The sequence below is a fragment of the Streptacidiphilus fuscans genome, from assembly GCF_015690355.1.
Taxonomy (GTDB): Bacteria; Actinomycetota; Actinomycetes; order Streptomycetales; family Streptomycetaceae; genus Streptacidiphilus; species Streptacidiphilus fuscans.
The window spans coordinates 56,113-113,783 of sequence record NZ_JADPRT010000018.1 but is presented as its reverse complement, the minus strand read 5'-3'; the positions used below and the strand labels follow the sequence as shown (position 1 = coordinate 113,783).

47 protein-coding genes, 3 pseudogenes and 1 riboswitch (1 of these 51 running past the window's edge) are annotated in these 57,671 nt (G+C 71.1%); of the genes and pseudogenes, 26 read left to right on the top strand and 24 right to left on the bottom strand.

From position 1 onward, the window contains the following. Window positions 1-851 carry the 3' end of a molybdopterin-dependent oxidoreductase gene (locus tag I2501_RS32615; RefSeq protein WP_196197927.1) on the top strand. The gene continues 1,945 nt to the left of window position 1, outside the view, so 851 of the gene's 2,796 nt are visible here — the last part of the coding sequence; its start codon lies beyond the left edge, outside the window; the stop codon is at window positions 849-851. A 114-nt stretch (window positions 852-965) separates the two neighbouring features. Here the strand turns inward: I2501_RS32615 and I2501_RS32610 are convergent, their stop codons facing one another. Together I2501_RS32610 and I2501_RS32605 are read right to left on the bottom strand one after the other, a co-directional pair. Further along, window positions 966-1,937, bottom strand: a complete 972-nt coding sequence (locus tag I2501_RS32610; RefSeq protein ID WP_196197926.1) for an aldo/keto reductase — start codon at window positions 1,935-1,937, stop codon at window positions 966-968. 116 nt (window positions 1,938-2,053) lie between these two features. Then, a complete protein-coding gene (locus tag I2501_RS32605; RefSeq protein WP_196197925.1) occupies window positions 2,054-2,671 on the bottom strand; it encodes a TetR/AcrR family transcriptional regulator in 618 nt (205 codons plus the stop codon). Window positions 2,672-2,812: 141 nt separating this feature from the next. Between I2501_RS32605 and I2501_RS32600 the strand changes: the two genes are divergently transcribed. From I2501_RS32600 to I2501_RS32590, 3 genes are all read left to right on the top strand, one after another. Further along, entirely contained in the window at window positions 2,813-3,955 is a 1,143-nt protein-coding gene (locus tag I2501_RS32600) for a family 1 glycosylhydrolase (RefSeq protein WP_196197924.1), read from the top strand. Window positions 3,956-4,116: 161 nt separating this feature from the next. Beyond that, window positions 4,117-5,274, top strand: coding sequence for a serine hydrolase domain-containing protein (locus I2501_RS32595; protein WP_196197923.1), 1,158 nt, complete (start codon window positions 4,117-4,119; stop codon window positions 5,272-5,274). A 98-nt stretch (window positions 5,275-5,372) separates the two neighbouring features. Continuing rightward, the gene (locus I2501_RS32590) at window positions 5,373-6,152 is read left to right on the top strand and encodes an SDR family oxidoreductase (RefSeq protein WP_328806811.1); all 780 of its coding nucleotides are present in this window, start codon (window positions 5,373-5,375) and stop codon (window positions 6,150-6,152) included. 12 nt (window positions 6,153-6,164) lie between these two features. Here I2501_RS32590 and I2501_RS32585 read toward each other — a convergent pair whose 3' ends face one another. Both I2501_RS32585 and I2501_RS32580 read right to left on the bottom strand, forming a co-directional pair. Further along, window positions 6,165-7,616: an amidase gene (locus I2501_RS32585; protein ID WP_196197921.1), complete on the bottom strand. Its 1,452-nt coding sequence runs from the start codon at window positions 7,614-7,616 to the stop codon at window positions 6,165-6,167. A 157-nt stretch (window positions 7,617-7,773) separates the two neighbouring features. Next, on the bottom strand, window positions 7,774-10,017 hold the full coding sequence (locus tag I2501_RS32580; protein WP_196197920.1) for a putative Ig domain-containing protein: 2,244 nt from the start codon (window positions 10,015-10,017) through the stop codon (window positions 7,774-7,776). Between the two features lie 271 nt (window positions 10,018-10,288). On the opposite strand from I2501_RS32580, the gene I2501_RS32575 reads away from it, so the two are divergent. Next, on the top strand, window positions 10,289-11,305 hold the full coding sequence (locus tag I2501_RS32575) for a LacI family DNA-binding transcriptional regulator (RefSeq protein WP_196197919.1): 1,017 nt from the start codon (window positions 10,289-10,291) through the stop codon (window positions 11,303-11,305). 32 nt (window positions 11,306-11,337) lie between these two features. Here the strand turns inward: I2501_RS32575 and I2501_RS32570 are convergent, their stop codons facing one another. From I2501_RS32570 to I2501_RS32540, 7 genes are all read right to left on the bottom strand, one after another. Further along, a complete protein-coding gene (locus I2501_RS32570; protein WP_196197918.1) occupies window positions 11,338-12,864 on the bottom strand; it encodes an aromatic amino acid ammonia-lyase in 1,527 nt (508 codons plus the stop codon). Next, the gene (locus I2501_RS32565; RefSeq protein ID WP_328806810.1) at window positions 12,864-14,126 is read right to left on the bottom strand and encodes an MFS transporter; all 1,263 of its coding nucleotides are present in this window, start codon (window positions 14,124-14,126) and stop codon (window positions 12,864-12,866) included. Before I2501_RS32565 ends, I2501_RS32570 begins: the two co-directional genes overlap by 1 nt. Before the next feature lie 318 nt (window positions 14,127-14,444). Further along, the gene (locus I2501_RS32560) at window positions 14,445-14,720 is read right to left on the bottom strand and encodes a hypothetical protein (RefSeq protein WP_196197916.1); all 276 of its coding nucleotides are present in this window, start codon (window positions 14,718-14,720) and stop codon (window positions 14,445-14,447) included. 74 nt (window positions 14,721-14,794) lie between these two features. Next, window positions 14,795-15,016, bottom strand: a complete 222-nt coding sequence (locus I2501_RS32555) for a hypothetical protein (protein ID WP_196197915.1) — start codon at window positions 15,014-15,016, stop codon at window positions 14,795-14,797. 75 nt (window positions 15,017-15,091) lie between these two features. Further along, on the bottom strand, window positions 15,092-15,721 hold the full coding sequence (locus I2501_RS32550; RefSeq protein WP_196197914.1) for a DUF3887 domain-containing protein: 630 nt from the start codon (window positions 15,719-15,721) through the stop codon (window positions 15,092-15,094). A 69-nt stretch (window positions 15,722-15,790) separates the two neighbouring features. Next, window positions 15,791-16,432: a LuxR C-terminal-related transcriptional regulator gene (locus I2501_RS32545; RefSeq protein WP_196197913.1), complete on the bottom strand. Its 642-nt coding sequence runs from the start codon at window positions 16,430-16,432 to the stop codon at window positions 15,791-15,793. Then, window positions 16,420-17,718, bottom strand: a complete 1,299-nt coding sequence (locus I2501_RS32540) for a sensor histidine kinase (protein ID WP_196197912.1) — start codon at window positions 17,716-17,718, stop codon at window positions 16,420-16,422. The genes I2501_RS32545 and I2501_RS32540 overlap by 13 nt, the downstream gene beginning before the upstream one ends. A 163-nt stretch (window positions 17,719-17,881) precedes the next feature. Here I2501_RS32540 and I2501_RS32535 point away from each other — a divergent pair, with 163 nt between their 5' ends. Both I2501_RS32535 and I2501_RS32530 read left to right on the top strand, forming a co-directional pair. Continuing rightward, window positions 17,882-18,616 carry an ABC transporter ATP-binding protein gene (locus tag I2501_RS32535; protein WP_196197911.1) on the top strand — a complete coding sequence of 245 codons (735 nt, stop codon included), beginning with the start codon at window positions 17,882-17,884 and terminating at the stop codon, window positions 18,614-18,616. Continuing rightward, the gene (locus I2501_RS32530) at window positions 18,613-21,063 is read left to right on the top strand and encodes an ABC transporter permease (protein ID WP_196197910.1); all 2,451 of its coding nucleotides are present in this window, start codon (window positions 18,613-18,615) and stop codon (window positions 21,061-21,063) included. Before I2501_RS32535 ends, I2501_RS32530 begins: the two co-directional genes overlap by 4 nt. A 35-nt stretch (window positions 21,064-21,098) precedes the next feature. Here the strand turns inward: I2501_RS32530 and I2501_RS32525 are convergent, their stop codons facing one another. Beyond that, entirely contained in the window at window positions 21,099-21,416 is a 318-nt protein-coding gene (locus tag I2501_RS32525) for a hypothetical protein (RefSeq protein WP_196197909.1), read from the bottom strand. 218 nt (window positions 21,417-21,634) lie between these two features. Between I2501_RS32525 and I2501_RS32520 the strand changes: the two genes are divergently transcribed. Further along, entirely contained in the window at window positions 21,635-23,800 is a 2,166-nt protein-coding gene (locus I2501_RS32520; RefSeq protein ID WP_196197908.1) for an ATP-binding SpoIIE family protein phosphatase, read from the top strand. Between the two features lie 137 nt (window positions 23,801-23,937). Here the strand turns inward: I2501_RS32520 and I2501_RS32515 are convergent, their stop codons facing one another. Beyond that, complete coding sequence (locus I2501_RS32515; protein WP_236047745.1) at window positions 23,938-26,703, bottom strand: SpoIIE family protein phosphatase; 2,766 nt, start codon at window positions 26,701-26,703, stop codon at window positions 23,938-23,940. Between the two features lie 475 nt (window positions 26,704-27,178). Between I2501_RS32515 and I2501_RS32510 the strand changes: the two genes are divergently transcribed. After that, window positions 27,179-28,207: a rod shape-determining protein gene (locus I2501_RS32510; protein ID WP_196197906.1), complete on the top strand. Its 1,029-nt coding sequence runs from the start codon at window positions 27,179-27,181 to the stop codon at window positions 28,205-28,207. 176 nt (window positions 28,208-28,383) lie between these two features. After that, window positions 28,384-28,722 carry an RNA polymerase-binding protein RbpA gene (locus tag I2501_RS32505; RefSeq protein ID WP_196197905.1) on the top strand — a complete coding sequence of 113 codons (339 nt, stop codon included), beginning with the start codon at window positions 28,384-28,386 and terminating at the stop codon, window positions 28,720-28,722. Window positions 28,723-29,132: 410 nt separating this feature from the next. On the opposite strand, the pseudogene I2501_RS32500 reads toward I2501_RS32505, so the two are convergent. Beyond that, window positions 29,133-29,237: pseudogene (locus I2501_RS32500) on the bottom strand (sulfurtransferase); the annotation flags it as partial. A 408-nt stretch (window positions 29,238-29,645) separates the two neighbouring features. Here I2501_RS32500 and I2501_RS32495 point away from each other — a divergent pair. From I2501_RS32495 to I2501_RS32475, 4 genes are all read left to right on the top strand, one after another. Beyond that, complete coding sequence (locus I2501_RS32495; RefSeq protein WP_215910198.1) at window positions 29,646-30,818, top strand: hypothetical protein; 1,173 nt, start codon at window positions 29,646-29,648, stop codon at window positions 30,816-30,818. Window positions 30,819-30,931: 113 nt separating this feature from the next. Then, a complete protein-coding gene (locus I2501_RS32490) occupies window positions 30,932-31,279 on the top strand; it encodes a hypothetical protein (protein ID WP_196197904.1) in 348 nt (115 codons plus the stop codon). A 355-nt stretch (window positions 31,280-31,634) separates the two neighbouring features. After that, window positions 31,635-32,522, top strand: coding sequence for a TIGR03619 family F420-dependent LLM class oxidoreductase (locus tag I2501_RS32480; protein ID WP_236047713.1), 888 nt, complete (start codon window positions 31,635-31,637; stop codon window positions 32,520-32,522). Window positions 32,523-32,663: 141 nt separating this feature from the next. Next, entirely contained in the window at window positions 32,664-33,059 is a 396-nt protein-coding gene (locus tag I2501_RS32475; RefSeq protein WP_196197903.1) for a YcxB family protein, read from the top strand. A gap of 90 nt (window positions 33,060-33,149) precedes the next feature. On the opposite strand, the pseudogene I2501_RS32470 reads toward I2501_RS32475, so the two are convergent. Further along, window positions 33,150-33,437, bottom strand: a pseudogene (locus I2501_RS32470) (DUF1330 domain-containing protein); the annotation flags it as partial. 325 nt (window positions 33,438-33,762) lie between these two features. Between I2501_RS32470 and I2501_RS32465 the strand changes: the two are divergent. The 5 genes and pseudogenes from I2501_RS32465 (at window position 33,763) to I2501_RS32445 (ending at window position 38,102) form a co-directional block, all read left to right on the top strand. After that, window positions 33,763-34,317, top strand: a complete 555-nt coding sequence (locus tag I2501_RS32465; RefSeq protein WP_196197902.1) for a hypothetical protein — start codon at window positions 33,763-33,765, stop codon at window positions 34,315-34,317. A 238-nt stretch (window positions 34,318-34,555) separates the two neighbouring features. Then, a pseudogene (locus I2501_RS39885) lies at window positions 34,556-34,693 on the top strand (IS256 family transposase); the annotation flags it as partial. A gap of 90 nt (window positions 34,694-34,783) precedes the next feature. After that, complete coding sequence (locus I2501_RS32455) at window positions 34,784-35,146, top strand: VOC family protein (protein ID WP_196197901.1); 363 nt, start codon at window positions 34,784-34,786, stop codon at window positions 35,144-35,146. Window positions 35,147-35,561: 415 nt separating this feature from the next. After that, on the top strand, window positions 35,562-36,950 hold the full coding sequence (locus I2501_RS32450; RefSeq protein WP_196197900.1) for a bactofilin family protein: 1,389 nt from the start codon (window positions 35,562-35,564) through the stop codon (window positions 36,948-36,950). 246 nt (window positions 36,951-37,196) lie between these two features. Then, complete coding sequence (locus tag I2501_RS32445; protein WP_215910196.1) at window positions 37,197-38,102, top strand: COG4705 family protein; 906 nt, start codon at window positions 37,197-37,199, stop codon at window positions 38,100-38,102. 134 nt (window positions 38,103-38,236) lie between these two features. Here the strand turns inward: I2501_RS32445 and I2501_RS32440 are convergent, their stop codons facing one another. From I2501_RS32440 to I2501_RS32430, 3 genes are all read right to left on the bottom strand, one after another. Next, on the bottom strand, window positions 38,237-39,835 hold the full coding sequence (locus tag I2501_RS32440; RefSeq protein WP_196197899.1) for a peptidoglycan-binding protein: 1,599 nt from the start codon (window positions 39,833-39,835) through the stop codon (window positions 38,237-38,239). Window positions 39,836-40,383: 548 nt separating this feature from the next. Continuing rightward, window positions 40,384-41,115 carry a hypothetical protein gene (locus I2501_RS32435; RefSeq protein ID WP_196197898.1) on the bottom strand — a complete coding sequence of 244 codons (732 nt, stop codon included), beginning with the start codon at window positions 41,113-41,115 and terminating at the stop codon, window positions 40,384-40,386. A gap of 229 nt (window positions 41,116-41,344) precedes the next feature. After that, window positions 41,345-42,649 carry a carbohydrate-binding protein gene (locus I2501_RS32430; protein ID WP_196197897.1) on the bottom strand — a complete coding sequence of 435 codons (1,305 nt, stop codon included), beginning with the start codon at window positions 42,647-42,649 and terminating at the stop codon, window positions 41,345-41,347. Window positions 42,650-42,976: 327 nt separating this feature from the next. Between I2501_RS32430 and I2501_RS32425 the strand changes: the two genes are divergently transcribed. Further along, window positions 42,977-44,248 (top strand): cell filamentation protein Fic, encoded by a 1,272-nt coding sequence (locus I2501_RS32425; RefSeq protein WP_328806806.1) that lies wholly within the window; start codon window positions 42,977-42,979, stop codon window positions 44,246-44,248. A gap of 101 nt (window positions 44,249-44,349) precedes the next feature. On the opposite strand, the gene I2501_RS32420 is transcribed toward I2501_RS32425, so the two are convergent. Further along, window positions 44,350-45,915 carry a helix-turn-helix domain-containing protein gene (locus I2501_RS32420; RefSeq protein WP_236047711.1) on the bottom strand — a complete coding sequence of 522 codons (1,566 nt, stop codon included), beginning with the start codon at window positions 45,913-45,915 and terminating at the stop codon, window positions 44,350-44,352. Between the two features lie 94 nt (window positions 45,916-46,009). Then, a complete protein-coding gene (locus I2501_RS32415) occupies window positions 46,010-47,197 on the bottom strand; it encodes an SNG1 family protein (RefSeq protein WP_236047709.1) in 1,188 nt (395 codons plus the stop codon). Window positions 47,198-47,288: 91 nt separating this feature from the next. Here I2501_RS32415 and I2501_RS32410 point away from each other — a divergent pair, with 91 nt between their 5' ends. Continuing rightward, entirely contained in the window at window positions 47,289-47,753 is a 465-nt protein-coding gene (locus I2501_RS32410; protein ID WP_328806805.1) for a MarR family winged helix-turn-helix transcriptional regulator, read from the top strand. A gap of 90 nt (window positions 47,754-47,843) precedes the next feature. Here I2501_RS32410 and I2501_RS32405 read toward each other — a convergent pair whose 3' ends face one another. Next, on the bottom strand, window positions 47,844-48,854 hold the full coding sequence (locus tag I2501_RS32405) for a C40 family peptidase (protein ID WP_196197895.1): 1,011 nt from the start codon (window positions 48,852-48,854) through the stop codon (window positions 47,844-47,846). A gap of 28 nt (window positions 48,855-48,882) precedes the next feature. Next, window positions 48,883-49,006, bottom strand: a riboswitch (cyclic di-AMP (ydaO/yuaA leader). A 215-nt stretch (window positions 49,007-49,221) separates the two neighbouring features. Between I2501_RS32405 and I2501_RS32400 the strand changes: the two genes are divergently transcribed. Next, entirely contained in the window at window positions 49,222-49,869 is a 648-nt protein-coding gene (locus I2501_RS32400) for an RNA polymerase sigma factor (protein ID WP_196197894.1), read from the top strand. 20 nt (window positions 49,870-49,889) lie between these two features. Then, a complete protein-coding gene (locus I2501_RS32395; RefSeq protein WP_328806804.1) occupies window positions 49,890-50,768 on the top strand; it encodes a hypothetical protein in 879 nt (292 codons plus the stop codon). 22 nt (window positions 50,769-50,790) lie between these two features. Here the strand turns inward: I2501_RS32395 and I2501_RS32390 are convergent, their stop codons facing one another. Together I2501_RS32390 and I2501_RS32385 are read right to left on the bottom strand one after the other, a co-directional pair. Continuing rightward, a complete protein-coding gene (locus tag I2501_RS32390) occupies window positions 50,791-51,927 on the bottom strand; it encodes a sensor histidine kinase (protein WP_196198009.1) in 1,137 nt (378 codons plus the stop codon). Further along, window positions 51,920-52,627 carry a response regulator transcription factor gene (locus I2501_RS32385; RefSeq protein ID WP_196197893.1) on the bottom strand — a complete coding sequence of 236 codons (708 nt, stop codon included), beginning with the start codon at window positions 52,625-52,627 and terminating at the stop codon, window positions 51,920-51,922. The genes I2501_RS32390 and I2501_RS32385 overlap by 8 nt, the downstream gene beginning before the upstream one ends. A gap of 86 nt (window positions 52,628-52,713) precedes the next feature. On the opposite strand from I2501_RS32385, the gene I2501_RS32380 reads away from it, so the two are divergent. Then, the gene (locus I2501_RS32380; RefSeq protein ID WP_196197892.1) at window positions 52,714-53,817 is read left to right on the top strand and encodes an endonuclease/exonuclease/phosphatase family protein; all 1,104 of its coding nucleotides are present in this window, start codon (window positions 52,714-52,716) and stop codon (window positions 53,815-53,817) included. Between the two features lie 102 nt (window positions 53,818-53,919). On the opposite strand, the gene I2501_RS32375 is transcribed toward I2501_RS32380, so the two are convergent. Then, a complete protein-coding gene (locus tag I2501_RS32375) occupies window positions 53,920-54,504 on the bottom strand; it encodes a TetR/AcrR family transcriptional regulator (protein ID WP_196197891.1) in 585 nt (194 codons plus the stop codon). Window positions 54,505-54,622: 118 nt separating this feature from the next. On the opposite strand from I2501_RS32375, the gene I2501_RS32370 reads away from it, so the two are divergent. Next, complete coding sequence (locus I2501_RS32370; RefSeq protein ID WP_196197890.1) at window positions 54,623-55,744, top strand: zinc-binding alcohol dehydrogenase family protein; 1,122 nt, start codon at window positions 54,623-54,625, stop codon at window positions 55,742-55,744. A 101-nt stretch (window positions 55,745-55,845) separates the two neighbouring features. Beyond that, window positions 55,846-57,606 carry a CocE/NonD family hydrolase gene (locus I2501_RS32365; protein WP_215910194.1) on the top strand — a complete coding sequence of 587 codons (1,761 nt, stop codon included), beginning with the start codon at window positions 55,846-55,848 and terminating at the stop codon, window positions 57,604-57,606. Window positions 57,607-57,671: the final 65 nt, after the last annotated feature.

Here is a 57,671-nt window from a genome sequence, read left to right as displayed (position 1 = left end):
GCACCGCCGAGTTCGGCAACGGCACCACCACCGTCCACAAGCAGATCACCGCCGGCGCGCTCGGCACCACCGTGGACCGCATCGCCATCCGCCAGTCCGACACCGACGTCGTCAAGCACGACACCGGCGCCTTCGGATCGGCGGGAACGGTCGTGGCCGGCAAGGCCGTGATGAAGGCCGCCAACGCGCTCGCCGAGCAGATCCTCTCCTTCACCGCCGAGTACGCCCGCACCCCCCGGAGCCTGCTGCGGCTGACCGCCGACGCGGTCGAGTGCGACGGCCGGATCGTGACGCTCAAGGAGATCTTCGAGGCCGCCCGCGGCAAGGGCGTCGAGCTGAAGGCCGACGGGCACTGGGGCGGTTCCCCCCGCTCGGTGGCGTTCAACTCGCAGTGGTTCCGTGTCGCCGTCGACCCGGACAGCGGCGAGATCAAGATCCTGCGCAGCGTCCACGGCGCCGACGCGGGCAAGGTCATGAACCCCCTTCAGTGCCGTGGCCAGGTCGAGGGCGGCGTCGCCCAGGCGCTGGGCGCGACGCTCTTCGAACGCGTCCTGGTGGACGAGCGCGGCCAGGTCACCACCGCGGCCTTCCGCCGCTACCGCCTGCCCGCCTACGCGGACGTGCCGCGCACCGAGGTCCACTTCACCGAGACCTCCGACGCGATCGGCCCGCTCGGCGCCAAGTCCATGAGCGAGAGCCCGTTCAACCCCGTCCCGCCCGCCTTCGCCAACGCCCTGCGCGACGCCACCGGAATCCGCTTCACCGAGGCCCCGTTCCTGCGCGACCACGTCTGGAAGGCACTCGACGCGCACCGGCGCGCTGCTGCCCGGCCGGTCGGCCGGGCAGGTTGAGCGGAGGCGGACGCACCGTCAGGACGCGTCGCCGGTGCGCGTCGCCGGTGTCCGTCGCCGGTGCACGTCGTCGGCACGCGTCGTCAGGACACGTCGCGGGACGAGCCGGAGCGCCTACGCGAAGCCCGCCGTGGCGTGCGGCGCGTAGGCCTCCTCCAGCAGGTCCGCCTCCGCGTCGTCGAGGTCCAGGTCCACTGCGGCGATCGCGTCCTGAAGATGCATCAGCCGGGTCGCCCCCACGATCGGCGCGGAGACCACCGGGTTGCGCAGCACCCAGGCCAGCGCGACCTGTGCGGCGGGCACCCCGCGCTTGGCCGCGATCTCCTGCACCCGCTCGACGATCGTCCGGTCGCTCTCCAGGTAGAGGCTCTTGCCGAACTCGTCGGTCTCGGAGCGCGCGGTCGACGCGTCCCAGGGGCGGGTCAGCCGCCCTCGGGCCAGCGGGCTCCACGGGATCGAGCCCACGCCCTGGTCCGCGCAGAGCGGCAGCATCTCGCGCTCCTCCTCGCGGTAGAGCAGGTTGTAGTGGTTCTGCATCGAGACGAACCGCGTCCAGCCGTTGCGCTCGGCGGTGAACTGGGCCTTGGCGAACTGCCACGCGTACATGGACGAGGCCCCGATGTAGCGGGCCTTCCCCGCCTTCACCACGTCGTGCAGCGCCTCCATGGTCTCCTCGATGGGCGTGTGACGGTCCCACCGGTGGATCTGGTAGAGGTCGACGTAGTCCGTTCCGAGCCTGCGCAGGCTGTTGTCGATCTCGGCGAGGATCGCGCGGCGTGACAGCCCGGCGCCGTTCGGTCCAGGGCGCATCCGGCCGTGCACCTTGGTGGCGATCACGACCTCCTCGCGCGGGACGAAGTCCGTGAGGGCCCGTCCGACGATCTCCTCGCTGGAGCCGTCCGAGTAGACGTTGGCCGTGTCGAAGAAGTTGATCCCGGCGTCGAGCGCCGCGCGGATGATCTCCCTGCTGGGCTCCTCGGCAAGGGTCCACGTGTGGTTGCCACGGTTCGCCTCGCCGAAGCTCATGCAGCCGACGCAGATCCGTGAGACCTCCAGGCCGGTGGTCCCAAGTCGGGTGTAGCGCATGGTCGTCCTCCTCCTACTGAGTCGGCGCCCAGGAGGCCGACCCGGCTCGGGTGAACGCTACCCGCTGTCCGCCCGGGGCAGTGGCGAACGTCGCGAGCTCGTGGCGCGCGCCGTCGTCAGTCGCGGTCCGGCGCGGCGGCCCGGTCCAGCGCGTCGAGGAGGACGTCCCGTAGCCGGGCGATGTCGTCCGGGATGTCGGTGGAGGCGGGGTCGAGCAGCCACTGGACCTGTAGCCCGTCCGTGGCGGCGAGCAGGACGCGGGCCGCCCACTCCGGGTCCGGGTCACCGGTCGGCGCGGGTCTCTCGTCGGCAGGAGGCCTGCCGGCCAGCGCGCGGCTGAGGCGACGACGCAGTGTCCGGTAGCGCTCGACGAAGAACCCGTGCGCGGGATGGCCGGGCTCGGCCCCGGCAGCGACCAGGTCGACGAAGAGCTTGACCAGTCCCGGCGTCTCCCGGTTGGCGGCGAGCATGTCGGTACGCCACAGCGCGGCCTCTTCGCCGTAGGTCTCCGCAGCCGCCGCGTCGCGGGCCTCGAGGACGGCGGTGAGCAGCGCCTCCCGGCTGCCGAAGTGATGGAGCACGCCCGCGTAGCTGAGCCCCGCCCGGTCGGCGATGTCCTTGATCGACACGGCTCGGCTGCCCGCCTCGGCGTAGGCGGCGAGCGCCGCGTCGAGGATCACCTTCCGCCTAGCAGCGGTCTTCGCATAGGGGCCACGGGGCCTGCCGGTGCTCACAGCAGCACTGTAGCCAGCTCCGCTGTCCATCGGACCGCCCGAAAACCGGACGGCCCGAAAACAGATAGCTCATCTGTTTTCGAGTACCCTGGCAGGAGACGCGCTGTCTCCCGACCCCACCCCCTCCCGGAAGTGACCGCGATGTTCTCCTCCGCCCCCGGCGTGCCTCTCCCCCACGACTTCCTGTTCGGCGCCACCGGCCCGGTGCGTGCCACCGACGGCGGCTGCCGCACGGCCGCCGACGGCCACCACCGCTGGCGGGAGGACGCGGGTCTGCTCGCCGAGCTCGGTTTCGGCGGCTGCCGCCTCGGCGTCGACTGGGCGCGGGTCGAGACCGCACCGGGCCGGTTCTCGCTTTCCGCGCTCGACGGCTACCGCCGTCTGGTCGACGCTGCACTCGACCAAGGGCTGCGCCCACTGGTCGTGCTCCAACGCCACAGCATCCCCACCTGGTTCGCCGAACGAGGCGGCTGGAGCGCACCCGACGCCGCCGACCTCTTCGCGCGCTACGCGGCGCTCGCCACGCGCGCCGTGGGCATCGGCGTGCGGCACGTGTGCACCATCAGCGGACCGGACATCGCCGCCGCACTCGACGCACGGGCTCGTCCGGGGCCCGCCGCCGCTCAGGGGCGCAAAGACCGGCTGCGGCCGACCGACCCACGGGTGGCCGACGGCCTCGTCCGGGCGCACCGCCGGGCCGTCCAGGCGATCAAGGCGTCGGGCTCGCACGTACAGGTGGGCTGGTCGGTCGCGGGTGAACCCCAGTCGTCGGGGCCCGGCCCGGACTGCATCGCCGACAGTGGGCGGGACACGCGTGCGGACGTCTTCCTCGAAGCGGCCCACGGCGACGACTGGATCGGCGTCCAGACCCCCACCCGCAGACCCACGGGCCACGCGCGACACGCGGGAACCCTGGGCCGGGCGCTCCGCCGGATCGCCGACGTGGTCGGCGACCTGCCGCTGTTCGTCACCGCGCACGGCATCGCCACCGACGACGACACGCTGCGCGTCGCGTACACCGCCGCCGGCCTCGACGACGTGGCCAAGGCTCTGGCCGGCGGGCTCGACGTCCGTGGCTATCTCCACCACAGCGCGCTGGACGCCCACCCGCGCACCCCGTGCCACCCCGCATCCGGACTGATCGCCGTCGACCGCTGGTCCCATCGGCGCGTCCCCAAGCCCTCGGCAGCCTGGCTCGGCGGCATCGCCCGCAGCCGCAGACTCCCGAGCAGTCACCACGTCCACGAACCGGCAGTCCCGACGCCGCGGAAGCCCGTCGACTGACACGGGCGACGCCGTGCTGCGCGATGCGCACGCGACACGGCGTCAGGCCAGGCACTGAACGGGAACCGCAGCCGGGTGATCCAACCGCGCGGATGTTTTGTCGGCTTCGTCCCTGGTGACGTTGAGAGCCCAACCCCGGTCCCTCCGACGGCAGGAGTCCCATGCCGGTCACCGCAAAGCGCTCCGTCGTGATCGCCGCCATGACGGCCCTCGCTGTCGCCCTTCCGGCAGCTGCGCCCGCCCACGCCGAGTCGCCCGGAGCAGATCGACACCTGCAAGGGTTGTTGGACGAGCTGGTCCACGAAGCCGGCGGCCCGCCCGGGGCCATCGTCGTGCTCCGCAGCGACGGACGGACCGTCGTCGTCCGCGCCGGTCTCGGGGATGTGGAGACCGGGCGACGGCCCCGGCTGGACGACCACATGAGGGTCGCGAGCGTCGCGAAGGCGTTCAGCGGCGCGGTGGCGCTGCGCCTGGTCAGCCGCGGGCTGCTGGGCCTCGACGACACGATCGCGAAGCGTCTGCCGGATCTCCCCGCCGACTGGGGCCGGGTGACGTTGCGCCAGCTGCTGCAACACACCAGCGGATTGCCGGACTTCAGCCGGGCGCCGGCATTCGGGAACATCCTGATGAAGGATCCGCACCACCGCTTCGACTCACGTCGCCTGCTGGACTTCGTGGCCGACAAGCCTTTGGACTTCACTCCCGGCAGCCACTATGCGTACTCGAACTCCGACAACATCGCGGTGGCGCTGATGGCCGAGGCGGTGACGCACCAGCGGTACGAGACGCTGCTGTACCAGCTGGTCGACGACCCGCTCGACCTCTACGACACCAGCCTGCCGTCCGGCTTCACCCTGCCGAAGCCCTACCTGCACGGCTACGCGGTGACGGCGACCGGGCCGGAGGACGTCAGCACCCTGTTCGGCAACTCCGGCGTCTGGGCCTCCGGCGGCGTCGTCTCGACGCCACGGGACCTCGTGACCTTCATCGCCGCCTACGCGGGCGGGCGCCTGGTCTCGCCGTCGGTCCGTCGGCAGCAGCGGATGTTCGTCGACGGGAGCTCCGAGCCGCCCGGGCCCGGCCGCAACGAGGCCGGACTGGCGATCTTCCGCTACACCACCCGCTGCGGCGTGGTCTACGGCCACACCGGGAACACGCCGGGATACACCCAACTCGCCGTCGCCACACCGGACGGCAGCCGTTCCATGACGTTCTCGGTGAACGCCCAGATCACCCCGTCCAGAAGCCCGGTCGTCTTCGCCAAGCTGCGAGCGGTCGAGGAGGACTTCACCTGCGCCCTGCTGCACGCGGATTCCTGACGACGAAGGGCGAAAACCGTCCGATCGGTCCACTCATTCGTATGTACTGGGGGTCCGTCCTGGAATCGTCCAGGGCAATACGGAGGGGAGAACCGATCGTGGGGGAACTGAACGGCAGGACCGCGCTAGTAACGGGCGGGTCGCGCGGGATCGGGCGCGCGATCGCCTTGCGGCTCGCCGCCGAGGGGGCGCTGGTCGCGGTCCACTACGGCGGCAACGACGCGGCCGCAGCGGAGACCGTGGCGCTGATCGACAAGGCCGGCGGCCGGGCGTTCGCGGTGCAGGCCACGTTCGGCCAGAGCGGCGCGGTCGACCAGCTCTTCGACGGGCTCGCCACCGGGCTGGCCGACCAAGAGGCGGGCGGCCTGGACGTCCTCGTCAACAACGCGGGTATCCACTCGGTCAGTTCGATCGGGCAGCTCACCGAGAGCGAGTTCCAGCGGTTGCTGGCGGTGAACGTGAGCACGCCGGTGTTCGTCGTCCAGCGGGCGCTGCCGTTGCTGCGGGACGGGGGACGGATCATCAACGTGGGCTCGGCGGCGACCCGGATCGCCAATCCGCTCCAGATCGGCTACACCGTCAGCAAGGCGGCGCTGGCCGCCCTCAGCCCGTCGCTCGCCAACGAGCTGGGGCGGCGCGGGATCACCGTCAACACCGTCGAACCCGGGGTGGTGCTGACCGACATGACCTCCGAGTGGACCGGTGCCCCCGAGGCGATGGCCGGACTTGAGTCGATCACCGCGCTCGGACGGATCGGCGAGCCGGCGGACGTCGCGGACGTGGTGGGCTTCCTGGCCGGTCCCCAGGGCCGCTGGGTGACCGGCCAGACCATCGACGCCTCCGGCGGGACCTACCTCGGCCCGATCATGCCCGGGTGATCCGCAGGACGCCTACCTCGGGGCCTGGTAGCCGCCGATCCGCTGCTCCAGCAGCTCGGCCAGCCGCAGCGGGGTGCGGTCCTCGAACATCGGACCGATGAGCTGCACGCCCACCGGCAGGCCCTCCGCGGAGCGGCCTGCCGGTACGGCGGTGGCGGGCAGGCCCGGCATGGTCGCCACGCCGGCCCAGACCAGCTGGTCCAGGTACGGGTGTGCCACGCCGTCGACATCGATCCGGCGCTCCCCCGGATCGGGGTGGTGGTCGTGCGGGAACGCGGGTGTGGGCGTGACCGGGCACACCACGGCGTCGAACTCGGCGAAGAAGCCCCGCCAGCCGTGGCGGTGGAGCTCGCGACGGTGGTTCACCTGGATCCAGTCGCGGTGGCTGGCCACCATGCCGCGCAGCCGCGCCGCGTCCAGACTCCGGTCGTCCGCGTCGAGCGCCGCGGCGCGGACACGCAACTCCTCCAGCAGCTCGGCGGGAAAGCGCGTGGCCACGCTGGAGAACAGCAACTGCGCGTAGAGCAGCGCCGCTTCGGTCAGGTCGGGCAGCAGCGGACTCTGCCGTTCGACGCGGGCGCCCGCGTCGACCAGCGCGTCGGCCACCCGGTTCACGCCGGCCCGCACCGCGGACCCGGTGGCGACGAGCGGATGCTCGTCCAGGACCAGGACCCGGAAGTCGCCCAGCCGTTCGTGGCGCGCAGGCGGCAACGCCACCTGGTGCGCGAGTCCGTAAGTCAGCGGATCCGGTCCGGCCATGACGTCGAGCAGGAGCGTCAGGTCCCGCGCCGAGCGCGCCATCGGGCCGACGACGGCGAGGTCGTGCTCGGCCGGCAGGGCCGGGGCGTCCGGTGGGACCATGCCGCGCGCCGCCGCCAGCCCGAGTGTCGGCTTGTGCGCGTACACACCGCAGAAGTGCGCCGGGGTGCGCAACGACCCCGCGATGTCGGAGCCGATGGACAGCGCACCGAATCCGGCCGCCAGCGCCGCCGCGGACCCGCCGGAGGATCCGCCCGGCGTGCGGCCGTGGTCCCACGGGTTGTTGGTGGTGCCGTAGATCTCGTTGTAGCTCTGCACGTCGTGCAGTCCCAGCGGCACGTTCGTCTTGCCGAGCACCACCGCGCCGGCCGCCTTGAGTCGCGCAACCTGCACCGCGTCCTCGGCCGGCACGAAGTCGCGGTACTGCGGGATGCCCCAGCTCGTGGGCAGTCCGGCGATGTTGTAGGACTCCTTCACCGTCACCGGGATGCCGAGCAACGGGCGGTCCTCGCCGCGGGCACGCGCCTGGTCGGCGTCGCGCGCGGCGGCCCGCGCCCGGTCGAAGTCCGGTACGCAGATCGCGTTGATCGCTTTGTCGTCACGCTCGATCCGGGCGATCGCCGCGTCGGTCAGTTCCACCGAACTCACGTCGCCGGCCCGCATGGCCGCCGCAAGTTCCTCAGCTGTCCGCTCATTCCACTCCATGGACCCGAACGTACCGGCGTCCGAAGACGGCCACGAAATACCGATCCGCGCAACGGAGTTACGCGGTACGTCGGGGCTCCTGCACGGCTGAGGGCTCCCCGGTACGTACCCGGGGAGCCCTCGGTGGAACGGGTGGATCACCGTTCTGTGGGTCGGTTCAGGAGGCGTTCAGCGCGGTGTCGTCGAGCACGAAGCTGGTCTGCGCCCCGGCCTTCTCGACGCCGGTGAACTTGAGGGTGACAGTCTGACCGGCGTAGCTGTTCACGTTGAACGAGTCCTGCGTGTACCCGTTGCCCGCGTTCAGGTTCGAGTAGGTCGCCAACGTGGAGAGCACGGTGCCGGAGCTGTTCAGGACCTGGACCTTGAGCGTGTCGACGGCGGTGGTGCCGGTCCTGCCGCTGTCGACGTGCAGCCAGAAGGTGAAGGCGGCACTGCACCCGGACGGGATCGCCACGCTCTGGGAGACGGTGTCCGTGTGCGCGGCACCGTAACCGTCCAGCCACGCGTCCCAGTTGCCCGAGTGGGCGGGCTCGTCGACGGTGTCGTTGTTCAGCACGCCCGACGTCATGCTCCACGGCGCGGCGGTCCCGGTCTCGAAGCCCGGGTTGGCGAGCAACTGGCCCGGCTTGGTGCAGCCGCCGCCGGTCGTCGAGTTGACGGTCCAGCTGAAGGTCGCGCTTCCGCTCGCGCCGGTGCTGTCGGTCGCGGTCACGGTCACGGTGGAGGTGCCTGCCGTGGTCGGCGTGCCCGAGATCAGGCCGGTGGACGAGATACTCAGACCCGCCGGAAGACCGGCGGCCGTGTACGTCAGCGCCGCGCCGCCCGAGTCCGTGCCGCTGACCTGCAACGACACGGCGCTCCCGACCGTCGAGGTCTGGCTGCCGGGGTTGCTGACGGTGACCGTGTTGCCTGTGGCCGAGCCGCCGACGGGCAGCCCTCCGACGGGCGCGTCCATCGCCATGCTGAAGGTGCTGCCGCTGGGGGCCTGGGCGACCGGGATGACGGTGACCGCGTTGCCTCCGGCGAGGACGGAGGTGGCGATGTAGTCGCCGAACATCCGGCCCTGGTCGGTGTTCGGCAGCCAGGCCAGCGTCATCGGTCCGGCCAGCTGGACCGGGGCGGTCCAGGTGGTGCCGCCGTCGGTGGAGGAGACGTAGCCCGCGTCGAGCTGGCAGGTGGTGTCCGTGCAGTTGGCGTTCGGGTAGTAGTAGTACGTCAGGCCGATCCTGGCGGTGCTGCCCGCGCTGGTGGGGTCGATGCCGATGCCCGGGGTGAAGTGGTCGGCGGTGCTGGACACCGCGTCGATCGGCACCCGCACCGGTGCGCTCCACGAAGTGCCGTCGGTGGAGGTCGACATGACGATGTCGTTGCTGCTGCAGCCGCTGCGGAAGGTGCAGTCCGACCACACCGTGTAGACCTTGCCGGACGCGTCGATCGCCGCGGACGGGAGCGGGCTCTCGCGCAGGGTGTCGTGCGGGGACGTCTGCTTGGCGATGTCGGACGAGGCGGCCTCGTCGTCCAACCCGGACACGGTGTGGTGCGAGACGGTGGCGATCTGCACGCTCGCGCCCCAGCTGGCGCCGCCGTCGCTGGAGGTGAAGGCGTCCTCGGCGTTCGAACTGGCCGAGGAGAACGGCACGATGACGGTCCCGCTCGGCTGCACGACCGGCTGGCCGCCGAGCCCGCTGGGGTTGTCGGACGGGCCCAGCTCGGCGCCCCAGGTCTGGCCGCCGTCGGTCGAGGTGCGCATGTGCTCGATGTCGCCCGCACCCGCGTCGTCGTACTCGGTGTAGCAGTGGCCGTAGTACGGACTGGACGCGTGGTCGTCGCAGACGGTCCAGTTCTTGTCGTACGACGCCCCGGTCGACACGGCAACGGGGTTGCCCCAGGTCAGGCCGCCGTCGGTGGAACGGCTGAGCATCACGTCGACGTTGTTGCCGGAGGTGATGCCCAGCCAGGAGACCATCCAGACGCCGTCCTTGGCGTCGTAGGCCACCGACGCGTCGCTGGTCGTGGCGTAGGGCCCGCCGGTGTTGGCGGTGGTGCCGGGCATGTAGCCGTGCGTCCAGGTCTTGCCGCCGTCACCGGAGGTGGCCCAACCGATGTTGGACGCGCCGCCGCTGGACACGCGGCCGACCTGGAAGGCCGACACGACGGTGCTGCCGGAGCTGAAGGTGTCCGGCTCCACCTCCGTGGCGTGCTGCGCCTGGGCGTCGGTGTACGGATCGCTGCTCACCTGGGCGAGCGTCGGAGCGGCAGCGTGAGCCGCAGCCGCACGGCCGTGCGCGGCGGCCGGGTCGGCTGCCGGATCGGCGGTGGCGAACGCGGGGGCGGCTAACGCCACCGCCGCGGCCAGGGCACCGATGACGAGCGAGGGTCCTTTGCGAGCCAGTCCGGACATGTCTCTCCTGACATGCGAGGCGGTACCGGTGGGCGTCGGCCAGTTCCTGCACCGGCCGACACGGGACTCCCGCATGTTCATGCCACCACTCGGAGTGGAGGAAGGATGCCGAAAGGGCGGGAACATGCCAACGCATGGCATGTTCCCGCCAGCTATCGGCGACATGACCGAACGTCAACAAGCGCACCGCCGTGGCACGACGAGCCCAGGGCAGGCCGCGGGGCCCGACCGAGGTGCGCCGGGCCGATCCGGAAGCTCATAGACTGATGGCGTGTCCAATCGTCAGCGACGTGTCACCTTGCGCGACATCGCGGAGGAGACCGGCCTCTCCCCCGCCGCGGTGTCCTATGCCCTGCGCGGCGTGCAGGTGCCGCCGGAGACCCAGCAGCGCGTGCGCGAGGCGGCCGATCGGCTCGGGTACCGGGTCGACCCGATCGCCAGAGCGCTGGCCTCGGGCCGCACCGACACGGTCGGGGTGCTGTGCGAGTCGCTGACCGACGTGTGGCAGCAGGGGCTGGCGGCCGCGCTCGGCCGCAGGCTGCTGGCCACCGGTCGGCACGCCCTGATCGTGGACTCCTCCAACGACCCGGAGTTGGAAGCCCAGTTGGCCTCGCGCCTGGCGGCCCAGCGGGTGGACGCGCTGATCGTCCTGCCCGTCGACCCGGCCGCCGCGCACTGGCGGCAGATCGCCGAGCAGACGGTACTGATCTCCGTCGGCGACGGCCTCCCCGGAGCGGCCACGGCGGCCGAGGTGGTCTTCGACAACGATCTCGGGGTCACCGACGCACTCGGCCGCCTCGCCTCGGCGGGCCACCACGCGGTCGCGGTCGTGACGCCGGGCCTGCCGGGCACCCCGGACCGGCCTGCCGAAGGCGTGGTGCACCGGGTGGCGGACGAACTGGGGCTGGCGGTGACCGTGCACACCTCGCCCTACGACCTGGACGGCGCAACTGCCGTGGCGCGCACGGTACTCACCAAGCCCGACCGCCCGACCGCCTTCCTCTGCCTCGGCGATTCGATGGCCTACGGGGTCTACGCCGCCGCGCGGGACCTCGGCCTGGCGGTGCCCGACGACGTGTCCGTGCTCGGCTACGACGACCAGCCCCTGTCGCGGTTGCTGACCCCGCCGCTGTCCAGCTACCGCTGGCCCGTGGAGGAGCTGCTGGACCTCGTCGTCGAGCGCACCGTCAAGGCCATCGAGCAGGGCAAGCACAGTCGGCGCAAGGTGCTGCCGCCGACGGTGCAGTTGCGCGGCTCGATCGCGGGACCGCGCAACTCGGCTCCTTGATACGGGTCAGGCCAGCGCCCCGGCTCGACGGTTCAGACCAGTTCGTCGAGCTCGTCGAACCCGGACGCCATGGCCGGAGCTGCGATGGCAAGGTCGAGGTCGAGGTCCGGGGACTTGAGCAGAGCCGCCGCCGTATGGACGTCGCCGGTGAGTTTGTGGTCGGCGAGGTCGGGCGTCAGGACGGCTGCCGCCGCCTGGTGGAACTGGGCCAGCTCGCCCTCGCCCGGCGCGGTCCGGCCCTGCATGCGCAGGGCCCGTACGGCGGCGACGAGTTCGCAAGCCAGGACGAGACGGAAGTGGTCCACCGCCTCGGCCAGGCGGCGGGCCGCTGTCGCGGCGAAGCTGGCGTGTTCCTCGACGCCCCGTGAGATCACCGTGTGTCCGAGGGTCACCGGCTGTGCTGCTCCCCGAAGTTCGGCGAGGGCGCTGTGCGCGGCGACTTCGGTGATCATCACGCCGCTGCTGCCGTTGTCGGCCTCGGCCAGGAACGCGGGCAGGCCGGTGAAGCCCGGTTCGTTGAGCGCACCTTGCCGGGCGGTGGTGAGCTGAGCGGTGCCGAGGAGGGCCAACCGCATCTGGTCCGCGGCGAGGGCCAACGGGGCTTGGTGGAAACCTCCGTGGTGGTAGTAGTCGCTGCCGTCGAAGAGCGGGTTCTCGGCGCTGGCGTTGAGCTCCACCGCGAGCACGCGGTCGAGGGCGGCCCAGGCGTCCATGGCGGCGCCGTGGACCTGGGGCAGGCAGCGGAATCCGAAGGGGTCCTGCACCAGCGCGGGCCTCCAGTCGGGTCGGGGCAACAGGAGGCGCATGCGCGCGGCCACGTCCTGCCCGCCCGGGTGCGGGCGGCGGGCGTGGACGGCCTCGGCATACGGCTCCAAGGAGCCGCGCACGGCGGTGAGCGACAGGGCCGCGACGAGCGGGAGGCGGTCCAGCAGGGTACGCAGATCGGTGGCGGCAAGAGCCGCCTGACCGATGGTCAGCGCGCTGCTGGAGAGCAGCGGCAGCGCGTCCCACGAGGTCAGCGCGAGCGGCCTCGGCGGCGCGCCGAGGCCGGCGCCGGGATGCCAGGGCTGCTCGCCGACGAGGGTGAGGCCGAGTTCAGCCAACGCGGTCAGGTCGGCGGTGCCGAGCGAACCGAGGGCGTGGACTTCCGGGACGTGGCCGTCGGTGAGCGCCTGGGCGAGTGCGTCGACGACGGCTCCGTCGATGGCGGATCCCGCGCCCAGGAGCTGGTTGAGGCGCACCGCCAGCATGGCCCGGCTCTGCTCGACCGGGACGAGGGGGCCGATGCCACCTGCGTGACTGCGCAGCAGGCGCAGGCCGAACGCGCGGGTGCCCTCCTCGTCGAGCGTGGTGGTGCGGTTGGCGCCGACCCCGGTGGAGTGCCCGTAGACCGGGCGCCGCGACGCGGCCTCGATCGCCGCCGCACGGGCTGCGGTCACGCGCGCCCTGGCCTGCGGATCCAGGTGGACCGGCCGCGGGGCCCTGGCCAGCGAGGTCACCTGTGCTGCGGTGAGCGAGGCGCCGTCGAGGCACAGGGCGTCAGGGTGGGGGGCCGTCATCAGTGGTGCCAGCCTTCCGTCGTCACCAGGTTCTTGGTCTCGGGCGCCCAGGCGATGCTGACCAGGGTCCCCAGCAACAGCACTCCGGCCAGCCACGCCATCGACCAACCGGCCCCGAGCTGGTCCAGGCTGATCGGCAGGACGAACGTCCCGACCGCGGACGCGACCCGGCTCGCACCGTTCAGGAAGCCGACACCGGCCCCGCGCAGCGCGGTCGGGAAGAGCTCGGGCGGGTAGACCTGCGTGATGTTGGACGCGGCCGACATCACGAACGTGTAGACCACGAACGGCACCATCAGCACGAGGCCGGATGCGTTGTTCAGCACGGCCATCGCCCCGAGGCAGACGGTCAGCACGGCGAAGGTCCCGATGGTGAACGGCCGCCGACCCATACGCTGCACCGGCCACAGCCCGACGACGCCGCCGAGCAGCAGGAACAGGTTGAGGACGGTGTTCTGCGTGTTCGCGTCCGAGACGTGGAGCGAGGCGAGGATCGTCGACATGAAGGTGTAGATCGCGAAGTACGGCAGCACCTGGGCGCTGTAGAAGATGGCGCCGAACCAGGTGTTGCGACGCTGACCACGGGCGAACAGTGCGGTGTACCTCGGCGTGGCCTCTGCCGCGGCGGGCTGGTCCTGCGCGGAGCGGGCCTCCGGTTCCTGCCCGAGGTAGCGGCGCCGGATCTCGTCCGCCTCGTCGGTCCTGCCCCGGCTGGCCAGCCAGCTCGGCGACTCCGGGGTGCCGATCCGCAGGACCAGGACCAGGGCCGCCGGCAGCGCTCCGCTGGCCAGCAGCAGCCGGGCCGAGCCGTCGTCGAGGGAGATGTAGGTGCCGAGGATGTTGGCCAGCACGTACCCGACGGTCCACAGGACGGTGAGCGATCCGAGCAGCAGGCCACGCAGGCGCTGCGGGGAGAACTCGGCGAGGAGGGTCGGGCCGACCGCGTAGTCGGCGCCCAGTCCGAAGCCGATCAGCAGACGCAGGGCGAACAGGCTCCACGGGCCGTGCGCCCAGAACTGTCCAGCGGAGGCGAGCATGATCAGGACGAAGTTGTACAGGTAGAGCTTCTGGCGCCCGATCGCGTCAGCCACGCGCCCCAGGATCACGCTGCCGAAGAAGAGCCCGATCAGCGCGGAGGAGCCGAGCAGTCCCTGCCAGACACCGCTCAGGTGCATCGAGGTGGACAGGACCGGCAGGACGGCTCCGATGATCCCCAGCGCGTAACCGTCGGAGAAGTTCGCACCGAACGTCGTTGCGGTCACCCGGATGTGAAACCTCGTCAGACGTTCCTTGGGTGCTCTCGCCGCCTTCGCCGCCGTGCGGTCCTGCGGTATGGCTTCGGTCGTCACAAAGCGCCTCCCGGCACAGATGATTGCGCGCACGCAGCAGCGGTCGGAGCGCCGTGTCGGCGGTCCGCGAGACGGCAAGCCCCTCCACCAGCAGGTCACTGATGCGCTTCACTGATGCGTTTCAGTGAAGCGCTTAAGCAAAGACTGGTCAAGCCTTCCGACACAGGAGGATGAACACCCGGATCACAGAGGTGATCGACGGACGGGCGCGAGAACGGCCCGCGAGGACGCTCAGGCCAGCGCGCCCACGAGGTTAGCCACCGCGGCAACCAGAGCCAGGGCAGCGATGAGCCAGGGCCACCAGGCCGGCATGCGTCGCTGCTGGGCGCGAGGCTTGAAGGAGAGCCACAACACCGCCTCGTCGCGGCGGAGGATGGCGCGGCCGATCCAGAGGAAGAACCAAGCGTCGAAGACGGCGTTCAGGAGGTGGAAGGCCTTGCCGAGCACGGTTCCCCCCGCGTGTCGGTCGAACGGGTCACAGATGACCACGGCGTGGATGGCACGCACCCTGCTCAATCCATTCCCCGCAGCACGCCCCCGCAGCCATGGACCGTCCCGATTTCAGGCAGCCACGGTGCCGGTCAGTTGCCCGGTCGGCGGCACGTGAGGTAGAGCGGCATGAAGATGAGCCACAAGCACAGGCAGCCGAGAGCCCAGGTGGCCGGCTTGCTCACCTCGATCGATCCTGCCGAGAAGTAGACGGGCGTTCCCCGTCTGGTGCGGAGCGAGGCGTCCTGGTAGACCCAGCCCACGGACGCGAGAAGGAACGCCAACGGAATCAGCGTGGTGAGGTACGACCCCATGGCTCCTGCCCCATTTCGGTGATGATGCCGACTACCGCGACCGCGTCGTCCGGTGTGATCGGAGGAATTACGGGGTCACGGGGTCTCGGGGGTGAGGATGAAGATGCCGCCGACCTTCTCGTCCGCGTCGAACGCCACGCGGGCCTTCATGTCCCCGGCCTCGTAGCGCAGCGGGATGTCGACGACCGTGTGGTCGCCGATACGGCGGACGAACGGCTCACCCTCGCCGAAGCCCTCGAACGCGCCGACGAGACCGGCGACCGTCGCCAGACCGCTCAGGCGGACCTCGTCGGTGAACGCCGCCAGCACCTCGGCGTTGAACGACTGGCGGGCTTCGTCCATGCGTCCGTCGAGGACGGCGGCCGCGATCTCGGTGGCGCGGGCGGCGGCGTCGGCCATGTGCACGGTCTTGTCCATGGGTTCTCCCGTTCTCGGGTCGATGGGCTTGCCGAACCGCTGGAACGCGGCCTGGCGGGTGACGCCGAGCAGGTCCCCGATCTCCTGCCAGGTGTGTCCGGCATCCCGGCTCTGCTGCACGCACAGCTTCAGCACCTGCTCCGCCAACCCGTCGACGTCCTCGGCGAGTCGCACGAGGTCGAGGTAGGACGGCTGAGCCAGCGGGCTGCCGATCGACCCGGCCAAGGCGGAGGCCTGCTCGGTGAGACGGGCAGCTAGGCCGGCGAGAGATGTCGGCGAATCGGTCACGTGTCAAGGATTCCTTTACGCAGCCCGCCTGTCAAGGCGGCCTTTACGTCACCCTGCCCAGTTGAGGCTTCAGCTTCCCGCTTCGAGGTAGGCCAGCACGGCCCGCACGCGGCGGTCGCCGCTCTCGTCCGGCGGCAGGCCGAGCTTGAGGAAGATGTTGCCGATGTGCTTGCTCACCGAGCGTTCGGTGATCCGCAGCAAGGTGGCGATGGTCGGGTTGTCCCGGCCCTGGGCCATCAGCGCGAGGACCTCGCGCTCACGCGGTGTCAGCGCGTCGAGGGGGTCACGACGGGTCATCAGCTGGGAGACCACCTCGGGGTCGAGCGCGGTGCCGCCCGCAGCCACGCGCTCCAGGGCCTCCTGGAACTCCTCGACCCGCGAGACGCGGTCCTTGAGCAGGTAGCCGACCCCCGCAGCACCGTCGGCGAGGAGTTCGGCCGCGTAGGTCTCCTCGACGTACTGGGAGAGCACCAGGACCGGCAGGCCGGGCAGCAGCTTGCGCGCCTGGATCGCCGCGCGCAGGCCCTCGTCGCGGAAGCCCGGGGGCAGCCGGACGTCGAGGATCGCCGCGTCAGGGCGGTACTCGAGCAGGGTCGGCAGCACCTCGGGCCCGCTGCCGGCCACCGCCACGACCTCGTGGCCGACCGTGGTCAGCAGCAGGACCAGCCCTTCGCGCAGCAGGACGTTGTCCTCGGCGATCACAAGCCGCACGGTAGCCGCACCTCCAACGTGGTTCCCTTTCGTTCGCCATGTGCACTGCCCTCGGCACGGGCGCCGCCCCCGTCGCGGGCGCTGCTCTCGTCCCGGGCACTGCTCTCGATCCTGGTCACGCCGTCGAGCGCGGCCACCCGGCGGCGGATGCCGGCCAGCCCGCTGCCGTCACGGCCGGCCCGGGCGCCGCCGCGGCCGTCGTCGCGGACCACGACCCGCAGGTCCGGGCCGACGTGACGGAGGCTCACCTCGGCGTGTGTTGCGCCGCTGTGCTTGGACACGTTGGTCAGGGCTTCCGCGACCACGAAGTAGGCCGCCGCCTCGACCGCGGCGGGGCAGCGCCGCTCCGGTTCCGGGATGTCCACGCTGACCGGCATCGACCGGCCCGCGGCGAGCGCACGCACGGCCCCGGCCAGGCCGCGGTCGCTGAGGATCGGCGGGTAGATGCCGCGGATCACCGTGCGCAGCTCGGTCAGCGCGCTCTCCACCCCGGCCCGCGCCTCCAGCATCAGGGCCCTGGCGTCCTCGGGGCTCTCCGCGAACATCCGGTCGGCCAGGCCGAGTCGCAGCGCGGCGGCGACGAGCTGCGCCTGCGTGCCGTCGTGCAGATCGCGCTCGATGCGGCGCAGCTCCGCGCCGTGCGCCTCGACCGCGTCGGCTCGGGTCTCGGTGAGGGTCTCCACGCGCGCGGCCAGCGCGGCCCTGTCGGCTCGCCGGGACGGGCCCAGCAGGATCTGCGCGTACCAGCCCTGCACGCGTGCGAGCGCCGGTGTGAGCGGGGTGAGCAGGAGTACCGCCAGCACGACGTACGCCAACGGCAGGACGACGGCCTCGGGCCAGTTGCGGATCGGCACGAAGATCGAGATCGTCCCGCTGGGCACCGCCCACCACCAGAACGGGACGGAGAGCGCCAGCGGGACCGTCAGCCAGAGGCCGGTGACCAGCACGGGGATCACGGTGCCGAGGAACCCGTGCACGATCACCCAGCCCGCCTCGCGCCACGCCGCGGCCGAACGGAGGAAGGGACTGCGGCCGTGGGCCGGGGCGACGGGCTCGGGGATGGGCCGGCCGAGCACGCGGGCGACGCGGCGGCGCTCGTGGTTGGCGACGCTGCGCAGCGGGCTGCCGTCCTCCGGGAGGAACACGACGAACGGCACCAGCAGGAGCGAGGCCCAGGACAGCACGGCGGTGCCGATGCCGGTCAGCAGGAAGAGGAGCGCCCGCCACACCTCGCGCGGGGTCGGAACCGGTCCCGGTCTCTCCTGCACGCGGTTGGTCTCGTCCATGATCGATCATCCTAGGGCGCAGGTCCGGCCCTGTCGGGCGAGCACGGCCCACCGCTCGTGGTGTAGCGCGCTACACCACGGATCCGGGAGCGCGCCCCGTGTCGGCGGCGGAGATCCAAAACTAGCGTTTTCCGGGACAGCAAGCCGATGACCTGGAGCAACGATGACCGCCTCCGCGACCCTGCCCGACACCGCGTACGCGGTGACCCTGGAGCGGGTGACCAAGACCTACGGCCCGGTGACCGCCCTCGACAACGTCAGTTGGGCCTTTCCCCGCGGCTCCTTCACCGCGATCATGGGCGCCTCGGGCTCCGGGAAGAGCACCTTCCTGCACTGCGCCTCCGGCCTGGACCGGCCCACCAGCGGCACGGTGCACCTCGGCGCCACCGAGCTCGGCAGGCTGCGGGAGACTCAGCTGACCCGGCTGCGCCGGGACCGGATCGGCTTCGTCTTCCAGGGCTACAACCTCGTGCCCACGATGAACGTGCGGCGCAATGTGACCCTGCCGATGTTCCTCGGCGGGAAGAAGCCGGACGGGCGGTGGTTCGACGAGGTCGTGCACCGGGTCGGCATCGCCGAGCGGCTCGGGCACCGGCCCGACCAGCTCTCCGGCGGCCAGCAGCAGCGCGTCGCGGTGGCCCGGGCCCTGGTGACCCGCCCGGAGATCGTCTTCGCCGACGAGCCGACCGCCGCCCTCGACCCGAACACGGCCGCGCACGTGCTGCGGTTGCTGCGCGAGGCCGCGGACCGGACCGGACAGACCGTCGTCCTGGTCACCCACGACCCGGCAGCCGCCGCCTTTGCCGACAGCGTGGTCTTCCTGAGCGCCGGCCGGATCGTCGACGAGCTCGTCGCGCCGACCTCGGCCACCGTGCTGAAGCGCTGGGAGACGCTGTGAGGCGCGGGATCGCCCTCGGGGTGGCGGTGGCGCTGGCCTTCGCGGCGATGTCGATGGGCGCCTTCGGGGTGCTGCTGGAGTCGGCGCTGCGCGCGCACGCGCCGGTGGAGAGGTATGCCTCGGCCGCGGCGGTCGTCGCCGGTCCGCAGAGCGTGTCGGTGGTGCGGCAAGACGGGAAGGACCGCGAGACGCAGACCAGGCCGCTCGTCGAACGGGACCGCGTGCCGCTCGCGGACGCTGCGAGGCTTCGGACGGTGCCGGGCGTCGCGAACGTGGTCCCCGACGTGTCGGTTCCGGTCGTCGCGCTCCCCGCGACCGGCGGCGCGCCGGTCACCACCGTGGGCCACGGCTGGGACTCGGCGCAGCTCACCTCCACGGCGCCGACCGCAGGCCGCGCGCCCGTGGCCGCCGACGAGGTGACGCTGGATCAGGCCACCGCGCAGCGCCTCGGAGCGCAGCCCGGCTCGTCGGTCGAGCTGCAGGTGAACGCGGCGCCCCGGCAGTTCCGCGTCGTCGGCGTGACGCCTGGGCCCGGCGTGTACTTCTCGCAGGCGGAGGCCGAGTCGCTCTCCGGCCACCCCGGCAGCGCGGATGCGCTGGTGGTCCTGGCCGCGCCGGGGCAGAGCGTGTCGGCCTCGGCGCTCGGACGGGCCGTGCCCGGCCTGTCCGTGTCCACGGGCGCGGCCCGCGGCGACGTCGAGGACCCGGCCGTGGCCGAGGTCCGCACGAACACCATCGGCGAGGCCGCCACCCTCGGCGGCACCGCGCTGCTGGTCACGCTCCTCGTGGTGACCGGGCTGATGGAGCTGTCGGTGCGCAGCCGTACCCGCGAGCTGGCGGTGCTGCGCGCGGTGGGAGCGACGCCGCGTCAGGTACGCCGCGTCATCGTGCGCGAGATGCTGCGGATCTCGGTGCCCGCCGCCCTGTTGGGCGCGCTCGCCTCCCTCGGCGTGGGCGCGGCACTGCAGTCGTGGATGCACGCGCAGGGCGCCCTGCCGCCCGGCTTCGCCCTGCGTCTGGGCCCGTTCCCCGTGCTGGCGGCGGCCCTGGCGACGGTCCTGGCGTCGGTCGGCGCGGCATGGCTGTCCGCGCGGCGCATCTCGCGGATCCGGCCGGTGCAGGCCCTGGGCGAGAGCGCGGTCGAACCGAGGCGGATGCCGCTCTGGCGGGTGATCACCGGCCTGGTCTTCCTCGCGCTCGGCGCAGGGATGCTGGTGGTGACGTTCCTGACGGGCGGGCAGACCGCCGCCGCAGCGGTCGGCGGACTGGTCGTCTCCCTGATCTGGGCGGTGGCGCTGCTCGGACCGTGGATCGCCCGGGCCGGCACGCTGATCCTGGGTCTTCTGCTGCGGGCGTTCTCGCCGATCACCGGCGGTCTGGCCGCGGCCGGCGCGCGCAGCGCCGCGCTGCGGATGGCCGCGGTGATCACGCCGGTCGCGCTGGCTCTCTCCTTCGGCGGCACGCAACTGTTCGCCCAGACCACGACGGTGAACGCGACTGCGGCCCAGGCCCTGGCCGGCCTGCGCGCCGACCAGGTGCTGACCTCCTCCGGCCCGGGGATCCCGCAGGACGCCTACACCAAACTCCGCGCCACCCCCGGCGTCACCGCTGCTGCGGAGGTCAAGCGCACGACGGTGGTGATGAACGTCTGGGCCCTCGGCGACGAACTCCAGTCCCTCCAGGCCCAGGGCGTCCAGGGCGCGGTCGCGCAGACCCTCGACCCGAAGGTCACCGCCGGCTCGCTCGACGACCTGACCGGGCAGGGCACCGTCGCGCTCAGTTCGATGGTGGCGCACGGCGCCAAGCCCGGAGACATGCGGCAACTGTGGCTCGGCGACGGGACCTCGGTGACGCTGCGGGTCGTCGCCGTCTACGACAGGGGCCTGGGTTTTGGGGACGTACTCCTGCCGCTCCCCCTGGTGTCCGAACACGCGACCACACCGCTGGACGACTACCTCCTGGCAGACGGCCACGCCGACCTCAGCGGCCTCACGGGCTCGTACGCCGGACTGCACGCCGCGGACCGCGCGGCCTACGGAGCGAGCCTGGCCGAGACCGCCAAGCAGCAGGGCCTCATCGGCCTGATCGCGGTCGTCGCGATCGCCGGGTTCATCCTCATCGGCATGGGCACCACGCTCGCCGTGGCCACCGCGTCCCGGCGCCGGGAACTGCTGCTGCTCCGGCTGATCGGGGCCACCCGGCGTCAACTGCTGGGCGCGCTGCGCCTGGAGACCGGGATCATCCTCGGCACCGGCATCCTGGTCGGGACGGCGGTCGCGGGGCTGACCCTGTTCGCCTACGCCGCCTCCACGACCGGCCTGGCGATGCTCTCCTTCCCGCCGCTGTACTGTGCGGGCCTGCTGGCGGCCGTCCTCGTCCCGGGCGCGGCCGCGGTGCTGCTGCCCGGCCGAGCGATCCTGCGGCGCAGCGCGCCGCGGATCGAGTAGCCGGGGAGAAGGGGTCGAGGCGACGCGACGGGTGGTCACCGCAGGCTTTCCGGCTCCGGGGTGACCCACTCGTCCACCACTTCGAAGATCTCGAACGAGACGTCGGCGTCGAGGTCGCGGAAGAGGTGGGGCGCGGTCGGCCCTTCGGACGACGCTCGCACGGCTTCCAAGGCCAGCCTGTCCGCCCAGAGGGTCTGGATCCGCCAGCCACCGTCCTGACCGCGCAGCAGCTCGGTCTGGAGCAGGCCGTCGGGAGGCGGCAGGGCGATCAGGCGGTGATAGGCGGCAATCAGCTGACCTTCGTGCTCAGCCGCAACCCTCACGTCGACCTCGGCCAACACCCAGTTGATCATGATCAACCCCCATCGGGGACCCGGGCAACGAGCCCGCCTCACCCGTAACGCTAGGCCTGGCCCACAGCGCGTGCGAGGCGGCCGGGCCGACGGTCCACCCGCCGGGCCGGGCCGGGCTGCGCTGCGCTGCGGCGCAGCGTGACTGCGGGCAGGATGGAGGAACGGCCTGGTCGGCCGGTAGCCGTGCGCGGGCAGCATCGCACCCCGGAGAGGAGCGGATGAAGCACTCATCTGTCACGGGCCGCGGCGGACCGGACGCTGCGGAAGCCGCCGTCGAGGTGCTGGACAGCCTGTTCCGGCAGTCCCCGATCGGCTTGGCGATCTACGACGCCCGCCTTCGGCTCGTCCGACTCAACGCCGCGCTGGAGCGCATCCACGGCATCGCCGCCGCGCACACGCTCGGCCTGCGGATCGACGAGGTGTTCCCCACCCCGGAGGGGGAGCGCATGGTCCGCCGGCTCCGGACCGTCCTGGAGTCCGGGCTGCCCCTCCTGACCACCGAGCATCGGGGACGCACCCCCGCCGACCCCGAGCACGACCACGTCTGGGCCATCTCGTCCTTCCGGCTCACCACCGCCGGCGGGCAGGTGCTCGGCGTGGCGTCCGCCGTGATCGACGTGACCGACCGCCAGCACGCCCAGGAGCGGTTGGTCACGCTCAACGAGGCCGGCGAACGGATCGGCTCCACGCTCGACGTCACCCGGACCGCTGAGGAACTCGCCGAGGTCTCCGTCCCCCGGCTGGCCGACTTCGTCGCGGTGGACCTTCTGGACGGCGTCGCCGAAGGCGGGCAGTCGCCGCGCGGGCCCCTGGACAGCATGACGGTGCTGCGCCGGGCCGCGCTGAAGTCGATCGCCGAACACGCACCGGAGGCGACGTACCCGGCGGGCGCCCGGATGAGCTTCGATGCGAGTACGCCCTACGCCCGGTGCCTGGTCACCGAGCAACCCCTGCTCATCCCCGTGCTCAACCGGTCCGCCCAGTGGCTGGCCCAGGACCCCGCCCGCGGGGAGAAGATCCTGGCCGCCGGCATCCACTCGCTGATGACGGTCCCGGTCAAGGCCCGCGACACCACGCTGGGGCTCGCCCACTTCTACCGCTGGCAGACGCCGAATCCCTTCGACGAGGACGATCTGACCCTGGCCCGGGACCTGGTGGCCCGCGCGGCCGTGAGCATCGACAACGCACGCCGCTACACCAAGGAGCACCGGGCGGCCCTGACGCTGCAACAGAGCCTCCTGCTGGTCGGAAACGTGCCGGACCCGAGCCCGATCGAGACCGAGCACCGCTACCTCCCCGCCCGCGCTCATGCGGGTGTCGCGGGCGACTGGTTCGACGTCATCCCGCTCTCGGGGGCACGCGTCGGACTTGTGATCGGTGACGTCGCAGGCCGGGGCATCCACGCCGTGGCGCGCGCGGGCCGACTGCGCACCGCCGTCCGCACCTTGGCGGGCATGGACCTGGCACCCGACGAACTCATGGCCCAACTGGACGCTCTGGCACACCGCCAGAGCGAAGGACGCGCCGTGGACGACACACGGGCCATGGACGACCCACGGTCCGTGGACGGCATGGCGCAGGACGCCCCGCTGGGAATCGCCGGGACCTGCCTCTACGTCGTCTACGACCGCGTCACCGGACACTGCACCATGGCGAGCGCGGGTCATCCACCGCCGCTGGTCGTCCGTCCCGGTCAGCAGGCGGAAGTCGTCGACCTGCCCCCTGGTCCTCCGCTGGGGCTGGGGACGCTGCCCTACGAGGCGAGCGAGGCCCACGTCCCCGACGGCAGCATCCTGGCGCTGTGCACGGACGGCCTGGTCAACGACCGGACGTCCGACCCCGACGCCGATCCCGACGCAGGTCTGGCCAGACTGCTGCGGCGGCTCAGCTCACCGAGTCCTTCGCTGGACGCCCTGTGCCGGGCCGCCGTGGACGCGGCCATGCGGGAGCGGCAGCCGGACGACGACGCGGTCCTGCTGCTGGCCCGCGCCCTCACGCTGCCGAGCGACCGCGTCGCCACCTGGGACATCGCCTCGGACCCAGCCGCGGTGGCGGGAGCCCGCACCCTGGCCGCGCAACAACTGACGGCCTGGGGGCTGACCGAGCACGCTCCGCTGACCGAACTCGTCGTCAGCGAGCTGGTGACCAACGCCGTCCGCTACGGCCAGTCCCCCATCCGGCTTCGGCTGATTCGGGACCGGTCGCTGATCTGCGAGGTGTCCGACAGCGCCAGTACCGCGCCCCATCTCCGCTACGCCGCCGACACCGACGAGGGCGGTCGCGGGTTGTTCATGATCGCCCAGCTGGCCGACTCCTGGGGCACCCGCTACTCCCGCCGAGGCAAGACCATCTGGGCCGAGCAGTCGATCGACTCCTCGGCGTGACCCTCGTTCCTTCTCTCTCGACCGTCCGGTAGGAGGAGCCCAGCCACTGCGAGGTCTGGAACCGATCACGCCTCACTCAGGTCGTCTTCGACTGGCTCGACGAGGTCCTCGACCACCGGGCCCGCTGAACGGAGGCGTCAGAGGCCAGTGACCAGCGACTGTTCACACCAGATGATCTTGCCGTTCGCGGTCTGGCGGGTCCCCCAGCGCTGGGTGAGCTGGGCGACGAGCAGCAGGCCGCGGCCGCCCTCGTCGTACGCGCGGGCCCGGCGCAGGTGAGGCGCGGTGTTGCTGGCGTCGGAGACCTCACAGATCAAGGTGCCCGTGGGAGCCTCGCCCTGCGCCTCGGCGGGCTCGGGAAGGATCAACCGCAGCTGGATGGGCGCGCCGCCGTACCGGATCGCGTTGGTGACGAGTTCACTGATGACCAGCTCGGTGACGAAGGCGGCCTCCTCCACGCCCCAGGCCGACAGCCGCCGGACGGCGTCCGCCCTGACCCGGGCGACCTCCGCGAAGTCGGCGGGAACGTCCCAGGTCGCGACCCGCCCGGCGTCCAGGCGGCGGACTCGGGCAAGCAGCAGGGCGGCATCGTCGGCCGGGCGGTCCGGCAGCAGCGAGGCGACGACGCGGTCGCAGAGACGGTCGAGCGAGCCGTCGAGGGCCGCGCCCTCCAGCGCGGAGCGGTCCGGGGTGGGGCGGTCAACGGCGGGCCGGTCAGGAGCAGTCGGTTCCGGGCCGGTCAGGGCGCGCCGCAGCGTGTCGAGCCCGGCGTCCATCGGGCGTTGCCGGGACTCGACCAGTCCGTCGGTGTAGAGGGCGAGCAGGCTGCCCTCGGGCAGAACCGCCTCGACCGCCTCGAACGGAAGCCCGCCGAGCCCGAGCGGTGGTCCGGCGGACAGTTCCACGATGTCCGAGGTCCCGTCCGGATACGCCACGGCAGGTGCCGGGTGTCCCGCGCTCGCCAGGGAGCAGCCGCCGGAGACCGGGTCGTAGACGGCGTAGAGGCAGGTGGCGCCGATCTCCCCGACCGTGGGGACGTCCGTGTCCCCGTCCGCCCCGGCCTCCGCGTCGCCGGCCAGCCGGAGCACGAGGTCGTCGAGCTGGGTGAGTAGTTCGTCCGGCGCGAGGTCGGCGTCGGCCAGCGTCCGTACGGCGGAGCGCAGTTGACCCATGGTCACGGAGGCCTGGATGCCGTGCCCGACCACGTCGCCGATGACCAGCGCCACCCGTGCGCCGGACAGCGGAATCACGTCGAACCAGTCGCCGCCCACACCGAACCGGGGATCGGCGGGCAGGTACCGGAAGGCCGCCTCCACGGCCGACTGCTCCGGAAGCCGCCGGGGCAGGAGGCTGTGCTGGAGGGTCAGGGCGGCCGTGTGCTCGCGGGTGAACCGGCGGGCGTTGTCCAGGCAGACGGCGGCCCGGGCGACCAGTTCCTCGGCCACGGCCAGGTCGTCGGCCTGGAAGGGTTCGGGACGCCGGGAGCGGACGAAGTCGACCACGCCCAGGGTCGTGCCCCGGGCGATCACCGGTACCGCCATCCACGAGTGGAAGCCGTACTTGCGGGACATGGCGGCACGCGCCGGGTCCTGCGCCAGCCACACGCCGACGGCCGGGTCGCCCAGCTGGTGCAGCTCCGACACGCCGGTGGCCAGGCAGCGGGCCTGCGGGGACTGGTCGGTGCGGAAGTCGATCTCGCCCACCTGGACCACCGCCTCGGGCGCGCCCTCGAAGACGGACCGGTTGGCCACCCGTCGCAACGCGGCGGGGGTGACCGGTCCCGGGGCGGGCTCGTCGCCGCGCAGCAGGTCCTCCAGCAGGTTCACGCTGACGAAGTCGGCGAGCCTGGGCACCGCCACGTCCGCCAGTTCCTGCGCCGTGACGACGACGTCGAGGGTGGTGCCGATGCGGGTGCCCGCGTCGTACAGCAGTTTGAGCCGCCCTCTGGCCTCTTCGGCCCGATCGGCGACCATGAGCAACTCGGTGGTGTCACGCAGCGTCGCGACGAATCCGGCGGGTCCGCTGCGGACGGCGGTCGGCCGGAGGTTGACGGCGAGCAGGCGTCCCCCGGCCGGGTGGACCTCGTCGGTGACGGTGCGGCCGGACGACAGCAGCTCGGCGATCTCGGAGTCCAGCCCGAGCTCGTCCAGCGGCAGCCCCACCTGGTCCGGGCGCAGGCCGAGCAGCTGCTGTGCCTCGTCGTTGACCAGCACCAGCCGCCGCTCCGCGTCCAGGATCAGCACGCCCTCGCGGACCGAGTGCAGGACGGCGTCGTGGTGCTCGTACATCCGGGTCATCTCGACCGGCCCCAGGCCGTGCGTCTGGCGGCGCAGGCGCCTGCTCACCAGCGTCGCGCCGCCCGTGGCGAACACCAGCGCGCCCGCCGCGACGACCAGGATCAGCGGCAGCTGCTGGTTCACCGTGGCGGTGACGTCCGTGGTCTGCACGCCTGTGGAGACCAGTCCGACCACGTGGCCGTGCGCGTCCTGGACCGGGACCAGCGCGCGGACCGCGTTCTGCGGCGAACCCTTGAAGATCTCGGTGAAGGACTGACCGGCTGCCGCCCGGCCGATGTCGCCCTCGGCGCGCAGGCCGATCAGTGCCCGATCGGGGTCCGTGTACCGGGTGCCGTCCGTGGCAAGCACGTCGACGAAGTCCACCCCGGCCCCCTTCTGGGCCGCCAGGGTCAGCGGTTCGAGCACCGCCGTGGGATCGCGTGACTGAAGGGCCTGCACCACGCCGGGGGCGTGCGCGAAACCCTCGGCGACGGCGAGCGCCTTGTGGCGGGCGTCGTTCTGGGTGTCGCTGGTGGTCTTCAGGACCAGGGCGACCGTCGCGGCGGCGGCGAGGAGCAGCAGCACCGCGAACTGCCAGACAAAGGCCTGACCGGCGACGCTGCGCATGTTGAGGAACGACACCGGCCCGAACCTCCGCGCCCGTCCGCCCGTCCGAGGCGGCGCACCGCCCCCGGCTGCGGGCTCGGTCGCAACAGGCTCGGTCGGAACAGGGTCGGCGCGCTCCCGCCTGCTGCCTCGGCGACGCTCACCCGCAGCGCGGCGCGCCCAGGGCCAGGGCACGCGGCCCGCAGCCGAGAGCAGACGAGACCTGCGCATACGTCATTTCTACCCCTGACTCCCCCGTACCCACCCCTGCGGGGCAGCCCCGGGACGGCGCGGTTCCTCCGATGGGCGTGCCCGCTTGGCGTGCGCACCTGTGCAGGAGGCAGGCTGGTGCATGGCCGTGCTCGGCCCGGTCGCGCGCGGCTCTCGTCCGTGGCCGCAGCTCGCGTCTGTTGCCGCGACTGCCGGGCTCACGCAAGCGGCGGCACTCGTGCGTCGGGGAGAGGAAAGAACCGTGCACCATGGCTGGACACCCCCGGTGGCCGCAATCGACCTGGGCACGTCCCGGATCCGTGCCTGGCATCCGAAGCGCGGGGCGCTGCTGGACGAACCCTCCCTCGTCGCGCTCGACGAATTCCAGGGGCGGGCCTGCGCGGTGGGAACCACTGCGAAGAACATGATCGGACGTACCCCGGAGGGCGTCACCGTCCGGCGCGCCGTGGAAGCCGGCCGGGTGACCGACTTCGAGGCCGCCCGGATGCTGGTCCGGCACGCCCTCGACCACGCCCGATCCTCGCGATGGGCGCGCCGTCCGGTCGTGGTGACCTCCGCCCCGGTCGACTGCTCCACGATGCAGGTCCGGGCGCTGGAACAGGCGCTCGTGCAGGTGGGCGCGGCCCGCGCCGTGGTCGTCCCCTCCCCCGTCGCGGCGGCGCTGAGCGGTGTGCTGCCGTTCGCGGACGGGGCCGAGGGCATGCTGGTCGACGTCGGCGCGGGGACCTGCGAGCTCGCGGTCTTCGCGCGCGGCCGCATGGTCGACGCCGCGACACTGCCGCTCGGCGGGGACCTCCTGGACCAGGCCGTCACGGGCTGGGTCCGGCGGGAACACCAGGTGGCGCTCGGGCCGGTCGCGGCCGAGCAGGTGCGGATCGCCGCGGACTGCGCCGACGGAGCGTCGAGTGCGGAGCTGCTGACCCGGGGACGGCATGTGGGCGACGGAACGAACCAGGCCGTCCACGTGCACCCCGACGAGGTCCACGAGGTGTGCCGGCCGCTCCTGACCGACGTGGCCGACGCGGTCCGCACGGTGCTCAGCCGCTGCCCCGACGAGCTCCTCGCCCGGATCACCGAGGACGGCCTGGTGCTGACCGGCGGCCTGGCGAACGGACGATGGCTCCGCGACTGCCTCCAGACCGCACTGGGTGTACCCGTCCGGGTCGCCGATGCGCCGGACACCAGGACCGCGGCCGGGCTCGGCCTGCTGGCCCGCGACCCCGACCGGGCCCACGCCTTCGCGCCGAGCTCGTGGCAGCGCCCGGCCCCCGCCACGGAGCGCGCGCAGGGTTGAACTCTCTTGTGGCGGTGGCCACTTGGTGCTCGTCCTGACCGCTGCCCGGGCCGCCCGGTGGGCCTGGGTCGGCGGTCCCACCGGACCCGGGGGACGCGCCGCCCGCCGTTCCCCGTACGCTTGGCCCTTCCCATGCCCATCCGCGGCGTGGGTGTCGAGGCTGGGGAGAGAAGACCATGGCACAGGGACGAGGCGGCCTGCGGGGCGCCCGCATCGGGGCGGGGCCGCTGGGGGAACCGGAGCGCGGAGATCTCGCTCCCCGGGTCGTGGCGTCGTTCTGGTGCGGCAACGGCCACCACAGCCAGCCCAGTTTCGCGGTCGAGGCCGTGGTCCCGGATGTCTGGGACTGCCCCAAGTGCGGCCTTCCGGCCGGGCCGGACCGCGAGAACACGCCCGCCGTCGAGAGCAACGCGCCGTACATGACGCACATGGGCTACGTTCGCCAGCGCCGCAGCCAGGAGGAAGGTGAGGTCCTCCTCAACGAGGCACTCGCGAAGCTCCGCGGCACCATCTGACAACACCGAGCCAACCCGGGACGTCGCAGCCCACCACCACTGCGACCTCCCCGCCCGGGGCCGCCGCCACGGCGGCCACCGAGCCACGCGTGGTCGATGACGTCGTCGGCCAGGACGACGTCGCGGCCCGCCGCGGCGATGAGCGACGCGCCGAAGCTCCCATGCCGGCACGGAATCCGCTGCGGCAGTGGACGCGGTACTGCGTGTCCGAAGGTCGGTGATCGCGCCGGGCAGCTCGGGAGGGTGCAGGTGGCGGGCGCCCGGGCGGTGGCCGGAGCGCCACTCCCCGCCGCCGCGCACGGGTAGGACTTCCACCGGGCGGTCGGCGAGGGCTGCATCCAGAGCGGCCAAGTCAGCGCACGGGCCGACTGTCAACGGGCCGGGACCGGCCCGGTCAGCGCCGTGCCCCGCTACTTCCCGATCGGCACGCCGACCGTCGCGCCCCACTCGGTCCACGAGCCGTCGTAGTTCTTGACGTTCGGGTGGTCGAGGAGTTCGTGGACGACGAACCACCGACCCGGCCCGGCCGACCCGGCCCGGCGCACCCGGCCGTCGGGCGGACATCCCGTCCCTCCAGCAGACGCCCCCCTCATCTGCCCGCGTCGAACCCCGGGCCAGAGGTCGACGGATCAGGCGCTCGCGGCAGCGAGAACAGGCACCGGACGGCCTTCTGACGTTCAAGGCAACTCTCTTAACCGTTAACGGAAGCGCTGACTTCGCAATTCATTGACCCGGCACGGACAGAGCTGCTTCGCTACACCCCGGCCAGTGGTGCACCACTCGAACGCTCCACCCGTATCCCCCAAGCGCGCTTCTCAACCCGCCAGTTGGCGGCTCGTCGTCGGCAACCCCCGTCGCGCGGGCCGTTCCCCACACAGCGCCGTCTCCACCCGGAGACTGCGTGGCAGAGAGGATCAACCTTCATGGGTCACCCCCGCCAGCGCGGCACGAGCCACAAGATCCTGACCGGACTCGCCTCGCTGACCCTGATCACCAGCGCCGCCCTCGCCATGGCGCAGGCCCCGGCCGCGATGGCCGCCGCCGGATCGCACGCGTCGCCGCAGACGAACCCCTACAGCCCCCAGTACCAGCACGCCTACCGGCACGGGGCCATCCCCACCCGCGCCCAGAACGCCAAGATGCAGACGTGGGCGAAGTCCCACAACGCCGCCCTCGCCACCACCGGGCCGGAGACGCTCTCCTACGGCGGCGGCATCGACGGCATCGGCGTCAACAGCGGCCACGCCAAGGTCTACCTGGTCTTCTACGGTACCCAGTGGGGCACCAAGGGCACCGACTCGAACGGCAACGCGACGTTCACCAAGGACCCCGACCACGCCGCGTCCGCCGCGCAGCAGATGTTCAAGGGCATCGGCACCAACAGCGAGACCTGGTCCGCCGACCTGACCCAGTACTGCGACGGCCCGAACGTGGCGGTCGGCGCGACCAGTTGCCCGAGCAACGCCGCGTTCATCCCCTACCAGACCGGCGGCGTGCTGTCCGGCGTCTGGTACGACAACTCCAAGGCCGAGCCGACCAACGCCACCGGCCACCAGCTGGGTGTGGAGGCCGTCGCCGCAGCCGCCCACTTCGGCAACACCACCGCCGCGTCCAACCGGAACGCCTACTACGTCATCCTGTCGCCGCACGGCACCGACCCGGACGGCTACCAGAACCCGACGACCGGGTACTGCGCCTGGCACGACTACAACGGCGACTCCACCCTGACCGGCGGCCCGGTCTCCTCGTCCTACGGCGACATCGCGTTCTCCAACCAGCCGTACAACATGGACCTGGGCGCGAGCTGCGGCGTCGGCTTCGTCAACTCCCCCGGAACGCTTGACGGGTACACCATGACCCTCGGCCACGAGTGGCACGAGATGATGTCCGACATGAACCCGGCGGGCGGCTGGACCAACAACACCGGCAGCTCGTACCAGGGCCAGGAGGACTCCGACGAGTGCGCCTGGCTCAGCCCCGGCACCGCCGGTGGCGCCGCCAACATCTCCTTCGGCAGCTTCGGCACCTACGCGGAGCAGTCCAGCTGGTCCAACGACACCAACAGCTGCGCCATCTCCCACGCGATCCTGCACTGACGCCTGATCGCTAACGACGGGCCGAGCCGAGCACTGATCGCGCACTAGTCCGCATCTGAAGCACGACGGGGGTGGCCCAGCGACCACCCCCGTCCCAACTCCCCCGGCCGACCATGACCGACATCACGCCTGACCATCCCACCCCGGCCCAACTCATCCACGCCGCAGTCGAACAGGGTTGCCCACCCGCGACCGTCGACCTCATCGCGGCTCTCGCCACCGCCGGGATCCCCCACCGCATCGAGCCCGAGCCCGACGGATCCGGCCGACTCGCACTCTCGTTACCGCACGAGCACGCCGCCACCACGGGCATCGACGCCGTACGGTGGAGGTCCTCCTCCGACTCGCCGGGCTGGTGCAGCGCGTCGCTCGACAGCCGCGAGTGTCACCTGGTCACCGGCCGCGTCCGACTGCCGACCACCTCACTGATGTACCTTCAGCCACCACCTGACGCCATGTAAGAGAACGGCCGCCGAGTACCGCGAACGCCGCCGAACGGCCTACACCAGGTCGTGGCGCCCGCCGACCGCTGCTGGACTGGCCACAAGAGCCTCACTCACTCACCGTCAGGAGCCCTTGATGCCGACCGGAACCCCGATTGCGCTCGTCTTCATCTCCGCAGCCCTGCTCTTCCTGCCGACAGTCCTCGGTGTCACGGGCGGCACACTCTTCGGGCGCTGAAGCAGGCGGGACCCGCTGCCTCACCGTGGTCGACATCTGGGGATGAACCGACGAGGTGACGGTGTTGAGTGTCCTGTCAGTGCGGTCCGGCAATCGTTCTGACGCCGCCGGACCGCCACTGAAAGGCCCGCTCTCATGCCCCAGCTGCGCCTCGGTGTCTCGCTCCAGCCACGCTGGCCGGTCGAGGACGGCACGGCCGTGCTCCGCGCCGCCCTACATGCCGAGCACCTGGGGTTCGACCACGTGGCGGTCGGCAACCGCCTCCTGGACAGCGGGTTCGGCCTCGACAGCGACCCGCTCGTCCTGCTCTCGGCCGTCGCCGGTGTGACGACCCGCCTGCGGCTGCTGACGTCCGTGCTCGTCGCGCCGTACTATCCGGCGCTGGTGCTGGCCAACCAGGCCGCCACGCTGGACGTCGTTTCCGGCGGCCGCCTGATCCTGGGCGTCGGCACCGGCTGGAACCCCGACGAGTTCGAAGCCGTCGGCGTGCCGTCCCGCGAACGAGGCCCACGCACGGACGACCATCTCGCCGCCGCCAAGGCCCTGTGGACGGACCGTCCCGCGGACTTCGAGGGGCCGTTCACGCAGTTCCGCGCAGCCCATCTGGGAGTCACACCGGTGACGCGCGGTGGCCCGCCGGTATGGGTCGGCGGCCACAGCGACGCCGCGCTGCGCCGTGCCCTGCGGTTCGGCGACGGCTGGTACGGCACCGGCGCCGACGCGGCGGAGGTTCGCGACGTGAAGCGCCGTCTCCGCGCACTCGCCCAAACGGAGCAGAACGCCGAACGCCTGACACTCGCTTCGGCCGCGTTCCTCACGCCACCGGGGATCCCTGCGGTCGTCCCGCCTCCAGGCCAGCCACTCGGCGGCGCTGCGCCTAGTGCGGCGACAGTCGCCGAGGCTTTGCGGCAACTCGCGGAGGCGGGGCTCGACGTCTGCACGCTGTGGCTTCCCGTCGCGGCTGCAGATGTCGAGCGGGCCATGGAGTGGATCGCGTCCGAGGTCATGCCGCAGCTCAGCTGACGCAGCGTCCGCTCGTACTCGTGTGAACCAGGCCGCGCGCTCGAAGGCCGGTCGGCAGGCTGGGCCTGCGAGTCCGGCTCCCTGGTAATCTCCCGTCACCCGCGGAACCGTAGGCGTTCGCGCGGAAAGGGAGGCCTTGGCGTGGGGTACAGGTACAGCTTCGATCTGACGATCCCGGAGTTGCAGGAAATGCTGGCTCCGGCCGCGAAGGGACTGTTCCAGGGACTCATGCGGAAGCTGGTGGACAAGGGCGCGGTCGGCATCTTCGAGTACCTCGCCGGGCCCACGACCGTCGAGCTCTCGGCACAGGGCCTGCGCGTCACCAACACGCAGGGAACGCAGGAGATCCCGTGGTCGGGAATCCGCGTGGTCAATGAGCGGCATCTCGCCTGGGTCATCCAGCGTGATCCCAACGGGCTCGTCGTCGTCCCCGTGTCAGCGGTACCTCAGGGCGAGCGCGCTGACCTCGCGGAGCAGCTCAGGAGCTGGGCGCCGAAGTACCGTGTGCGCGAGGGGCTTGAGGGCGCTTCGGCGTGACGCGCCCGGTGGCGGCCCAGGTGCTGCTGCCACATGAGCGAGCCGTGATGGTTTCGCCGAGCCTCTCGGCAGGTCCCGACTCAACCCCAGTCAGTCGATGCCTTCGATGATGCGGAAGTCGCGCTCGACACCGTCGGAGAGAGCGGCCAACGCTTCCTGGTAGGCATCACTCTCGTATGTCGCAAGGGCGCGTTCGAAACTGTCGAACTCAATCACGATAGTGCGCTCGGCGATTCCGGCCTCGCGTGCGACCACCTGCCCGTCACGCGAGAGGAGCCGCCCGCCCCCGGCCTGGACAGCCGGACCGGCCAACTGATTGTAGGCAGCCAGCTTCTGAGGGTCCAAAATGGTGCGATAGGCGCTGACCCAGTAGCCCTTGGCTACCGAACCTCCAGTGTTCGGAAGAGTACATCCGGCTGCGACGTCGAAATCATATCGGTCGCGCTCAATGACCGGCTATGGCGTCGGTTTGCACTCGCCGAAGCACGCTACCCACCTGCAGACGGGGCTCAGACCGGCCCCGCTCATCCCTCCGCCCGTACCCACCCAATTCGTCCAGCGGGAGTGTGGCACCGCAGACGCCGATGCCAGTCCTGCTCGGTACTGTCGGCGGCACCCGGTAGTCGATGTCGAACAGCGGAGAGGCCGAGTCGTGTCGCAGGCAAGGTGGCAAGAGCTGGACACCCAGGTGTCGGCTCGTCTGATGGCAGCCTCGGACGGCGAGCTGGTGGTGTTCGCGGCTGGTGTTGCCGAACGACTCATACGGATGCATGAATCACTGCCCAACGAGGATCAGCGGGACTTCACCCTGAGTCTTCGACCCCTGTTGAACGCCGTCTGGGAGGCGGCCTTCGGCGACTCGACGGCCTTCGTGGAGATCAAGCAGGCGCTCGGCTCGTTCTATCTGAGCGACTACTGTCACAACGACGGCCAGGATGGACCTGATGACGCAGACGACTCCGCAGCCGCAGCGGTCCTCTACGCTGCGGAGACCTACATGCACGGATGCGCGAACTTCGCGATATGGGTGAGTGGCAGAGCTGTTGAGGCAGTCGATCAACTACTCAACCAGGACGACACTCACGCCGACGACCCGGACGGCGTGCTGGCCGGCGAATTGTCCAGGCAGCTCAGGGATTTGGATCGCATCGGGGCGTTCGCTGGGGATCTCAAGGGCGCGACACTCGGCACGAGCGTCGACACCTCCGCTCGCCTTCGAGCCGCTCTGTACGAGTCGCTGTCTCAGATGGATGCCTAGATGATCGATTCCAAGAGCTGCCGGACCGCAGTCTCAGATCTTGCTCAAGCGCACCACCTGGCCTGTTCGGTCGCGGCAGGGTGACCCTGCAGGATCAGAGAGAGGAGGTCACCATGGCCGGATCATGGGCGTTGATGTGGGTGGTGCTCGGGATCGGCGCGCTCTCGATGAGCGCCTCTCGCTCCCGGTCCCGTCGTCGGCGCTGAGCGAATTCACCGAATGAGTGCGGCTGTAAGGTGCGATGGTGTTCAAGCTGGTCGAATCCGCCCAGGACCGATGGCGCGCGATCACCGGTGCCCACCTGGTCGCCTTGGTCCGCGCCGGTGCCAGGTTCGAGAACGGTGCCCTGGTAGAAGGGGAGCAGGTCGCCGTCTGATCCAGCGCAGCCTTGGCTGAGCGCCTCCAGGAGCACGACAAGCTCGCAATCATGGGGCAGGCTACGGGAATGAGATCTCGAACGGGTGGCATGTGGTGGGGAACGACGATCGAGGCGCCGGACCCCAGTGGTCTGGCCACGTTCTACGCCGAGCTTCTGGGGTGGCACGTCGGACACGAGGAACCTGGGACTGCCATCGTCGCCGCCTCACCTAATGGACCGTTTTTCGTGTTCCAGCAGGCGGATGGCTATCGGGCGCCGGTCTGGCCACCGGTCGACGAAGAACAGCGCCCGATGATGCACTTCGACTTCCAGGTCGGCGACCTGGACTCGGCCGTCGCCGAGGCGGTCGCCCTGGGAGCTGTCGTGGCGGAGTTCCAGCCGCAGGACAACGTGCGGGTGATGCTCGACCCCGCCGGGCACCCGTTCTGTCTGTGCTTCGACTCGGAATGACCGGCTCGTCCGAAGCCCGGACTGCGGTTGTCCACCAGTCCTGTCGCCATGAACTTCCGGAACGGTTCCTGAACCGCTCACATTCGGGCAGATCGCCGAGTTGGACTCGCCCCGAAGGAACCGACCCGGCTGGTTCGTACACGAGCACCGACATGTCGTCTGAACTGCACGGACGACTCAGCAGGAGCCGTGTCCGAAAGTGAGCTCCGACCGCGCTGGTGGCCTTGCGCAGCTCGCGGGGCGGCCGCGACCCTGGGTGAACCGGCTGACCAGCAGCAATCCCTCACCTCCGCCGCTTTCCAGCAAAGCCTTTGGGGCGTCACCGGCCATGCCTGCGCCCGTCCCCACCACAGCTCAGCGCTGCCCTGCAAGTAGCCGGCACCCCTCCCTCACCGCCTGCAGGAAGGTCTCCATCGTGCCGTCTTCCTCGACCGCCCCGCTGCTGACGTACCGCGCGTCCACCAATCCCGCGCCGCTGCAGGCGGAGGCCGACGTCCCCACCCCGGCCACGATCAACCTGGCCGTGCTGCCCGGGAGCCAGGCCGTTCACTGCACCCGCATCGAGATCGCCGTCCCGGCGGACGACACCCGCGACCGTGCCTACTTCGCCAAGGCGCCGGTGCCTGTCAGCAGCAGCACTGACTGGACCTTCTCGGTCCGGAAGGACACCGGGCAGAAGTTGAACCTCCCCGGGGCACCCACGGGGTCGTACTACCTGATCACCTTCCAGCTGCAGAACCCGCAGCGAGACCTGATCAACTACCCGCTGAACTTCGGTCTGAGCGGTGATCTCCTCTCCTCCGGCGGCCCGCTCACCTACCGGATCCTGGAGCGTTCGAAGGCTTCCGCCAGCTCCGGCTACACGCGGAAGTACAGCAGGCGGACCATGACGGTCGTCGAACCGGCCTTCTACCTGCACAGCTTCCTGGCGCGCGGCAGTCAGACCGCGACAAGCACGCCGCTGACGAGCTTCAGCGCCGGCAGCCCGATCCACCTCACCTGGGAGAGCAACGGCACCCATTTCCAGCTGTACGACGGCACATCCACCAGCCCCGTCCACCAGGGTTCCGCCGCCTCCTTCAGCCTGCCGAACGGGATTGTCCGCGACACCACGTTCATCGTCGCGGCCACGGTGCTCTCCGGGACTCCGGCGACCCAGGCAGCCGCCAACGGCTTCACCGCGGTCTACCAGTACGCCACCCTCACCCTTACCGTGCCCGACCCCAGGCTGGACTCACTGACCGTCAGCCAGGGCATCACCGCCCAGTCCTCGCTGATCGTGAACGGCCTGCTGACCGCCAACGACAACGTCATCGTCAGCGAGGCCGGGCGCACGAAGTTCTCCTCGGTCAGCGTCACCGGCCTCCGCGTCGTGGGAGAGCTCAGCGCCGAGTCACGGCTCAGCGTCGACGGGGACCTGGTGGCGCACGGCGTGCTTCACGCCGACAAGGACATCACTGTGGGCGACGGCGGCACCACAAAGTTCACCACCATCGGAGTCAACGGCCTCCGCGTCACCGGTGAGCTCCACGCCAACAAAGACATCAACGTCGGCGACGGCGGCACCACAAAGTTCACCACGATCGGAGTCAACGGCCTCCGCGTCACCGGTGAGCTCGCCGCCAAGTCCGGGCTCAGTGTCGACGGAGACCTCGTGGCGCACGGCGTGCTCCGCGCCAACAAGGACATCAACGTCGGCGACGGCGGGACCACCAAATTCACCACCATCGGCGCGAACGGCCTCCGCGTGGTCAAGGAGCTCACGGCCGAGGGCATCGTCTACGCCAAGAAGGGCGTCAAGTAGTCGCCGCGCGCGACGCGCCCACCGCGCCAGGCTGGTCTGACCGAGTGTCACAGACCCCTCCGCCGCGACAGTTCGTCGCTCCTTCGGGTGGCGACTGCCTCCTCCCGGGGGAACGACGCGTCCGCGCTTGCCGGTTCGTTGCCAAGATGGCCAGCACGGACGCGCCGCCCCGGGCGCGCCGGACGACAGCGCCTCCGGACGCCGTGCCGGCAGTCCGGGAGCCGGCGACGGAACGGAGCAGCACCGGTGATTGCGAACACGGAGCCCGGACAGACAGAGCTTCGCTATGTGATGCGCAAACTCCCCGAGGTGACGGCTCTGTTCTGGGTGCTCAAGACGGTCGCCGTGACGCTGGGAGAGACCCTGGGCGACCTGCTCGGTATCACCTTCAAGCTCGGTTACGCCGCCACCGCCGCGCTGTTCGTGCTCTTCTTCGCCGTCGTGGTGGTGGCCCAGGTCCGCGCGGGACGCTTCCGGCCCGGCCTGTACTGGTCCGTCGTCCTGGGCACGAGCCTGGTCGGGACGGAGGTCTCCGACTTCCTGAACCGCGGCTTCGGCCACGGCAGCGCCCAGGGCGGAGTCGGATACGCGTGGGGCGCGGTCATCCTCACTGCCCTGCTCGCGGTCGTCTTCCTGGCCTGGTGGGCCACCGGGCAGACCTACGACGTGGAGAACATCTCCAGCCGCACCGGAGAGATGCTCTACTGGACCGCCATCCTCGTCTCCAACACGCTCGGCACGTCCAGCGGAGACTGGCTTGCCGACGACACCGGACTCGGCTTCCGCGGCGCGTTCCTCTGCATCGCGGCCATCCTGCTGGTTCTTCTCGCCGCGCACTACCTGACCGCGGTCAACAGCACCCTGCTGTTCTGGCCGGCGTTCGTCCTGACGCGTCCGCTCGGCGCCGCGGGCGGGGACTGGTTGACGAAACCGGTCGGCCAGGGTGGTCTCGGGTGGGGGACCCAGGGCGGCACGGCCGTCCTGCTGGCTCTCCTCGCTGTTCTGACCGCCTATCAGGGCCGACGCGTACGCCACTCTCCCCCGGCGCCGCTGCTCGTCCCGGTGAACCAGCGGACCGGCCGTCCCCAACTCCCCAACGGCGCACCGGCCGCAGCACCGGCGACCCGCCTCTCCGCCCAGTCCCCCGCGTAGGCCGGACGGGCGGAGGCCGACCGGGCCCCAGACGGCGGGCCCGGCTCCGACGCGGCGAGCGGGCGCGAGCGCGGGACGGGGGAACCGTCACGGTCACCCCGCCCCGCACGCTCGCCGCCGGAGGCGCTCGGCGGTCAGCTACCGACGAGCATCTGCCAGGTCTCCGGTCCCACCTGACCGTCCACGCCCAGACCATGAGCGGACTGGAACGCCCGGGCCGCGCTGTCCGTGCCCGAGCCGAAGCTGCCGTCGACGGCGAGGCCGTAGCCGAACTTGTTCAGCTCCACCTGGGCAGCCCGGACGTCGTCCCCGCTCGAACCCTCCTGCACCTGGACGATCAGCGCCGACCAGGTCTGCGGGCCGATCTGACCGTCCACGCCGAGGCCGTGCGCCGACTGGAAGCTCTCGGTCGCGGACAGGGTGGCCGGCCCGAACTGGCCGTCGGCGGTGATCGAGGATCCGTGGTAGCGCAGCAGGTACTGCGCCGCCTGCACGTTGTTCCCGGTGTCGCCGTCGATGACGTTCGGCCAGGGCGGCGCGACGGTGCCGCCGCCGGAGGCGCCGCTCCCGGTGCCGACGAGCATCTGCCAGGTCTGCGGTCCCACCTGGCCGTCCACGCCCAGGCCGTGCGCGGACTGGAACGCCCGGGCGGCACTGTCGGTACCCGAGCCGAAGCTGCCGTCGACAGTGAGCCCGTAGCCGAACCGGTTGAGCTCCACCTGGGCGGCCCGGACGTCGTCGCCGCTCGAACCCTCCTGGACCTGCACGATCAGCGCCGACCACGTCTGCGGGCCGATCTGGCCGTCCACGCTGAGGCCGTGCGCCGACTGGAAGCTCTCGGTCGCGGAAAGGGTGGCCGGCCCGAACTGGCCGTCGGCGGTGATCGATGCGCCGTGGTAGCGCAGCAGGTACTGCGCCGCCTGCACGCTGGGCCCCGTCATCCCGTCGGTGATGTTCGGCCAGGAGGGCAGGATGACACCGCCGCCACCGCCGCCGCCCTTGCCGCCCCACTGCCCGAAGTCGGCGGCCATCGCCTGGTCGAGGTCCGCGTCGTGCCCGGCGACGGTGATGTCGTTCTGGACCTGCCGCAGCTGCGCGCGGCCGTCCCAGTTCCCGCCGGACCACGCGTACGTCTGCCAACCCCAGGCTATCTTCCCGCTGTTGAAGAGTTCCTGGATCACGTAGTAGCCGGCGTACGCACCGGTCCGGGACCGACCGATCACCGAGGCGACGCCGTCGAAGTAGGAGCCCAGCGCGGAGTACATCGAGGGCTGAAGGTCGAAGTCGATGCTGAAGTAGATCGGCCGCGTCGACGGCATCCCGTTGGCCAGCGCCTGCCGCTGCGCCTCGGTGGCGTGCCCGGCCCCCTGGGAGTAGGGGTCGGCGGGGACGCCGCTCTGCCAGGACTGCAGCCCGTCGGACTCCCAGTTGGAGACGATGCCCAGTCCTGCGGCGGTCAGAGCCTGCGCCTCGGACAGGGTGAGCACCTTCGGGTTCGGCAGCCAGCTGAGGTATCGGCACACGAAGCCGTAGCCCGCCGCGGCGACCGAACCGGCGGTCAGCGACGCGTCGGAGTAGTCGATCCCGTAGTCGGTCGTCGTGGACGCGGTGGCCGCGGACGCCGACTTGGCGAATCCGACGCTGGTCGCGGTGGCCACCACGGCGCCGCCAGCGAGGGTCAGCAGCCTGCGTCGAGACAATCGAGGGCCGTGGCCCTGGTCAAACAGGTTCATGACACATTCCAACCTTGACGTCTGGTTGCGGTGAGCAACGCGGGAGCCGCTCGGCGACGCGGCATTCGAGCCCTGCCGGAGCCAACTGTCCAGCGCTTGGGCGGTGCAGTCGGAAGCAGCGCTGCAGGTGATCTTTCGGCCCTGGTCCGGCTTGTGTCCACAGCGAAAGGGGATCTGATGGGATTGCGGGACGGCACCGGCGCTGAGCTGCTGGGCTCGGCAGCAGCGTGACGATTGCGCGGGACAGCATGGGCACAGCGGCCGAACAGGCGTCGGCTGGGTGGGTGTCGGTCCAGGCTTCGGCTGCGGAGCGCGCTGATGCGGCGGATGCGGCGGAAAGCCGCCCAGGGCTTGCATGCTGACGCAGCGTCACGTCATGCTCGGATCGCGGCGTCGGGCCGACGACACGGCACCTTTGAACGCCGGCTCGCAGCAGGGGGGCACTATCGTCGCCCGCCGCGTCCGCCCACGGGGTGCCGCCGACGGCGGCGGGTCACCGCACTAGGCGCAGACAGCCCCCGTCGGCACAGCCCGTAAGCCCACCCCGGTCAGCCGAGGCAAACAAGTCCCAGCACGCAGATGGTCGGCGGGTTCGTGGAGCTCGTGGCGGGCGGAGTCGCGCCGGAGCTCGGCGGCGGGGTGGCCGTCGTGGGCGCCGAGGTCGGCGCGGCAGGGGTGGTGGGAGCGGCACCGGTGGTGGGCACGGCGGCGGGGGTGGTGCGCGGCGCGGCCGAACGGACCGAGACCTGCCGGGTGCTGGCCTGAGTGCGCGCCGGGGAGACGGTCTGCGTCATCGGGGCCGCAGTGGGCAGGGCGGGGGCCGCTGACTGCGTGTTCGAGGCAGCCGGCGTGGAGGCGGGCGCCGACGGGTGCGGCGTCGTGGCGGCCACCGGCTGAGTCGGCGCGGCGCTGGGGACACCCGTGGGGTTGCTGAGCTGGATTCCTGCCTGGGGCGCGGTGGCCGCGCTCGCATCCGCGGGCTTGGCGGTCGCACCGCCAGGCAGCGCCGCGATCGACAGACCTCCGCCGAAGACGGCGAAGACCGCCGCTGTGGCGGCCCTGCGCTTGTGCTTCTTCAACCGCGCCAGCTGCCGTCTCCGCGCGGCGCGTCCACCGACGGCCACTGCGGCCACCGGCACCGACTCCTCGGGTATCGCGTTCGTCGGCTCGGCGTTCCGTGCGGAGTAGGAGTCCGTCAGCAGGTAGGTGCCGCAACCCGGGCACGACAGTGCCCCGTTGACGTGCCGACGGCACGACGCGCAGTAATCCACGAGCGGCATCCAGGGTTCTCGAACGGAATCTTGTCCTGGCATACGGTATGCGCCCGCGACGAAGACAGCGTGGGGGGCTTGTGAGGCAATTGGAGAGATCGGTTTCGGTGGCGGCGCGCCGGACAGACCGTCGCCCGAACCCCGTCTCGTCGTCAGCAGCGGGCCGCGCCCGGTTGCCCGTGCGCGGCCCGCTCTGGGTTCCACGTCAGTTCTTCGTCAGTTCTTCGTCGGTGCTACGTCAGTCCCCGAGGTCGTTCAGGAACTGGTTGGTGTACTCCAGCGGCGTGGTGCTGGAGACGGAGTTGCAGGTGGGCGACGCGTACGTGTCGGAGCAGGGCGTGTCCCGGTCCAGCGACCAGAAGTGCAGCCCGGCAAGGCCGTTGCTGACCGCGTACGACGTCAGCGTGTCCACGTCCGCGGTGGTGAAGGTCTCGCTGGTGGCGTCGTTCATGCCGATCATCGGCGTCACGGCGATCTTGCTCGCCGGGATTCCGTAGGTGTGCTCGAGGTTCTGCACCGCCTGGATCGCCGACTGGGCCATCTCGCAGCTGCCGTTGGAGACGACGCACACGCTGCTGGACGCGTTGCCGTAGTCCATGGTCATCAGGTTGATGACGTAGTTGTTCAGGCCGGAGCCCTTCACCGCCTGGACGACCTCGTTGCCGAGCGAGTTCACTCCGCCGTAGCTGCCGTCGGACGCACCCAGCGTGGCGAGCGTGAAGGAGAACTGCACGTTCGGGTACTGCGCCTGCGCACCCGCCGCTGCGGCGACCAGGTTCTGGATGTCCGACTGGCTCTGGCCGCCCTCGATGTCGAAGTCGATGCCGACCAGGTTCGGGCTGGCGTAGCGGGCGATGAACGACTCCATGCCCGCCGTCGAGTCGCAGGTGAAGGTTCCGGCGGCACCGCCGGTCGACACGACGTAGTTCAGGTTGGCGGCGTGGAGTTGGGGCACGTTCTCGGCGGCCCAGTTGGCACCCGAGACACCTCCCCAGGTCTCGCTGCCACAGGAGCCGGTGGCGAACGCGAGCGAGATCGCGGGCAGCTTCGGGACGTACTGCGACACCAGGCTCCCGGAACCCACGACCGGCAGAGCCGACCCGGTCACGGCCGACTGCATCTGGTAGGTGTTCCAGTTCATGTTGATGGTGACGTCTTTGTACGGGCTGAAGAGCAGGCCGCTCACCGAACCTGTTCCGCCTCCGGTCCCTCCCCCGGTGGTTCCCCCGGTGGTGCCGCCTCCCCCTGACGATCCGCCGGAACACGCACCGTCGGAGGTCCAGGGCTGTCCGGAACCGCTTCCGCCGTTGCTGGTCGCCGGGTCGTTGCCCTGCGTCCAGTAGTTGGCGGTGTACTCGATCCCGTTCTCACTGGCCTGCTGTCCGGCGGTGTAGACGGTGCCCGAACTCCACGCCGCAGAGCACGTGGTGGCCGCCAGCGCGGCGGGCGCCGAGCCCACCGCGAGGACCGACCCCCCGACTGCCAGCCCGACCGCCGAGCCGACCGTGAGTGCCGTGCGAAGAATCCGTCTTTCGACCCGCATGAACCCTCCAAGGGGGAGAGAAGCTGTGGCGACTGCACACCTCGCTCAGCCCGGCGGACCGGCAAGGTGACCACTTTTTACGTGCGCGACAGGTATTGGTCAAGACCATTCGCACAGACTGGTACAGACCAATTTGCACGTGCGGCGGAAGGGAGTTGGGCAGGGAAATCCACTTGAAGGAGTGCCAGGAGGTCGTGGGAGGCTCGTGCGGTGATCGTTGATCTGGCTCCTCGATTCCTGACGTGGGACGAAGTGGACCCTGCTCGTCATCCCTTCGACCCGCTGTCGGCAGCTCAGGTGGTGGACTCCCTCGGGCCGGCCCGAGGTGTGCCTCGCCGCCCTGAGGTCTCCGCCGCCGACCCGGCGATGAGCGACTGGAGCCACGGCGAGGGCAAGCGTTGGGCCGACGCCATGTCGTACGCCCTCGTCGAGCGCTACGGCCGATGGGCCTTGGGCTGGCGCTGGGCGCTCGATGAGGGCGACTTCGACGGCGGGCCGGTCGGTAGCTGGTGCTGCCCTCGGGACTCGATCACCACCCCGGAGGAGACGCTCGCCCGTGTCGTTGCGGCGCTGTGCGAGTGGCGCGGGTGGCTGGAGAGCCTCGGGGGCTGGTTCGTGGCGTATCCGCTGGATCCGGCTCTTCTCGCGGACCAGCGGATCCTGTGGGAGCACGCCGCCCGGAACTTGATCCTTCAGGTGGCCGACCGCACCGGCTGCGGCAGCGGCTGGTACGGACACTGCCGTCAGGTGCTCACCTGGTTCCTCCACGCCGGGCATGTCACGGCCGACGACGCACGGGACCTGGTCGACCAGGCGATCGGCGGGCGGTTCCACAGCTGGACCAGCCCCGACACAGTGCTGGTCGACGACATCGCGGAACGTCTCGCGCTGTCACTGCAACCGAACGACACCCCAGAGCCCTCCGAAGCCACATCGGATCACCTGCAGAGTTGGCTTGCAGTGCGTCAGTCCGTCCCCTGGCCAGCGGCGTCGGACGGCAACGGGGAGGGGCCGGTCACCCCCTCCCACGATGGTGCGGTCGAGGACATCCGTGCCTTCGACGCCGCCGTGGACCCGGCCCGCGCCGAGGGCCTGCTCGCCGCCCTGGAGGTGGTCCGGGCCGACGCTTCGCGCGGTGCCTCGCTCAACTTCGGGCTGCTGCAAAGCTGGCAGCAGCACGTCCTGGCGGCACCGCAGCCACCTCCGTTCCGCAGCGCGGTGGCTTTCGCGAAGGGAGGCCGGGAACGATACGGCCTCAACTCCGACACCCGCACCCGCTTTGATGCCTGCCTGTCCGAAAGCGCGAACGAGGGCGAGGGCGAGTTGCCCGTCGCCCTGACCGCCCGCGCGGCACGCGCCTACCTCGATGTCTGCTTCTTCCACCCCTTCGACGACGGCAACGCCCGAGCCGCCTTCCTCACCCTCGTCTACGTACTCGCCCGCGAGGGCGTCGCCCTCGACGACGTCCAACTGCTGCGACGCGTCAGCTTCCAGGCCGAGGACCCTCAGGACCCGCTGGTCCTCGCCAGGTACGTCGACCTCCACCTCAGCCAGACCCGGCGCAACGCCACGGCCTCCGCCGGCCACACACCGAGCTGAGCGCGTTCGGGGCCAAGGACCCGCTGTCCTGCTGATGGCTGCGAGCGAAACTGGCTGATAGCGAGTCGATGAGAATGCGACATCTACGCCGCGACGACCCCCTACTCGGGGACCATCACAGCATCACCAGGGAGGTACTCCCCTGCCCAAAGCCGATCCACAGACCCCGAGCACTGATCGAGGGCGCGTAGCGCGAGCCACAGATCGTGGACAGCGCTCGGAGACCGCAGCAACGAGCGTTGGAGCAGTGCTTCACTGCGTGTCAGACGCTTGCGCACGGCGGACATCGAGACGGACAGCGCGGTCGCGGTGGAGCCGATGCGTGCGTCCAGGCGGAGCCAGGTGGCGAGGGTCTCCCCGACGCATTCCGGGACGTCGGGCGCGGTGACCGGACGGAGCTGTTCCTGGGCCCACGCCCTGACGCGAGGCTGGAGCAGCAGCTCGTCCAAGGTGGGCGACGCCGCCTCTGCGGCACCGTCCTCCGGCGGAGCCAGGGCCTTGGTGGCGGCGGCGGTGCGCAGGGCGAGCGCGAGGGCGGCTTGGTCGGCGAGCCGATGGAGGTTCAGGCCGAGGAGTTCCTGAATGAGTGTCAGGCGCGCGCTCAGCGTGTTGCGGTGGATCTTCAGGTGCGCCGTCGCGCTGGAGCGGAAGCTGAGCCATGACGCGGCGGTGGCCAGCAGTTCCGTGCTGTCGGGGTCCTGGGGCCGTCCGGGGCGGTGGGCGTAGAGCGGCGCGAGGAAGGTTGCCGACCAGACCGCCGCCGTAGGACCGACGGCCAGTGCCAGGTCGGGGTTGGCCGCGAACGAGGCCTGCCGTTCGAGACCCGCGCGGGCGGCGGCGAGGGCGTGGAACGCCTGGGCGTAGCCGGTGGCGGTTTCCCGCAGCGGCACGGCGTTGCTCTCCCCGATCCAGCAGGTGGACGCCAGACGGGGTGGCCACACCCGCATCGGAGCGCTGTCGCCCGGCTCGAGCATGAAGAGGTGGTCGACGTAGACCGGGCACTGCACGATCCACACGTCGTCGTCGGTCACCTCGCCCAGTTCCTCGGCCAGTTGGCTCCGGGCCTGCGGCGGGCCCTCGATGACGTACACCCTCACCGTCGCGGGCAGAGCGGGGCCCAGGGCCCCCGCGACCTGACGCGCGGCCGACGTATGGCCGTTCAACAGCAAGTGCATGACCGCTTCGCGCGTTCCGGCTTCGGCGACGGTCAGTCGACGCTGCTGGCGGCCGACGTGTTCCGCCAGCCAGCTCAGGCTCAGCACCGAGGTGGCATCCGCGAGCAGGAGCGGCAGTTCAGGCGGCGTCGGCCGGGGAGCCACGGCGGCGAGAAACGGTGCGGCCGCGCCCCGCGATCCGTCGAGGGGAAGGACGATGCACGTCAACCCGTCCTGATCGATGGCCACCGACCCCCGCCGTCGCTCGGCGGCCAACTCTCGTGAACCGCGCTGCGCGAGACGACGCTCGGCGTCGCTGAGCGGACCCTGCGGCTGGTGCGCCGGGGTGCCCGCGGAGGTCATCAGCAGGACCTTGGCGCCGGTGCGGCGGGCCAACCAGCGAAGCACCGGCTCGGTGCCTCCCTTCCGGGCGGCCCGCTGCATCTCCAGCACGTCGTCGGCCCGCCGGATCCGTCCGAGAGCGACCGCGTCCGCAGCCGGCTCACCGTGCATGTCGCCCCCCAGAGACAACCGGAAATCGGTTCGCCCGCAGGGTATAACCAGGTCCGCCCAGCGGCACAACAGAGCCGCTGAGCGGACGGGCGGCTCAGGACCGACGGGCCTGCACCGACCAGACGTCGCGCAGGTAGAGCACCACCGCGCAGACGACGACCCAGACCGTCAGGACCGTGATGCCGACGGCGAGCCCGTCGTGGTCGAAGTACGCGAGCCCCTGGATGGTCCGGACGCCGACACCGACCGGCAGGATCGCGTGCAACGGGTACAGCCAGCCCGGCAGGTAGTCGGCCGGCAGGATGCCGCCGCTGCTGGCGTTGCCGAGGATCAGCAGCACGACGGAGCTCAGGCTCACTCCTGCCGGGCCGAGCAGGCGCATCAGCGCCATGGTCGCGCCGCCTGCGGCGATCGCCATCAGCGCGACCACGCCGGCGATGCCGACGAACGGACCGGGCAGCGCGTGGAAGGCATGCCCCGCGACGACGGCGACCATCACCCCGCCGAGCGCCCCGAAGGTCAGCAGACTGAGCATCCGCCAGCGGTACTCCAGCCGCGGCGCCAGCTGATACGTCGTCGTGCCGAACATGAAGCCGGCGAGGATCACGCCGAAGGCCGCGTAGAACACGGACAGGCCGCGGGTGTCGCCGGACGAGGAGGGCAGGACGTCCTGGGCGGTGAGCTGCTGCCCGCCCGCCTTGGCCACCGCTCCGAACGCGCCGGTGACCGTCGCGGTCACACCCGTGCCGTTGGCGCCCGCGTACAGCAGTTCGGGGGTGGCGCCGGTGGTGATGTAGGCGGCGTACACGTCGCGGTGGGCGAGTGCCGCGCGGGCGCCCGCCTGGTCCGGGTAGCCCTGGACGTCGAAGCCACCGGGCTGCGCCGTGTCCAGCGCGGACTCGACCTGGCCGAGAGCCTGGGAGGAGCCGACAACGGCCACCGGCAGGCGGTGCGGCTGGGGCGCGTGGAAGGCGGCGAGGTAGACGCTGACGAATATCGAGCCGATGACCAGCACGATCAGCGCCGGAAGCAGGACCCCCTTCGCGCCGGCGGAGCCCGGTTCGCGCGGGGCGGCGTCGATGGCGTGGGCACGGTGGCGGCGCGGTGCGCCCTCGGCGTGCTGCGGTTCCGGGGCGTACTCGGCGTATCCGACGTACTCCGCGTACTCAGGGTGATCGGCGTGCTCGGAGTGATCGGCGTACGCGGGGTGACCGGGGTACTGCGCTGGGTGCTGCGCGTGTTCGGAACGCAGGTCCGACTCGGCGGGCGACACAGGAGACACGGCAGGCAGCCCTCTCAGATAATATAAGGTTCCTGATAATACGATCCCACGTTATCAGGTTCCTTACATTCCCGAGAGGAGAGTCCCGCCGGTGATCTACGACCCGTCCACCCGCACCGGGTACCTGGCCTGGCAGTTCGGGCAGGCCACCGCCCAGCGGCTGGAACGCGCGCTGCGACCGCTCGACCTCAACCTGGCCCAACTGCGGTCACTGGTGCAGGTGGCGCTGACGCCCGGCATCTCCAGCGCCGAGATCGCCCGCCGGTCCGGGCTCACCGCGCAGTCCATGGGCGCGGCGGTGAACGCCCTCGTCTCCCGCGGGCTGATCGAGCGCGGGCCGCATCCGACCAACCGCCGCGTCCTCGAACTGCGGGCCACCGATGCCGGCCGCGCACTCGCCGCCCACGCCCAGCGCGTGGTCGACGACGTCCAGCGGGAGATGTTCGAGGTCCTCTCGGCCGACGAGCAGAAGACTGTGCACGCGCTGCTGCAACGCCTGGTCGAGCACTCCTTCCCCGAGTCGCTGCACCTCGCCGACCCTCAGGACGGCGGGTGACGGGCCCTTCGGGGGAATCGCAGAGCCGGACCGCTCCCGTGTGTCGGAAACGGCCCGGCCTGCTGGGCTGAGCGCGGCGAGGGCGGCGGCTCAGATGTGGCGCATGGCGTAGATCGTGCCGATCGTCGTGATGGATTCGAAGCGGACGACCGCGCCGGTGTGCGGCGCGTGCAGGATGATGCCGTTGCCCGCCCACATGCCCACGTGCTCGCCGCCGTTGAAGAAGACCAGGTCGCCGACGCGCAGGTCGGCGACGGAGGCCACGGGGGTGCCGTCGTTCAGCTGGGCGTAGGTGTCGGGACCGAGCTGGTAGCCGGCCTGGGCGTAGGCCCACATCATCAGGCCGGAGCAGTCGAACTCGGACGGCCCCTTGTAGCCGAAGTGGTAGGGGTCGCCGATCCGGGTCTTCGCCGCGGCGAAAGCCGCCGCCTCGACGGAGTCTCCGGCCGCGCCGCCGTAGTTCAGGCCGGAGCCGGTACCACCGATGAAGGAGGCGCGCTGAACACGTGTCATCGAGGAGAGCAGCTTCTGCGTCTGCTCGACCTTCGCCGCTGCCGTCGCCTTGGCCGCGGCGGCCTTCGTGATGACCCCCTGCAGGGCCTTGAGCTCCTGCTCCGCCTCCGCCTTCTGCCGCGCGAGCGTGGTCTCCACCGACTGAAGGAGGGTCAGCTGTGTGGCCTCGCTCGCGGTCACCTGGTCCATCGAGGAGGCCTTCTGCAGGAACTCCCCGGGGTCGCTGGTGAGCAACAGCTGCACCGTCGGGTCCACCGCGCCCGAAGCGTACTGGCTCTGGGCGATCTCGCCGATGCTGTCCAGCAGGACGTTCGCCTTGGCCTGCTCCCGCGCGATCTCGTCCTGCGCGATCAAGACCTTCTGCTGGAGCTGCTGCTCCTGGTCCTGTGCCTGGTTGTAGGCCTGGTCCGCCTGGTCGGCCTGGCTGTTCAACTGGTCGAGCTGCGACTTCAGTTGGGAGGTGGTGGGGGCCGGGGCCGCCTGCGCCGACTGGGTGGCGAGGCCGACGGTGGCGGCCGCCACGACGGTGAGCGCGGATATTCGGGTCCGGGTGCGACCGGTCGTCGCGGGACGGCGATGGGACGCCATCTGGCGGGCTCCTTCTTCCTGACCGTCTACCGGGTGAGCTGACGGGTTCGGGCCGGAAGTCACGCCCTACGACATCTCACGGCCGCCGCGCGTACGGGCACGCGCCGCAACCGCCCTGATGCCGATTCACCCCGGGGAGGTGGGTCCCCGGCTCCGCCTCGTCCTCCGCGCGCACACCGCGCGACCTGCGCGGATCGTCCCGAAGTCCAAGGCAGACTCGACGGGAACCGTTGTGGACGTCCGGTCGGACGATCGAGTGCACAACGGTTCGGAGCTGAACCATAGATGCCGGATCGTGACCGAATCAACCGTCAAAATAATCGAATTCAACGGGAACCTTCGGCCGGGTGCCGGACACATACAGTGCATGGAACTGAACGACGCGGGCCCCACCGCACCCACGGGAGGGATATCCGACCGGGAGTTGTGGGCACGGGCGGTCGACGGCGACCGGGAGGCGTTCGGCCGGATCTTCGACCGTCATGCGAAGACCGTCTACAACCACCTGTTCCGGCGGACGGCCGACTGGGCCGAGGCCGAGGACCTCACCGCGACCGTGTTCCTGCATGCCTGGCGTCGTCGCTCGGAGACCGTCCTGGACCGCGACTCGGCCCTGCCGTGGCTGCTCGGCATCGCCGATCGCCTGCTGTCGAACACCAGGCGCCGGCTGCGGCGGGCGGAGGCGCTGTTCCACCGGCTCGTCTCGCACGACGAGCCGGTGGCCGACCACGCGGACCGCGTCGCGGGCCAGGTCGACGACGCGCGCCGGATGTCGCAGATCCACCGGGCGCTGGCCCGGCTCCCGCGCCACGAACGCGAGGTCGTCGAACTGTGCATGTGGTCGGGCCTGGACCAGCAGGCGGCCGCGGCGGCGCTGGGCGTCGCGGTGGGAACCGTGAAGTCCAGACTGCACCGAGCACGACGCAGGTTGGGGGCCGACCTCGCCGGCGGATCGACCGTGCCGATGCCGTCCAGTTCGAACAACCCCGTCACCGCGGAGGAGGCCGCCAGATGAACGACACCCAAGGTGTTCCCGTGCCTCCCCCCGATCGTGATCTGCCCGACCACCGGCGGATCCGAGAGGACCTGCTGACGAGGATCGATCCACAGGACCGGCGTGCCTCGCTGCCACACAGGTGGGGGGTGCCGTTGGGCGTCGCGGCCGGGGTCGCGGCGGTGAGCTTCGCGGCCGTGGCCGTCTTCGGCGGCTCGGGGACCGCCAAGCCGACGCTGACCGCCTCCGCGCTGAGCGGCGGAAGCCCGACGAGCGCTGCCACGTCCCCGCGTCCGAACGCGACAGGGGTCTCGCCGTCGGCCAGGGCCTCGGCCTCCCCCACGGCCGCGTTCACGGTCACCAGTACGACCACGACCCCGATCGACACCCGGGACACCGCCCGGATCCTGGCCTCCTGCCTGGGATCTGACGCCCCGAACTACCACGCGGTGATCGCCGTCCGCGCCCCTGCCGCCACGCAGGACTGGGACGGCGCGGTCGTCGCCGTCGACTCCTCCGGCCAGTACGTGCAGTGCGAGGCCAAGGGCGACCGCGGCACCAGCCAGGACGTCCCGGCGACGTTCATCAACAACCGTATGTGGGGCACCGGTCACCTCGTCGAGTACTTCGACTCCGTCGGCGAGCCGGTCGGCCCAGGGCGGTACCTCGCGCTCGGTGCCGGGCACTACACGTCGGACGTCGCCAAGATCACCATCAGCTACGGCAACGACCCGGAGCAGTACCCGGCGCTCATGTCGGGCGGCGCCTTCTTCTACGCGGCGGCCTTCTCCACCGGCAGGAGTTCTGCCGCAGCCCCGTTCGCGGCGACGGTGCCGCCGTACATCCACGCCTTCAACGCAGCCGGCCAGCAGATCTACGACCAGGCGAAGGACCCGCAGTTCACCGGCAACCAGAAGTAGGCTTCGGCCGGACGCCGAACACCTACGGGGCGTGCGGGGCGGATTGCGCGTCCCCTGTCGGCAGTTCCACGGTGATGCGCAGCCCGCCCGCAGGACGCGGGGTGAGGGTGAGGGTGCCGTCGTGCGACTCGGTGATGGTCCGGACGATGGCCAGACCGAGGCCGACCCCGGCGTGGTCGGTGTGGACACGCTCGGTGCCGCGCCGGAACGGCTCGGTGAAGGCCACGGCCTGCTCCGGGGTGACGTGTTCGCCGGTGTTCTCGACGGTCAGCTCGACACGATCGCCGTGGACGCCGTGGACGCCGGTGGTCACCCAGACGCTGCCGCCCGCCGGGAGGTTGTGCACGATCGCGTTGTGCACGAGGTTGACCGTCAACTGCAGCAGTAGCGCGGGCGATCCGCTGGTGGGGGTGATCTCGCCGCTGGTCTCGACAGTGACGCCGCGCTTCTCTGCGAGGGGCAGGAGCGTCTCGGTGGCGTCTTCCGCCAGCAGGGACAGGTCGACGGGCTCTCGGCTGAAGGACCGTTGCTCGGCACGGCTGAGCAGCAGCAGTGCCTCGGTGAGGTCGATCGCGCGGGCGTTGACGGTGTGGAGGCGGTCGACGAGTTCGCCCCTGTCGTGGTCCGGGTCGGAACGGGCCACGTCCAGGAGCGCCTTCGAGATCGCCAACGGGGTGCGCAGTTCGTGCGAGGCGTTGGCGGCGAAGCGCCGCTGCTCGGCGACGTGGGACTCGAGCCGGGCCAGCATCGTGTCGAAGGCGTCGGCGAGTTCGCGGAACTCGTCGTTGCGTCCGGGCAGCCGGATGCGGTGGGAGAGCGATCCGGTCGCGGCCAGGCGGGTGGCGGCCGTGATCCGGCTGACGGGGGCGAGCATGCGACCGGCGAGGAACCACCCTCCCACCAGTCCGAGCACCAGCAGGAAGGCCATCACGACGGCCGCCCTCGGCGCGAAGACGCGCAGGAGTTCGGTCCGGACCGGGAAGACGCCCTGGGTGCCGGTGCCGCCGGTGGAACCGGGGACGATCAACGCCCGCTCGGGGACGTAGCGCAGCAGGAACACCCATACCGCCGCGAGCAGCAGCACCCCGGCCAGCAGGAGGAATCCGGTGTAGCTGAAGGTGAGTCGCAGGCGGACGCTGAGCCCTGGCGCCCTATCCACGCTGTCCACGCTCCCCTCCCCCGCTGCCGCCGGGCTGCGTCGGCGCGTCGATGCGGTAGCCGACGCCGGGCACGGTCGCGACGATCCACGGTTCGCCGAGGCGCTTGCGCAGGGCGGACACGGTGATGCGCACGGCGTTGGTGAAGGGGTCGGCGTTCGCGTCCCACGCGCGTTCCAGAAGTTCCTCGGCGCTGACGACCCCGCCCTCGGCGGCGACGAGGACCTCCAGCACCGCGAACTGCTTGCGGGTGAGCGCGACATAGCGGCCGTCGCGGTAGACCTCGCGGCGGAACGGATCCAGACGCAGACCGGCGATCTCCCGCACCGGTGGTCTGCTGTAGGCGCGCCTGCGGTCGAGTGCGCGGAGCCGGAGCACGAGCTCCTGGAGTTCGAACGGCTTGGTGAGGTAGTCGTCGGCGCCGAGTTCGAACCCGGAAGCCTTGTCGTCGAGCCGGTCCGCCGCGGTGAGCATCAGGATCGGCATGCCGCTGCCGGAGGCGACGATGCGCCGGGCGATCTCGTCCCCGGACGGTCCGGGGATGTCGCGGTCCAGGACCGCGATGTCGTAGCTGTTGACGCTCAGCATCTCCAGCGCGGTGTCGCCGTCCCCAGCGGTGTCGGCCGCGATCGCCTCCAGCCGCAGGCCGTCGCGGACGGCTTCCGCCAGCAGGGGTTCGTCCTCGACGATCAACACACGCATGATCCGATGCTACGAGTGCGGGTATATGCGCGGCGTATCGAAAACCCCATACGCAGCGACAACGCCACGCCGCGTTGGCTGGCAGCATGAACCGCACCCCGCCCTCGGCGCCGACGACGAACGACCCCCGACCCGAGGGCGACGATGCCGCCGGGAGTCGGCGTGCGGGTTTCCGCCAGGCGATCCGCAGCGCGGTGCGCCGGGTGGTCCGCGCCGGCGGACGACCGGACACCTGGAAGCGCGGCCGCGTCCTCACCGTGCTGGCGCTGCTGCTGGGACTGCTCCTGCTGCTGCACGCGCAGATCCCGAACGGGTTCGGGAATCTGGGCAGCCTGGTGGAAAGCGTCCTGCCGTGGTTCGGCCTGTTCGTCCCGGTGCTGCTGATCCTGGCGCTGTGGCGCCGCTCCCCCTCCGCGCTGGTCGCGCTGCTGCTCCCGGTCGTGGCGTGGTTGAGCCTGTTCGGCGGGCTGCTCGGCGACAAGTCCCACGCGGGCGGCGACCTCTTCGTCGCCGAGCAGAACGTCAACGCCGGCAACCCCGACCCGGCCGCCACCGCCCGCGACCTGGCCGCCTCCGGCGCCACACTGCTGGCCCTGGTGGAGCTGACCCCGCAGGCCACGGTGACCTACGAGCGGCAGCTGGCGGCGGCGTATCCGTACCGCACGGTGCTGGGCACGGTCGGCCTGTGGAGCAAGCTGCCACTGTCGGGCTCCGAGGCGATCGACGTCATCGACTACGGACCGCTCGCCGCCAGAAAGCCGGCCGCCGCCAAGGCAGCCCCGAACCGGGCCCTGCGCACCACGGTGACCACCGCCCAGGGGCCGCTGACGGTCTATGTGGCCCACCTGGGGTCCGTGCGGGTCACTCCCCGGACGGGCTTCTGGACCACCTCGCGCAGCGTCGGCGTCCAGGCGCTCGGCAAGGCCATCGCCGCCGATCCAAGTCCGCGGCTGGTCCTGCTCGGCGACCTGAACGGCACCGTCGACGACCGCGAGCTCGGCGGCATCACCTCCCAACTGCGCTCGGCCCAGGTCGTGGCGGGCAACGGCTTCGGCTTCACCTGGCCGGCCTCGTTCCCGATGGTGCGGATCGACCAGATCCTGGTCCGCGGCGTGACCCCGGACAGCTCCTGGGTCCTCCCGGCCACCACCAGCGACCACCTGCCGATCGCGGCCCGGCTGAGCTGGTGAACTGCCTGCGCCGGTCAGGCCTTTGACTCTCATCGGCGCTCCCCTTGAGCGACCGCGGGCGGTGCGTTGCGCGTCACGCCGTCGGGCTTCGGGCCCGACGGGTCAGCCTGGACCGTCGGAGTCGGCAGAGCTTCCGAGGGCCACGCGGAGGTCGTCGAGCGATCGCCGCATGAGCGTGTGCAGGTCGGCGGCCGTGTCGGTGATCCAGTCGCTGTAGGCAGCGGTGAACACCGACGTGGCCGCCTGAGCGGCCAGGACGGCGGAGCCGGCCGGGACGTTGCGCAGGCGCAGTGCGTCGGCGATGGCCGAGGTCAGCGCGGCCGTCTTGATCAGGTCGCGTTCCTGGAGCTCGGTCGAGGAGGCGATGAGCTGCTGGCGCGCCCGCGCGTACTCGCCGTAGCCGGCGAGTTCCTCGCCTGCGGCGGCGAGGGCGTGGACGGCCGCCTCGATCGGTGTGAGGCCACCGTCGGCCTCGGCCAGGTGCGCGACGACGTTCTGCTCCAGGTCTTTCGCGCCCGCGAACAGGACCTCGCGCTTGTCGGCGAAGTGGTTGAAGAAGGTTCGCTTGGTCAGCCCTGCGCGGTCCGCGATCTCGGCGACCGTGACCTCGGCGTACCCCCGCTCGGCGAAGAGTTCCATGGCCGCCTGCTGCAGCCGCCCCTGTGCATCCGGTTCCCAACGTGCCACGCGGGTCATCCTATCCGGCGATTGCACTTGGTGTCATCGCGTGCCAGACTCAAGTCATTGCACTTGGTGCAATGACGGAACTACGGAAATGACGTGGATGCCGACTGGAGGTAGTCCTGTGCCAACGAACGCCGCTGCCTGGATCAAGGCCGCCAACACCCAGCTCGAAGTGGGCCCCGCGCCCTACACCCCGCCCGCCGCCGACCAGATCGTCGTGCGCAACCGCGCCGTCGCGGTCAACCCCCTGGAGTGGATCATTCAGGCCGCCGGCAGCCTCACCTACCGCTGGCTGAGCTATCCCACGGTGCTCGGATCCGACGTAGCCGGAGAGGTGGTGGAGATCGGATCCGAGGTCACCCGGTTCCGCGTGGGCGACCGCGTCCTCGCGCACGCCGTGGGCACCGACAAGGACTGCAACAAGGCGGCCGAGGGCGGCTTCCAGCTCTACACCGCCGTCCTCGAACGCATGGCCGCACCGATACCGGACACCCTCGCCTACGAGGAAGCCGCCGTGCTGCCTCTGGCGGTCTCCACCGCCGCGTGCGGCCTGTTCCAGGACGACCAGCTGGGCCTGCGCCACCCGTCGGCCAGGCCCGAGCCGACCGGGCAGACGCTGCTGGTGTGGGGCGGCTCCACCAGCGTGGGCAGCCAGGCGATACAGCTGGGAGTCGCCGCCGGGTACGAGGTCGTCACCACGGCGTCGCCGCGCAACTTCGACTACGTCCGCTCGCTCGGTGCCGCCGAGGTGTTCGACTACAACAGCCCGGACGTCGTGGCGGACATCGTCGCGGCGTTCGAGGGCCGCACCCTGGCCGGTGCGATCGCCTTCGGCACGACCTCGGCCGCCTCCTGCATCCGGATCGTCGGCGCGTGCCGGGGCAAGAGGTTCGTCTCCCTCGCCACCCCGCCGGTCTCCTTCGCCCACCTCGCCGAGCCCGACCGCGGGCGGCTCGCCCTGGCGAGGGTGGTCGCCAGACTGGTCACCTCCAACGTGGCGCTCCAGCTCGCGGCCCTGCGGCGCGGGGTCCGGACCAAGTACATCTTCGGCACGACGCTGAAGGCGAACGAAGTTGGCACCCTGATCTACCGCGACTTTCTGCCCGCCGCGCTGGCCGAGAGTCGCTACCGCACTGTTCCCGAGCCCACCGTCGCCGGGCATGGATTGAGCGACATCCAGCACGCCTTGGATCTCCAGCGCAAGGGCGTCTCCGCCGCCAAGGTCGTCGTCACACTGCCCTGACGCCCCCACCGCACAGCTCCGGCTCCGGACGGCGGTCCCACCAGCATTCTCCGCGCCCCCGGAGCAACACGCCCACCCCATCCATGAGGGGAATCATGTCCATGAGCGAGAACCCGGCCGCGCTCGGGCCGTACCGCGTCGACGTCGACGTCGAGATGACCATCGAATGGGACGTCCCGATCCGGACCGACGACGGCGTCGTGCTCCGCGCCGACGTCTTCCGGCCCAGTCGACCCGGCGTCTTCCCGACCCTGCTCGCCTACGGGCCCTACGGCAAAGGCCGCCCGTTCCAGGACAGTTGGCCGACCGAGTGGCAGAAACTGGTCGCCGACCACCCGGAGGTCCTGGACGGCTCCAGCGGGAGGTACCAGGTCTTCGAGGTGCCCGACCCCGAGAAGTGGGTGCCCGACGGCTACGTGTGCGTACGCGTCGACTCCCGCGGCGCCGGCCGCTCCCCCGGGGTGCTCGATCCCTTCTCCGAGCGCGAGACCCGCGACCTGTACGAGTGCGTCGAGTGGGCCGCGCGACAGCCGTGGAGCAACGGCCGCGTCGGGCTGAGCGGCATCTCGTACTTCGCGATGAACCAGTGGCGCGTCGCTGCGGACCCACCGCCACACCTGAGCGCGATCTGTGTCTGGGAGGGCGCGGCCGACTGGTACCGCGACGTCACCCACCACGGCGGCATCCTGTCGACCTTCGTCGATTTCTGGTACGGGGCGCTGATCTCCGGTTCGCAGTACGGCCTGGGCGAGAAGGGCGGTCGCAACCCCCACACCGGGCAACTGGTCTGCGGCGACGAGACCCTGACCGAGGAGCAGCTCGCAGAACGCCGCGTGGACCTGCGCGAGGCGGTCCGGCGGCACCCGCTGCTGGACGCCCACCACAGCAACCGCACCGCCGACCTGTCGAAGGTCACCGTGCCCGTGCTGTCCGCCGGCAACTGGGGTGGTCTGGGGCTGCACCTGCGCGGCAACACCCGCGGCTTCGACATGGTCGCCTCCCGCGACAAGTGGCTCGCCATGCACAACGAGCACCACCTCCCGCTGTTCTACGCCCAGTACGGGCTGGACCTGCAAAAGCGCTTCTTCGGCCACTACCTGAAGGGCGAGAACACCGGCTGGACCGGACAGCCGCGCGTCCACCTGCTCACCCGGCAACCCGACGGCGGCACCAGCGAACGTACCGGCACCGACTGGCCCCTGCCCGAAACCGTCTGGACCCCGCTCTACTTCGACGCGAACAACCACAGCCTGTCGCTCAAGCCTGTGCCCAACGCCGGATCCACCAGCTACACGGGCAGGGAAGGCCGGGTCAGCTTCGCCTTCCGGTGCGACGGCGACATCGAGATCGCGGGCCCTGTCGCGGCGAAGCTGTACATCGAGTCCTCCGTCCCCGACGCGGACCTCTTCCTCGTTGTGCGGGCCTTCCGGCCAGACGGCACCGAGATCGTCTTCGAGGGCGCCAACGACCAACACGTCCCCGGCTCCCAAGGCTGGCTGCGCGCCTCCCACCGTGCCCTCGACACCGCCCAGTCACGGCCGTACCTGCCCGTCCACCGGCACGGCCAGGCCGAGCCACTCACCCCGGGAACCGTGTACGAGCTGGACATCGAGATCTGGCCCACCAGCCTGCACCTGACCGCGGGTCACACGCTGACGCTCGACGTCCAGGCCCACGACTACATCCACCCCGGCGCCGTCGCCGAGGTCCGGCCGGACCTCGCTATCCCGTTCACCGGCTCCGGCCCGTTCCTCCACCACGACCCGGACGACCGGCCCGAAGAGACCCACGCGGGCACCCTCACCCTCCACACCGGCGCCCAGCACCCCTCCCACCTCCTGCTGCCCGTACTTCCCGCGTGACGTGTGGCCTCGGACGGCGGGTGGCCGCCGACCGTGCCCCCTGGTCCGGCGTCACGGGCACTTCC

Excerpts from the sequence above, each read along its gene's own strand:
- I2501_RS32430 (WP_196197897.1), bottom strand. The coding sequence starts at position 42,649 with ATGCGGGTCGAAAGACGGATTCTTCGCACGGCACTCACGGTCGGCTCG.
- I2501_RS32495 (WP_215910198.1), top strand. The coding sequence starts at position 29,646 with ATGGGTCACCCCCGCCAGCGCGGCACGAGCCACAAGATCCTGACCGGA.
- I2501_RS32520 (WP_196197908.1), top strand. The coding sequence starts at position 21,635 with ATGAAGCACTCATCTGTCACGGGCCGCGGCGGACCGGACGCTGCGGAA.
- I2501_RS32400 (WP_196197894.1), top strand. The coding sequence starts at position 49,222 with ATGGAACTGAACGACGCGGGCCCCACCGCACCCACGGGAGGGATATCC.
- I2501_RS32435 (WP_196197898.1), bottom strand. The coding sequence starts at position 41,115 with ATGCCGCTCGTGGATTACTGCGCGTCGTGCCGTCGGCACGTCAACGGG.
- I2501_RS32490 (WP_196197904.1), top strand. The coding sequence starts at position 30,932 with ATGACCGACATCACGCCTGACCATCCCACCCCGGCCCAACTCATCCAC.
- I2501_RS32600 (WP_196197924.1), top strand. The coding sequence starts at position 2,813 with ATGTTCTCCTCCGCCCCCGGCGTGCCTCTCCCCCACGACTTCCTGTTC.
- I2501_RS32580 (WP_196197920.1), bottom strand. The coding sequence starts at position 10,017 with ATGTCCGGACTGGCTCGCAAAGGACCCTCGCTCGTCATCGGTGCCCTG.
- I2501_RS32525 (WP_196197909.1), bottom strand. The coding sequence starts at position 21,416 with ATGATCAACTGGGTGTTGGCCGAGGTCGACGTGAGGGTTGCGGCTGAG.
- I2501_RS32465 (WP_196197902.1), top strand. The coding sequence starts at position 33,763 with ATGGCAGCCTCGGACGGCGAGCTGGTGGTGTTCGCGGCTGGTGTTGCC.
- I2501_RS32555 (WP_196197915.1), bottom strand. The coding sequence starts at position 15,016 with ATGGGGTCGTACCTCACCACGCTGATTCCGTTGGCGTTCCTTCTCGCG.
- I2501_RS32405 (WP_196197895.1), bottom strand. The coding sequence starts at position 48,854 with ATGGCGTCCCATCGCCGTCCCGCGACGACCGGTCGCACCCGGACCCGA.
- I2501_RS32420 (WP_236047711.1), bottom strand. The coding sequence starts at position 45,915 with ATGCACGGTGAGCCGGCTGCGGACGCGGTCGCTCTCGGACGGATCCGG.
- I2501_RS32540 (WP_196197912.1), bottom strand. The coding sequence starts at position 17,718 with ATGGACGAGACCAACCGCGTGCAGGAGAGACCGGGACCGGTTCCGACC.
- I2501_RS32440 (WP_196197899.1), bottom strand. The coding sequence starts at position 39,835 with ATGAACCTGTTTGACCAGGGCCACGGCCCTCGATTGTCTCGACGCAGG.
- I2501_RS32610 (WP_196197926.1), bottom strand. The coding sequence starts at position 1,937 with ATGCGCTACACCCGACTTGGGACCACCGGCCTGGAGGTCTCACGGATC.
- I2501_RS32535 (WP_196197911.1), top strand. The coding sequence starts at position 17,882 with ATGACCGCCTCCGCGACCCTGCCCGACACCGCGTACGCGGTGACCCTG.
- I2501_RS32585 (WP_196197921.1), bottom strand. The coding sequence starts at position 7,616 with ATGGAGTGGAATGAGCGGACAGCTGAGGAACTTGCGGCGGCCATGCGG.
- I2501_RS32570 (WP_196197918.1), bottom strand. The coding sequence starts at position 12,864 with ATGACGGCCCCCCACCCTGACGCCCTGTGCCTCGACGGCGCCTCGCTC.
- I2501_RS32595 (WP_196197923.1), top strand. The coding sequence starts at position 4,117 with ATGCCGGTCACCGCAAAGCGCTCCGTCGTGATCGCCGCCATGACGGCC.
- I2501_RS32515 (WP_236047745.1), bottom strand. The coding sequence starts at position 26,703 with ATGCGCAGCGTCGCCGGTCAGGCCTTTGTCTGGCAGTTCGCGGTGCTG.
- I2501_RS32455 (WP_196197901.1), top strand. The coding sequence starts at position 34,784 with ATGTGGTGGGGAACGACGATCGAGGCGCCGGACCCCAGTGGTCTGGCC.
- I2501_RS32380 (WP_196197892.1), top strand. The coding sequence starts at position 52,714 with ATGAACCGCACCCCGCCCTCGGCGCCGACGACGAACGACCCCCGACCC.
- I2501_RS32385 (WP_196197893.1), bottom strand. The coding sequence starts at position 52,627 with ATGCGTGTGTTGATCGTCGAGGACGAACCCCTGCTGGCGGAAGCCGTC.
- I2501_RS32505 (WP_196197905.1), top strand. The coding sequence starts at position 28,384 with ATGGCACAGGGACGAGGCGGCCTGCGGGGCGCCCGCATCGGGGCGGGG.
- I2501_RS32480 (WP_236047713.1), top strand. The coding sequence starts at position 31,635 with ATGCCCCAGCTGCGCCTCGGTGTCTCGCTCCAGCCACGCTGGCCGGTC.
- I2501_RS32365 (WP_215910194.1), top strand. The coding sequence starts at position 55,846 with ATGAGCGAGAACCCGGCCGCGCTCGGGCCGTACCGCGTCGACGTCGAC.